The following is a 57,671-nucleotide window of genomic DNA, read 5'->3' as shown; positions in this document are numbered from 1 at the left end:
CTCCATCAACAGGTTGTCCAGATAAGACTGGAGCGCCAGTTGCGGACGCGAGGTGACCTTCACCGGGCGGCTCATGCGCGCCCCCGCGCAGGCTGCGATCTTTTGGCCATTTCAAGGACGCCACAAAGCAGGATCAAAAGATCGCAGCCTGCGGCAGCTCCTACGGGGATCGGGTTCATCAGGCCACCGCCGGGACAGTTTGTGCGGCCAGCAGGTGCTTGAGCAGCGCGCGGTAAGCCAGAACGCCACGGCTCTTGCCGTCGAATTGCGAAGGCGTCACACCGGCCCGGCTCGCGTCACGCAAACGGGTATCCACCGGGATATAGCCTTGCCAGATTTCTTCCGGGTACTTGTCACGCAACACCCGCAAGGTCCCGAGGGACGCCTGGGTGCGGCGGTCAAACAGGGTCGGCACAATGCTGAACGGCAACGCCTGTTTACGCGAACGGTTGATCATCGCCAGGGTGTTGACCATGCGTTCCAGGCCTTTGACGGCCAGGTGTTCGGTCTGCACCGGGATCACCAACTGCTGGCTGGCGGCCAGGGCGTTGACCATCAGCACGCCAAGCAACGGAGGGCTGTCGATCACTGCGTAATCGAAGTCTTGCCACAACTGCGCCAGACTCTTGGCGATCACCAGGCCCAGGCCACTCTGACCGGGCGACTGACGCTCAAGGGTCGCCAGTGCCGTGCTCGACGGCAACAGGGAAATATTTTCGTGACTGGTGGGCATCAACAGCTGACCGGGCAAGCCCTGGGGCACGGTGCCCTTGTGCAGGAACAGGTCGTAGCCGCTGTGTTCCAGACTGTCGGGGTCGTAGCCGAAATAACTGGTCATAGAGCCATGCGGGTCAAGGTCCACCATGACCACGCGCTTGCCCGCCTCGGCCAGCAACCCGGCTAAAGCGATAGAGGAAGTGGTTTTACCAACACCACCCTTTTGATTGGCAACTGCCCAGACTCTCATTCGGATTGTTCCTCCCGGTCGATCAACTCGACCGAGAAATAGCTCAATGTGTTAATGCGGGTGACGGAGAATTGACGGCGCTCTCTCGTCCCGGCGACTTGACCGGGGTCGGTGCAGTTTGTGTGCCAGCACGCTTCAACGCGGCATCCGGTTTCGCATTGGCGGTGCCGGTGCCGGTCAGGCTGCGGCGTACATCGAGATTTCGCGACACCACCAACACCACCCGACGGTTACGCGCTCGTCCTTCGGCGGTGGCGTTGTTGGCCACGGGCTGGAATTCACCGTAGCCCACCGATGCCAGGCGACCCGGGTTCACACCCTGCATCGCCAGCATGCGCACGATGCTCGCCGAACGGGCCGAGGACAGTTCCCAGTTGGTCGGGTACTGCGAGGTGCGGATCGGTTGATCGTCGGTAAAGCCTTCAACGTGGATCGGGTTGTCGAACGGCTTCAGGATCGCCGCGACCTTGTCGATGATGCTGAACGCCACGTCGCTGGGCATGGCATCGCCGCTGCCGAACAACAGGCTGGAGTTGAGTTCGATCTCGACCCACAACTCGTTGCCGCGCACGGTCATCTGGTTGGACTTGATCAAGTCGCCGAACGCGGCGCTGATGTCATCGGCGATGCTTTTCAAAGGATCGCTGGCGCCCGAAATACCGGCGTCGACCTGCTCGCTGTCCTTGACCAACGGCTTGGCCGGGGTCACGGTCAGCGGGCGTTCTTCACCGATAGGGATCGGCTTGAGGGCGCGATCCGAGTCGGTGAACACCCCGATCAATGCTTCCGAGATGACCTTGTACTTGCCTTCGTTGATCGAAGAGATCGAATACATGACCACGAAGAACGCAAACAACAGGGTAATGAAGTCGGCGTAGGAAACCAGCCACCGCTCATGGTTTACGTGTTCTTCAGGTTGGCGACGACGTGCCATAGTCCATTACTCCCATCAATCCATGAAGCCCTGAAGCTTCAACTCAATAGAGCGAGGGTTTTCACCTTCGGCGATCGACAGAATCCCTTCCAACAACATTTCGCGATAACGTGACTGGCGCAATGCAACGGACTTGAGCTTCGCCGCGATCGGCAGCAACACCAGGTTGGCACTGGCCACGCCGTAGATGGTGGCGACGAACGCCACGGCAATGCCGCTGCCCAGTTGCGTCGGATCGGCGAGGTTGCCCATGACGTGGATCAGGCCCATCACGGCGCCGATGATGCCGATGGTCGGCGCGTAGCCGCCCATGCTTTCAAAGACTTTGGCGGCTTCAATGTCGCGGCTTTCCTGGGTGTAGAAATCCACTTCCAGGATGCTGCGAATCGCTTCCGGCTCGGCACCGTCCACCAGCAATTGCAGGCCTTTGCGCGAGTAGCTGTCAGGTTCGGCATCGGCCACCCCTTCCAGACCGAGCAGACCTTCCTTGCGAGCGGTGAGGCTCCAGTTCACCACGCGATCAATGCCACCGGCCAGATCCACGCGAGGCGGGAACAGGATCCAGCCAATAATCTGCATCGCGCGCTTGAAAGCGCTCATCGGCGATTGCAACAGCGCCGCACCGATGGTCCCACCCAGCACGATCAACGCCGCCGGGCCGTTAGCCAATGCGCCGAGGTGACCACCTTCAAGGTAGTTGCCGCCAATGATGGCGACGAACGCCATGATGATCCCGATAAGGCTGAGTACATCCATCAGATACAAGCCTCGACCAAGTGCCTGCCAATATCATCCAAACTGTAAATTGCATCCGCGAGATCCGCTTTGACGATCGCCATCGGCATGCCATAGATCACGCAACTGGCCTCATCCTGGGCCCAGATTGCACTACCACCCTGCTTGAGCAGACGGGCGCCTTCACGACCGTCGGCGCCCATGCCGGTCAATACGACCGCCAGAACTTTGTCACCGTACGATTTGGCCGCCGAACCGAACGTGATGTCCACGCACGGCTTGTAGTTCAAACGCTCGTCGCCCGGCAGGATTTTCACCGCGCCACGGCCATCGATCATCATTTGCTTGCCACCCGGCGCCAGCAGCGCTAGGCCAGGACGCAGGATGTCGCCATCCTCGGCTTCCTTGACGCTGATGCGGCACAGCTTGTCCAGGCGTTCGGCGAAGGCCTTGGTGAAGGCCGCCGGCATGTGCTGGATCAACACGATCGGTGCCGGGAAGTTGGCCGGCAACTGGGTCAACACCCGTTGCAGGGCCACCGGGCCGCCGGTGGACGTGCCGATGGCCACGAGTTTGTAAGCTTTGCGTTTCGGCGCGGGCGACGACGGGCCAGTAGACGCTGGCGCACGGGTCGGCAATGGCGCCGGGGCCGGACGCGCAGGCGCGCTGCTGCCGTAGCTGCTGGCGCTCGAAGGCGTCGGTGCAGGCGCGGCCACCGGGGCCGGGGCGCTGTAGGTATTGGCGCGACGGTTACTGCGCGAAATGCTCAGGATCTTTTCGCACAGCAGTTGCTTGACCTTCTCCGGGTTGCGGGAGATGTCTTCGAAATTCTTCGGCAGGAAGTCCACCGCACCGGCGTCCAGCGCATCCAGGGTGACCCGGGCGCCTTCGTGCGTCAGCGAGGAGAACATCAAGACCGGGGTCGGGCAGCGCTGCATGATGTGCCGCACCGCCGTGATGCCATCCATCATCGGCATCTCGTAGTCCATGGTGATCACGTCTGGCTTGAGGGCCAGCGCCTGATCAATCGCCTCTTTTCCGTTGGTTGCCGTACCGACAACCTGGATATTCGGATCCGCTGAAAGAATTTCCGAGACGCGGCGGCGGAAAAACCCCGAATCGTCCACCACCAGGACTTTGACTACCATAAACACTCCGTTAGACGCAGCGGGGCGTTGTCGCCCCGCTGCGGCAGAATCAAATACGCCGTGCGGCGTAACGCTTGAGCATGCTCGGGACATCGAGAATCAAAGCGATGCGGCCGTCACCGGTGATGGTGGCGCCGGACATGCCCGGGGTTCCCTGGAGCATTTTGCCCAATGGCTTGATGACCACTTCTTCCTGGCCCACCAGTTGATCGACGACAAAGCCGATCCGCTGGGTGCCTACCGAAAGGATCACCACATGGCCCTCGCGCTGCTCTTCGTGAGCGGCGGAGCTGACCAGCCAGCGTTTGAGGTAGAACAAGGGCAGCGCCTTGTCCCGCACGATCACCACTTCCTGGCCGTCCACCACGTTGGTGCGCGACAGGTCGAGGTGGAAGATCTCGTTGACGTTCACCAGCGGGAACGCAAACGCCTGGTTGCCGAGCATGACCATCAGCGTCGGCATGATCGCCAGGGTCAACGGCACCTTGATGACGATCTTCGAACCCTGGCCCTTGGTCGAGTAGATGTTGATCGAACCGTTGAGCTGGGAAATCTTGGTTTTCACCACGTCCATGCCCACGCCACGCCCCGACACGTCGGAGATCTCGGTTTTGGTCGAGAAGCCCGGCGCGAAAATCAGGTTGTAGCACTCGGTGTCGCTCAAGCGATCGGCCGCGTCCTTGTCCATCACACCGCGTTTTACCGCGATGGAACGCAGGACGTTCGGGTCCATGCCTTTGCCGTCATCGGAAATCGACAGCAGGATGTGGTCGCCTTCCTGTTCAGCCGCAAGGATCACCTTGCCACCGCGGGACTTGCCCGACGCTTCGCGTTCTTCCGGCGACTCGATGCCGTGGTCGACCGCGTTGCGCACCAAGTGGACCAGCGGGTCGGCCAGGGCCTCGACGAGGTTCTTGTCGAGGTCGGTTTCTTCGCCGACCAGTTCCAGGTTGATCTCTTTCTTGAGCTGGCGAGCCAGGTCGCGAACCAGGCGCGGGAAGCGCCCGAAGACTTTCTTGATCGGTTGCATCCGGGTCTTCATGACCGCGGTTTGCAGGTCGGCCGTGACCACGTCGAGGTTCGACACAGCCTTGGACATGGCCTCATCGCCGCTGTTGAGGCCCAGACGGACCAAGCGGTTACGCACCAGTACCAGTTCGCCCACCATGTTCATGATTTCGTCGAGACGCGCGGTATCAACCCGCACGGTGGTCTCGGCTTCACTGGCCGGTTTTTCCGCTGGCGGCGCAGATGGCGCGGCGCGAGCCGGTGCCGGTGCAGCAGCGGCCGCCGGTTTCGGCGCTTGCGCTTTAGGCTCGGGCGCTTTGGCTGCCGGTTTCGGTGCAGCCGCCGGTGCCTTGGCGGCAGGCGCGGCGACCACGGTGCCGGTGCCGACTTCGGTGAACTGGCCTTTGCCGTGCAACTCGTCGAGCAGCGATTCGAACTCGTGATCGGAGATCAGATCGCCGCCGGCCGCTTTGGCGGTTGGCGCCGCCGGGACCGGTGCCGAAGCAATGGCCGTCTCCAGCGCATCCACGGCAAAGTTGCCTTTGCCGTGCAGTTGATCGAGCAGTGCTTCGAATTCGTCGTCGGTGATGTCCGAGCTGTCGCCGGCCGCTTTCGGGGCCGCCGGTGCCGCAGGCGCTGCCACCGCATCGACCGCGAACTGGCCTTTGCCGTGCAGCTGATCGAGCAACGACTCGAACTCGGCGTCGGTGATTTCGTCGCTGGCCGCGGCATTGCTGCTCGGCGCTGGCGCAGCCGCCGGGGCCTCTGCCTGAGCCTTGACGGCGTTCAGCGAGTCCAGCAGTTGTTCGAATTCGTTATCGGTAATGTCGCCCGACTCGCTTTCAGCGGCCGGTTCTTCCACCGCTTCAGCAACCGGGGTTGCTTCGTCGGCGGTTTGCGGCTCGGCCAGACGGGCCAGTGCCGCAAGCAATTCTGGAGTGGCAGCCGTGATCGGGCTGCGTTCGCGGACTTCGGTGAACATGCCGTTCACCGCATCCAGCGCTTCGAGAACCACGTCCATCAGTTCCGAGTCGACGCGTCGTTCACCCTTGCGCAGGATGTCGAACACGTTCTCGGCGATGTGACAGCACTCTACCAGTTCATTGAGCTGGAGGAAGCCGGCGCCCCCTTTTACAGTGTGAAAACCGCGAAAAATTGCATTGAGCAAGTCCGCATCATCTGGTCGGCTTTCCAGCTCGACCAGCTGTTCGGACAGTTGCTCTAGAATCTCGCCGGCCTCAACCAGGAAATCCTGAAGGATCTCTTCATCGGCGCCGAAGCTCATTAAGGGGGTGCTCCTGAGGTCTAAAAACCTAAAAAACCTAAAATGCTAAAAATCTAAAATCCTAGGCTGGATAACAAATCGTCCACATCGTCCTGACCGGACACAACGTCTTCTCTTTTATCGGCATGAATCTGCGGACCTTCACCCTGAGAGAGATGTTTTTGCGGATCTTTTTCAGCCAGCATCGCTTCACGGTCATGTTCGATACCCGCAAAGCGGTCTACCTGACTGGCCATGAGCACGAGCTTGAGCAGGTTGCTTTCAACTTCGGTGACCAACTGGGTCACGCGCTTGATCACTTGACCGGTGAGGTCCTGGTAATCCTGGGCCAGCAGAATGTCGTTGAGGTTGCTCGACACAATGCGATTGTCTTCGCTGCTGCGTGTCAGAAAACCGTCGACACGCCGGGCCAGCTCACGAAACTCCTCCGCCCCGACTTCGCGACGCATAAAGCGTCCCCAGTCGGTGCTCAACGCCTGGGCTTCCTGGCTCAGGCCATTGACCAGCGGCGTAGCGTTTTCCACCAAGTCCATGGTGCGGTTGGCAGCGGCCTCGGTCAGCTTGACCACATACCCCAGACGCTCGGTGGCGTCCGTGATCTGCGAAACTTCCTCGGCTTGCGGCATGTGCGGGTCAATCTGGAAATTGACGATCGCGCTATGCAGCTCGCGAGTAAGCTTGCCCACTTCCTGGTACAGGCCGCGGTCACGGGTCTGGTTGAGCTCATGGATCAGTTGCACAGCGTCGCCGAACCTGCCTTTTTCAAGGCTTTCGACCAGTTCGACCGCGTGTTTTTTCAGGGTCGATTCGAAATCGCCCTGTGAAGATTCTTTATGCTCCATAGCTCCCCCGTGGCGCAGTTGCTCAACCGATGCGTTCGAAAATCTTTTCGATTTTTTCTTTCAACGCCTGGGCCGTGAAGGGTTTGACCACATAGCCGTTAACACCGGCCTGGGCCGCTTCGATGATCTGTTCGCGCTTGGCTTCAGCGGTCACCATCAGCACTGGCAGGTGCTTGAGTTTTTCATCGGCGCGCACATGGCGCAGCAGGTCGATACCGGTCATGCCAGGCATGTTCCAGTCTGTTACCAGAAAGTCGATGCTGCCGCTGTTGAGGACCGGAATGGCAGTGGTGCCATCGTCAGCCTCGACCGTGTTGGTGAACCCAAGGTCACGCAACAGGTTTTTAATGATCCGCCGCATCGTTGAGAAGTCATCAACGATGAGGATTTTCATGTTCTTGTCCAATTCGACCTCCAAGCAGTCTTAAACGCGCCCAGCACCTGGACGCGCCATTTCAATCAATCCGGCAAAGCACTCAAATGACTGTCTGGAGCACAACAGATCGAGACCGCTGCAGTTCAACACCACACCAGCCTCGTTCGCAGTGTCCCCACACTGCCTTCAGCGCGCTCGCCACTCCCCCAAACGCCCCCGCAAGCGGGCCGCGCACTGGCTGTGTAACTGGCTGACACGGGATTCGCTGACCCCCAGGACCTCACCGATTTCCTTGAGGTTCAGCTCTTCGTCGTAGTACAGCGCCAACACCAGTCGCTCACGCTCCGGCAAATTGGCAATCGCGTCCGCCAATGCGCTCTGGAAACGTTCATCTTCCAGATCGCGTGACGGCTCCAGATGAGCACTGGCGCCATCCTCGTGCAGCCCTTCGTGTTCGCCGTCCTGCAACAGGTCGTCGAAACTGAACAGGCGGCTGCCCAAGGTATCGTTCAAAATCCCGTAATAATCGTCGAGACTCAATTGGAGTTCGGCCGCAATCTCGTGATCTTTAGCATCACGGCCGGTTTTAGCTTCAATCGAGCGAATTGCGTCGCTGACCATGCGGGTATTGCGGTGAACCGAGCGAGGTGCCCAGTCCCCCTTGCGTACTTCATCGAGCATCGCGCCACGGATTCGAATGCCCGCGTACGTTTCGAAACTCGCGCCTTTGCTGGCGTCATATTTGGTCGACACTTCAAGCAGGCCAATCATCCCGGCCTGGATCAGGTCTTCCACCTGGACACTGGCCGGCAAACGCGCCAGCAAGTGGTAAGCAATGCGTTTGACCAGTGGCGCGTAACGCTCGATCAGCTCGTATTGCGCATCACGTGCCGACTTCTTGTAGAGGTTGTAGCCACTGGCTGTCATAGGACGGGTCCTGCGGTCTGTTGCACGAGACGCTCAACGAAGAATTCCAGGTGCCCGCGCGGGTTGGCCGGCAGCGGCCAGGTGTCGACCTTCTGTGCAATCGCCTTGAACGCCAGGGCGCACTTGGAGCGCGGGAAGGCTTCGTAGACGGCGCGCTGCTTCTGCACGGCCTTGCGCACGCTTTCGTCGTAAGGCACCGCGCCGACGTATTGTAGGGCGACGTCGAGGAAGCGGTCCGTGACCTTGGTCAACTTGGCGAACAGGTTGCGACCTTCTTGCGGGCTCTGGGCCATGTTGGCCAGGACACGGAAGCGGTTCATGCCGTAATCGCGGTTTAGCAATTTGATCAGGGCGTAGGCGTCGGTAATCGACGTCGGTTCGTCGCAGACCACCAGCAACACTTCCTGGGCGGCGCGGACAAAACTGACTACCGAGTCACCAATACCGGCAGCGGTGTCGATCACCAAGACGTCGAGGTTGTCGCCGATATCGCTGAAGGCCTGGATCAAACCGGCATGCTGGGCCGGGCTCAGATGAACCATGCTCTGGGTGCCGGACGCGGCCGGCACGATGCGGATACCGCCCGGGCCCTGCAACAGAACGTCGCGCAGCTCGCAGCGGCCTTCGATCACGTCGGCCAGGGTACGTTTGGGAGTCAGTCCCAGCAGAACGTCGACGTTCGCCAGCCCCAGATCGGCGTCCAGCAGCATGACGCGCCGGCCAAGCTCTGCTAGAGCCAGGGACAAGTTCACTGACACGTTAGTCTTCCCGACGCCACCTTTGCCGCCGGTCACCGCGATCACCTGTACGGGATGCATGCTGCCCATGTTATTTCTTTACCTTGTCTTGCATAGACGGAGGCCACATTACTGGCTGCGCGTTCATTAACTGAACAATGCATGGCAGACCATCGATGTAGGTACAAAAACTGTTCATTAGTACCTCAGCCAACCTGCTTGGTCGGGCTGTGGTAAATATCAGCGAACATGTCAGCCATGGCTTCTTCGCTGGGTTCTTCCTGCATTTGCACGCTGACGGCGCGACTGACCAACTGGTGACGTCGCGGCAGATGCAAATCATCTGGAATCCGCGGGCCATCGGTGAGGTAAGCCACCGGCAATTCATGACTGATGGCCAGGCTCAACACCTCACCCAGACTCGCCGTTTCATCCAGTTTAGTCAGGATGCAGCCGGCCAGCCCACACCGCTTGTAGCTGTGATAAGCAGCGGTTAAAACCTGTTTCTGGCTGGTGGTTGCCAAGACCAGATAATTTTTCGATTTGATCCCGCGACCGGCCAGGCTTTCGAGCTGCATGCGCAGGGCCGGATCGCTGGCTTGCAGGCCGGCGGTATCAATCAGGATCACGCGTTTGCGCAGCAATGGATCCAGCGCTTGCACCAGGGATTGGCCCGGATCAACGTGGGTCACCGACACATTCAGAATGCGGCCCAACGTCTTCAATTGTTCCTGAGCGCCAATGCGGTAGCTGTCCATGCTCACCAGCGCGATGCTTTGCGCGCCGTACTTGAGCACGTAGCGGGCCGCGAGCTTGGCCAGGGTGGTGGTTTTGCCCATGCCGGCAGGGCCGACCATGGCAATCACGCCGCCCTCTTCCAGTGGCTCGACTTCCGGTGTGGCGATCATCCGCGCCAGGTGCGCCAGCAACATGCGCCAGGCCTGACGAGGTTCTTCAATATCGGTAATCAGCGCCAGCAGGTCGCGAGACAACGGGCCGGACAAGCCGATGCGTTGCAGACGACGCCACAGGTTGGCCTGGGCCGGACGGCTGCCTTGCAGCTGATTCCAGGCCAGGGAGCCGAGTTGCACTTCCATCAGTTCACGCAGGCTGTTCAGCTCGAAACGCATCGAGTCGAAGGCCCGTGGGTCGACACCGCCGGCGGCTGGCGCAGGGGCCGGCGCGGCACGACGAGGTTCGGCGTAAGTCGGTTCGATCAGCGGTTCGGCGGCGGTCAACGGCAGGCCGGCGAACAACTGGCGATTGGTGGTCTTGTCACCAGCGGTCTCGCCGTCGCCGCGCAGGCTCAGCTCGGCCTGGGCGGTGACGATGCGCGACTGAGTCTTGCGCAGCTCATCCTCGAGTTCCATGTTCGGAACGCGCGGGGCCAGCGCCGACAATTTGTAATCCAGGGCAGCCGTCAGCTCCACGCCACCGGCAATCCGGCGGTTGCCGATAATGGCCGCGTCGGCGCCCAGCTCATCACGAACCAGTTTCATGGCCTGACGCATATCGGCGGCGAAAAAACGCTTAACTTGCATAAACCACTACCTCAGCCGTTGGGCCCTACTGTCGCAACGATGGTCACTTGCTTGTTGTCAGGGATTTCCTGATACGCCAACACGTGCAAACCCGGGACTGCCAGCCTGCCGAAGCGCGAGAGCATCGCGCGAACCGGACCGGCTACCAGCAGAATCACCGGTTGACCTTGCATCTCTTGACGCTGCGCGGCTTCGATCAACGAGCGTTGCAGCTTCTCTGCCATGCTTGGCTCCAGCAGAACGCCCTCTTCCGAGCCTTGTCCTGCCTTCTGAAGACTATTGAGCAATATTTGTTCCAACCTTGGCTCCAAGGTGATAACTGGCAGCTCGGACTCAGTCCCTACAATGCTTTGGACGATTGCGCGGCTTACGCCGACGCGCACCGCAGCCACCAGCGCGGCAGTATCTTGACTCTTGGCGGCATTGTTGGCGATGGCCTCGGCGATGCTGCGAATGTCGCGCACGGGCACCTGCTCGGCGAGCAACGCCTGCAAGACCTTGAGCAGTTGCGACAGCGAAACCACGCCCGGCACCAGCTCTTCAGCCAGTTTCGGCGAGCTTTTGGCCAGCAATTGCATGAGTTGCTGCACTTCTTCGTGGCCAATCAGCTCACTGGAGTGCTTGTACAGAATCTGGTTCAAGTGGGTCGCCACCACCGTACTGGCATCGACCACTGTATACCCGAGGGACTGCGCCTGGGCACGCTGGCTGATTTCGATCCAGACCGCCTCCAGGCCAAAAGCCGGATCTTTGGCGGTAATGCCGTTGAGCGTGCCGTAGACCTGACCAGGGTTGATCGCCAGCTCGCGATCCGGGTAAATCTCGGCTTCAGCGAGGATCACGCCCATCAGGGTCAGGCGATAGGCGCTGGGCGCTAGGTCGAGGTTGTCACGAATGTGCACAGTCGGCATCAGGAAGCCCAGGTCCTGGGACAGCTTCTTGCGCACGCCCTTGATCCGCGCGAGCAACTGACCACCCTGGTTGCGATCCACCAGCGGAATCAGGCGATAGCCGACTTCCAGGCCGATCATGTCGATCGGGGTCACGTCATCCCAGCCCAATTCCTTGGTTTCCTGAGCGCGGGCCGGGGATGGCAGCAGCTCTTGTTGGCGTTTGACCTCTTGCAAGGCCTGGACCTTGACCACGTTCTGCTTCTTCCAGAACAGGTAGGCGCCGCCGCCCGCCAGAGCCGCCATGCTGAGAAAGGAGAAGTGCGGCATGCCGGGCACCAGGCCCATCACCGCCATCAAACCGGCCGCGACCGCCAACGCTTTCGGCGAGGCGAACATCTGGCGACCGATCTGCTTGCCCATGTCTTCCGAACCGGAAGCGCGGGTCACCATGATTGCTGCTGCTGTGGATAACAACAGTGATGGCAATTGCGCCACCAAACCGTCACCGATGGTCAACAGCGCGTAAACCTTGCCGGCATCGCCGAAAGTCATGCCGTGCTGGAAGATACCGACCGCCATGCCGCCGATCAGGTTGATGAACAGAATCAGCAGGCCGGCGATGGCGTCACCGCGCACGAACTTGCTGGCACCGTCCATGGAACCGTAGAACTCGGCTTCCTGGGCGACTTCCATCCGGCGCAACTTGGCCTGGTTCTGATCGATCAAACCGGCGTTGAGGTCGGCGTCGATGGCCATCTGTTTGCCGGGCATGGCGTCGAGGGTGAAACGCGCACTCACCTCGGAAATCCGCCCGGCACCCTTGGTCACCACAACGAAGTTGATGATCATCAAAATCGCGAAGACCACGATACCAACCACGTAGTTACCGCCGATCACCACTTCACCGAAGGCCTGGATCACCTTACCGGCGGCGGCATGCCCTTCCTGACCATGGAGCATCACGACGCGCGTGGAGGCCACGTTCAGCGCCAGACGCATCAGCGTCGCCACCAGCAGAATGGTCGGGAACACCGCGAAATCCAGCGGCCGCAAGGCGTACACGCAGACCAGCAGCACGACGATGGACAAGGCGATGTTGAACGTGAAAAACACGTCCAGCAGGAACGGCGGCACCGGCAACATCATCATGGCCAGCATGACCAGCAGCAACAGCGGCACACCCAGATTGCCCCGACTCAAGTCGGCGACGTTTGTGCGAGCACTGTTGATTAACTGAGAGCGATCCACCGGTTTTCCCCGTTCCTTTAAAGCAAACTTTTGACGCCTGAAGCAGGCGCAGAGCGGGTACTGCAAGAAGCCTTCCAACTTTTGCCGGGGTGGGAAATAGAGGTGTTTGCGGGTCTGGAAGATCAAAAGATCGCAGCCTTCGGCAGCTCCTACAGGGATTGCGCGCTGCCCACGATATTGCACTGTAAACCCGACCTGTAGGAGCTGCCGCAGGCTGCGATCTTTTGCTTTTAAACAGCGGTGTTTAAACGAAATCTCCAGACACTTACTCGCCCTACACATTCTTGCGCCACGGACTACGACTGCGCCAGAATCCGCCGGCTTGTGCGCTTGAGGGTCGGGTTTTATCGTTTCCGGGTCGCTGAAAACAGCGATCTGGGTTTGGTAGCCCGGCGTTTTGACTTGCGTGCATAGCGCACCCGATGCAGGGCTTTTCGGCCTGCGTTTATGGTGGCCATGCGCAGGGCGTCTTCGGGCGCGCCGGTTTCCAAGTCACCGGTCTACCAACCTTCGTATGGCCACCACCTCTTCGTTTGGTAGCGAGGGGTGATGGTTCCACTTTTCTGATTTGGAGTTTCCCCGTGTTCAAACCAACACCCAACCCACCCGAAACCAACGACACCCCAATCGACCCAAAAAAACTTCAGGAAGCCGCCGACCGCGCCCTCGACGAGTACATCACCCTCTCCGCCCGCATCAACGCCACCGAGCGAAAACCCAGCAACCTGTTCATGGTCGCCCCGGACAACAAAACCGAAAACCTGCTGGCCCACGCCAGTGAATCACTGGCCTCGGCCAGGGTCATCGCCAGCGATTTCGCCACAGGCCTGAATGGCTCGCAGCGCAGCACGATGCTCGGGATTGCACAGAACATCATGCTCGGAGAATTGGCGGTGAATCGAGCGTTGGACAACCTCGACCCGCAGGACTAGCACAGGGCTTGAACCCTGACACACCCCCACCTGTGGGAGCGGGCTTGCTCGCGAAAGCGGTGTGTCAGTCGAAATCTTCATTGACTGACACGGCCTCTTCGCGAGCAAGCCCACACACAGGGTTTGTGGCCTGACAGGCTATTGGGGGTTATCAGGAATCGCGGCGCAAATCCGGCGGGATCGGCAGGTCGTCCTTGAGCGGATCCGGGCGTTTGCCCTTGCCGGCGCGGTGCTGGCGGATCTGGTAGACGTAAGCCAACACCTGGGCCACCGCCAGGTACAGACCGCCAGGGATTTCCTGGTCGAGTTCAGTGGAGTAGTAGATCGAACGCGCCAGGGCTGGCGATTCGAGCAGCAGCACTTCGTTGGCCACGGCGATTTCGCGGATTTTCAAGGCCAGGAAGTCGCTGCCCTTGGCGATCAGCATCGGCGCCCCGCCCTTCTCCGGGTCGTACTTGAGGGCTACCGCGTAGTGGGTCGGGTTGGTGATGACCACATCGGCGTCGGGGATGGCCGCCATCATCCGGCGCTGGGACATCTCGCGCTGCAGTTGACGAATCCGTTGTTTAACCTCTGGCCGCCCTTCCTGATCCTTGTGTTCGTCGCGCACTTCCTGCTTGGTCATCAGCAGTTTCTTGTGGCTTTCCCACAGCTGCACCGGCACGTCGACCGCCGCGATGATGATCAACCCGCAGGCCATCCACAACGTGCTCCAGCCCACCACTTGCAGGCTGTGAATGATCGCCAGTTCCAGCGGTTCGTGGGCGATGCGCTGCAAGTCATCGATGTCCGAGGACAACACCGCCAGCGCCACGAACAGGACGATGATGAACTTGGCGAACGCCTTGATCAGCTCCACTAGGGCCTTGGTGGAAAACATCCGCTTGAGGCCGCTGAGCGGGTTCATCCGGCTGAACTTCGGCGCCAGGGAGCTAAATGCAAACAGCCAGCCACCCAAAGAAATCGGCCCGATGATCGCCGCCAGCACCAGCGAGATCATGATTGGCTGAATCGCCCACAGGCCGATTTGCCCCGAGTGCAGCAAGTAATTGGCCATGGACTTCTGGTCCATGATCACTTCCCGCGGTAGCGAGAAGTTGATGCGCATCAGTTCCATCATGTCCTGGGCGAGGGCACCGCCGAAAATCAGCAGCGCGGCAGAGCCGACCAGCATGATCGCCAGGGTGTTGAGTTCCTTGGAACGCGCCACCTCGCCTTTGTCGCGGGAGTCTTTCTTGCGCTTGTCCGTGGGGTCTTCTGTTTTGTCTTGACCGCTTTCGCTCTCAGCCATGACTCAGCGCGCCTGTGCCAGTTCGCGTAAAAACTGCAGGGCCTCGACGGCCATGGGTTGATACTGGTTAAGAATGTCCCCCAGGCTGACCCAGAGAATGAACATCCCGAGCACCAGGGTCAGCGGAAAACCGATGGAAAAGATGTTCAGTTGCGGCGCCGCCCGGGTCATCACGCCAAACGCGATGTTGACCACCAGCAACGCCGTGATCGCCGGCAACACCAACACCAGCGCCGCGCCGAGGACCCAGCCGAGTTTGCCGGCCAGTTCCCAGAAATGATTGACCATGAATCCGCTACCGACCGGCAGTGTGGTGAAGCTTTCGGTGAGCACTTCGAACACCACCAGGTGGCCGTTCATCCCGAGGAACATCAACGTCACGAGCATGGTGAAGAACTGCCCGATCACCGCCACCGACACGCCGTTGGTGGGGTCGACCATGGACGCGAAACCCATGCCCATCTGGATCGCGACAATCTGCCCGGCCACCACGAACGCCTGGAAGAACAACTGCAAGGAGAAGCCCAGCACCGCGCCGATGAGGATCTGCTCGCCGATGAGCAGCAGCCCGCTGAGGTCCAGCGGACTGACCGGCGGCATGGGTGGCAGCGCCGGTGCGATGACCACCGTGATCGCCAGGGCCAGATACGCCCGCACGCGCCGGGGCACCAGGGTCGTGCCGAAAATCGGCATGACCATCAGCAGTGTGCCGACGCGAAACAGCGGCAACATGAACGTCGCCACCCAGGTGCTGATCTGGGTATCGGTCAGTTGCAGCAGCGACATGGCTTAGCCGATGACCATGGGAATGCTGCCGTACAACCGCTGGATGTATTCCATAAAGGTCTGCACCAGCCACGGGCCGGCGACGATCAGCGTCACCAGCATCACCAACAGACGCGGCAAGAAGCTCAAGGTCTGTTCGTTGATCTGGGTCGCGGCCTGGAACATCGCCACCAACAGACCCACCAGCAGGCTCGGAATCACCAGCACCGCAACCATCATGGTGGTCAACCACAGCGCATCCCGGAAGATGTCTACGGCGACTTCTGGCGTCATGGCGAAACACCTCCGAAGCTGCTGGCCAACGTGCCGATAATCAACGCCCAGCCATCGACAAGCACAAACAGCATGATTTTGAACGGCAGGGAAATGATCAGCGGCGACAGCATCATCATCCCCATGGCCATCAGCACACTGGCCACGACCAGGTCGATGATCAGGAACGGAATGAAGATCATGAAGCCGATCTGGAACGCCGTCTTAAGCTCCGAGGTCACGAACGCTGGCACCAGAATGGTCAACGGCGCCTGATCCGGCGTAGCGATGTCCGTGCGTTTGGACAGACGCATGAACAACTCCAGATCGCTGGTGCGGGTCTGGGCGAGCATGAAGTCCTTGATCGGCACTTGCGCCTTAAGCACGGCGTCTTGGGCGGTCATTTTTTCCGCCAGGTACGGCTGCAAGGCATCGTTGTTCACCCGGTCGAACACCGGCGCCATGATGAACAGGGTCAGGAACAGCGCCATACCGGTAAGAATCTGGTTCGACGGCGTCTGCTGCAAGCCCAGGGCCTGACGCAGGATCGAAAACACAATGATGATCCGGGTGAAACTGGTCATCAGCATGACGAACGCTGGAATAAAGCTCAGCGCGGTCATGATCAGCAGGATTTGCAGGCTGACCGAGTATTCCTGCGCACCCTGCGCATTGGTGCCCAGGGTGATGGCCGGGATCGACAGCGGATCGGCGGCGAACGCCAACGGCGCCGCCAGCATCAGGGCCAGGGTCAAGACGATGCGGAGCGCACCCATTACTTCTTATCCTTCTGATCCTTGCCTAACAGTTCCATCAGGCGCTGGGCAAATTCCGGGGTCGATTTTTCCGTCGCGCTCGGCACGTGCACCGGCTCCTTGAGCACATGCAACGCGGTGATGGTGCCAGGGCTGAGGCCGAGCAGAATCTGTTCGTTGCCGACCTGCACCAGCATCAACCGGTCACGCGGGCCCAGGGCGCGGGACCCGATGATATCGATCACCTGACCTTTGCCGGCAGGTCCGGCCTGCTGCACCCGGCGCAACAGCCAGGCGAGGAAGAAGATCAACCCCAGCACCAACAGCAGGCCGAACACCAATTGCGTCAGTTGCCCGGCCACGCCGCTGCTGACCGCCGGCGCAGCAGCGGCCGTCGCCGTGGCCACCGGTTCGGCCGCCAGCGCGCTGAGCGGCAACGCCAGCACAAACCCCAGAACCTTGTTCACTTAGCGCAGCTTCTTAATACGTTCGCTTGGGCTGATCACGTCCGTCAGACGGATGCCGAACTTCTCGTTGACCACAACCACTTCGCCGTGGGCGATGAGGGTGCCGTTGACCAACACGTCCAGCGGCTCGCCGGCCAGGCGATCAAGCTCGATCACCGAACCCTGGTTGAGTTGCAGCAGGTTACGGATGTTGATGTCGGTGCTGCCCACTTCCATGGAAATCGACACCGGAATGTCGAGAATCACATCCAGGTTCGGGCCGTCCAGGGTCACCGGCTCGTGGTTCTTCGGCACGCTGCCGAACTCTTCCATCGGCAGACGGTTGGAAGCCGAGCCGCCAGTGTCGGCAGCCAGCAGGGCATCGATATCGTCCTGGCCGGCATCACCGGTTTCTTCCAGCGCGGCAGCCCATTCATCAGCCAGTGCCTGGTCGTCCTGGGCGTTCATATCGTCGTTCATCATGTGTCCTCGGCGGGCAACTCTTCAATCAGAAGCAGTCATTTAGCAAATAGGGGTTGGAGCGCCGCTCAGCGGCGCTCGATCGGCTCGATCACCTGCAACGCGAGGTTGCCTTTGTGCGAGCCCATCTTGACCTTGAACGCAGGCACGCCGTTGGCGCGCATGATCATTTCTTCCGGCATTTCGACCGGGATAATGTCCCCCGGCTGCATGTGCAGGATGTCCCGCAGGCGCAACTGACGACGGGCCACCGTGGCGCCGATCGGCACGTCCACGTCGAGCACGTCCTGGCGCAGGGCGTTGACCCAGCGCTCGTCCTGGTCGTCGAGGTCCGACTGGAAGCCGGCATCGAGCATTTCGCGCACCGGCTCGATCATCGAGTACGGCATGGTCACGTGCAGGTCGCCGCCACCGCCATCGAGTTCGATGTGGAACGTGGACACCACAATCGCTTCGCTCGGACCGACGATGTTGGCCATGGCCGGGTTCACTTCCGAGTTGATGTACTCGAAGTTCACTTCCATGATCGCCTGCCAGGCTTCTTTCAAATCGATGAAAGCCTGCTCCAGCACCATGCGCACCACACGCAGCTCGGTCGGGGTGAATTCACGCCCTTCGATCTTCGCGTGACGGCCATCGCCGCCGAAGAAGTTGTCCACCAGTTTGAACACCAGTTTGGCGTCGAGGATGAACAGCGCGGTGCCGCGCAACGGTTTGATCTTGACCAGGTTCAGGCTCGTCGGCACGTACAGCGAATGCACGTATTCGCCGAACTTCATCACCTGCACACCACCGACGGCAACGTCCGCCGAGCGGCGCAGCATGTTGAACATGCTGATGCGGGTGTAGCGGGCGAAACGCTCGTTGATCATTTCCAGGGTCGGCATGCGTCCGCGGACGATCCGATCCTGGCTGGTCAGGTCGTAACTTTTGACGCTGCCGGGTTCGGCGGCGGTATCGGTCTGTACCAGACCATCGTCGACGCCATGCAACAGCGCATCGATCTCATCCTGGGACAGCAGGTCCTGCACGGCCATGTCGTGTTCCTACTGCAGTACGAAATTAGTGAAAAGCAACTGTTCGATCACCACTTTGCCGAGCTCTTTCTGCGCCACTTCCTGGACACTGGCGGTGGCCTTCTGGCGCAGCATTTCCTGGCCGACCGGCGTCGCGAGGGTGGCGAAGTCCTGGCCCGAAAACAGCATGACAAGGTTATTGCGAATGACCGGCATGTGCACTTTCAGCGCTTCCAGATCAGCCTGGTTGCGGCCCTGCATGGTGATACTCACCTGCATGTAGCGCTGGCGGCCGTTCTGGTTGTAGTTGGCGACGAAGGCCGGCGCCATCGGTTCGAAAACGGCCGGTTGCTTGCCGGTCGGGGCGGCTTCAGCCGCGACGGCAGGTTTGCTCTGAGAGCTGTGCATAAAGTACCAGGTGGCCCCCACGGACAAGCCGATCGCCAGCAGCACCGCCACCACGATCGCAATGATCAGCTTGAGTTTGCCTTTGGTTGCAGGGTCTTTAACCACTGCTGCTGCTTCGCTCTTCGCCATGCCAATAATCCGTCACTATTCAGGTTTTCACAGTCGCACGGCAAGGCAAGAGCAAGTGTTATGCCAGAAGTGGCGCAGGGGAAAAGTGAGGCACACTTAAAAAGCAAAAGATCGCAGCCTTCGGCAGCTCCTACATTGGCAAGGTGTACACCCTGTAGGAGCTGCCGAAGGCTGCGATCTTTTTGGGGTCGCCGAATTTATCAGGCGTAGTAGTCGACAGCGCTGGAGCCGATGACGCTGGTAGCCGTTGCAGCCACTTCAGCCACCGTCGGCACGATTTCATCGTCCATGGCATCCACCCGGCCACCACCGGCGCTGGTGCGTCCGCTCTGCCCTTGCTGTGCCTGTTGATCCTGACCCTGACCTTGCCAGCCGCGGGACTGGTCGGACACGTTGACATCGACCTGACCCATGCCCTGTTGCGCGAACATGTCACGCAAGCGATGCATTTGCCCGTCCAGCGCTTCGCGAACGCTTGGGTGAGCGCTCATAAAGGTCACTTGGGTCTGCTGGTCCGGAATCATGTTCACCCGAATATCCAGGCGCCCCAGTTCGGCCGGTTGCAACTGAATGTCGGCGGCCTTGAGGTTGGCGCTGGACAGGTACATGACCCGGTTCACCACTTCTTCGGTCCAGCCACTTTGATGCATGGCAATCGGCTGATTGACCGGTGGCAGCGCATTGGCGGTTTTTGGCGTGGCGGCCTGGGTCAATGCCGCCAGACGGCTGGCGAAATCATCGACACGGGTATCGCTGCTGGCGGACTTCAGATCCTTGAGCCCCTCGCTGATCAAACCACTGAAGGCCTTTTCACCGCCCTGGCTGGTGCTGTCCTTGTCGGCTTGCACGTCGAGCATGGTCGCCATGCCAGCGGCAAAGTTCTGCGCCGAGGTCAGATCGCCGTCGGCGGACGCCTGGGCCGGTGTTGCCTTGGTCTGAGCCTGGCTGCTGGCAGAGACGTGGCCGCTCTGCTCCATGGCCATGCGCAGCGCTGGCAGTGCATCGAGAGGATCAGCCTCTGGATCGAAATCAGTGTCGGTGGTCGTGGCGGCTTGCACCGGCGCCGTGGTCACGGTGACCGCGACCGGCGTCTCGACCTGGGGTTGCGCGGTGACCACCACCGGCGGCGTCTGCGGCGCTGGCGCGGGCGCCACCGACTGAACGGCTTGCTGCATCAAGGCAGGGTCCAGCGTCGGATCTACCGGCGGGGCATCGACGGCGACCGGTGTATCGGCATTATCTGCGGCATTATCTGCGGTAGCATCTGCCGCGCTATCGGCCGCACTATCACTGGCGCTCTTGTCGTCCGTCGATGACGACGCCGGATTATCGGCGGGCAAGGAATTGCCGCTATCGGCAACATCCGGCTTCGGGGCGGCAGACTTATCGTTGCTGACGTCCTTTTTAGCGGGGCTGTCCGGGGTTTTATCCCGGGCAGGTTTGACTGACGCGTCAGCCAGCATGGCCGGTTTTTTCTGGGCCTGATTGGCGAAGACATTGGCGAAGCTGGACGCCTTATCCCCGGGGTCAGCCGTCACCGCCGGGGGATTGGCGGGGGCGGCTTGAGGCTTGGCCTTTGCGGTGGCCTGAAGAAGCGAATTGGGGGTAACGGGCATGACGCAGTCTCCGCTGCACTGGGATCGTAGGTACAGTTGATCGAGATGACTGCAAGGGTCGAGCCATGTTTGCTCGAAAGGCGCCCAAAGCGCCGGACGGTTGCGCTACTCCGCCAAGGATCGTTGACGCTCAGCTTCGTAGAGTGGGCGGACGATGGCGAATTCACCGTCAATCTCCCCCACCAGTTTTTCGATGCCCGCCAGGCTCCGATGCTTGGCGCGTTGCTCCAGCTCATCGCATAGCTCAGCCAGGCGAATGGCGCCCATGTTGCTGCTGCTGCCTTTGAAACTATGGGCGGCATTCATGAGTTGAGCGGCGTCGTCCGCTTTTCGCAGGACGCGCAACCGCTCCTCGGAGTCGGCAATAAAGGTATCCAGTAACGTCGGATACTCGTCTTCCATGACCTCCTGCAACGCGCTCAGCACGTCGCGATCCAGATGTGTGTCAGTCACTTGTTCACTCCTTGATCAAGAATTCGCGGGATTATGCCAGAGCCCCCCAATAAAACTCCACGTGTGCACTACGACCATCATCGGACCAACTCGCCTTGCGACTCAACTGGCGAATCAGACTGACACCGCGCCCCGACAGACGGACACCCTCCAAGGGGCGCTCCATCACCCGAGCCACATCAAAACCCTTGCCACTGTCGTCGACCCGGATCGTCAGGAAACCGCCCTCGCCCGCTGGCGTCACCTGCAAATGAACCCTCACATAGCCGTCCTGCAATTGATCCAGCCGTGCATTGCGTTCCTGATAATAGCGCGCAAATCCCGAGGCATCGCGCTTCAGGCTGGAGTCCAGCCCCAGCACGCCGTGCTCCAGTGCGTTGGAGTACAACTCGGCCAACACACTGTAGAGCGCTCCGCTTTGCGCCCGCAGACCATGAACCTCGAGCAGCAATTGCAGCAGATAGGGCAGCGGATTGAAGCGCTTGAGGGTGGCGGCGCGAAACTCGAAACTCACCGACCAGTCCAGCGGACAGGACTGGCCGCTGTCGGAATACACCAGTGCCGGGGGGCTCAACTGCGCCGCCTCCACCAGACTGACCTCAACCATGCTCACATCGTCCCGGGCCTCGCCACGGAAGTCGCGCAGAGCCTGTTCGATCTCCTCGAACAGCGCATCGGGCTGACGATTGGCCGCAAACACTCGCTCAAGTCGCTCGATGCCAAACAACTGGTCGTTGGCATCGCAGGTATCGATGACCCCGTCGGACAACAGGAACACCCGGTCGCCGACCGCCATCGGAAACACTTCCGTGCGATCGTCGAAGGTGGGCGGGCTCAACACTCCCAGTGGCAAGTGCCGCGCCGTCAGCGGTGTCCGCACGCCGCTGGCGATGCTGTGCAGGTAACCGTCCGGCATTCCGCCATTCCAGACTTCCACTGAACGGCGCTGGAAGCTCAGGCACAGCAGGGTTGCGCAACAGAACATGTCCACCGGCAGGATGCGCTTGAGCTTGGCATTCATCTCCCGCAGGGTTTCGGACAAGCCGTAACCCTTGGCGGTCATGCCATAAAACACTTCCGCCAGCGGCATGGCGCCGACAGCGGCCGGCAAACCATGGCCGGTGAAATCGCCGAGCAGCACATGCATGTCGCCGGCCGGGGTGAACGCCGCCAGCAGCAGATCACCGTTGAACAGCGCATAGGGCGATTGCAGGTAGCGAATATTGGGCGCGTTCAGGCAGCCGGAATGGGCAACCTTGTCGAACACAGCCTTGGCCACCCGCTGCTCGTTGAGCAGGTAGTCGTGGTGCCTGGCAATCTGATCACGCTGTTCAAGCACGGTGGCCTGCAAGCGTCGCAAGCGGTCCATCGCCTTGATCTTGGCGGCGAGGATCACCTGGTTGTAGGGCTTCGCCAGAAAGTCGTCGCCGCCAGCCTCCAGACAACGGGCCAGGGCTTCGCTTTCGGTCAGCGACGTCAGGAAGATGATCGGCACCAGGGTTTCCCCGGCCAGCGCCTTGATCTGCTGCGCAGCTTCGAAACCGTCCATCACCGGCATCATGGCGTCCATCAACACCAGTTGCGGGCGTTGTTCATGGAACGCTGCAACCGCTTCGGCACCGTTGGCCGCCGTCAGCACGTTATGGCCCTGGCGCCGGACGATGCTCGACAGCAGCATGCGATCGGCCGCGCTGTCTTCAGCGATCAGGATCGTCAACGGTTCGAACAAGGACTGCATGGCGGTCACGCCACGTCGAAGATTTGTTCAAAATTGGAGATAGCCAGGATCTTGCGCACATCCGCGTTGGCGTTGCTCAACGTGATCTCGGCGTTCTCGCCGCCGGCGTGATCACGCAACAGCAACAACATGCCGAGCGCTGAACTGTCGAGATAGGTAGCGTCCTTCAGATCGACTTCAAAGGACTCGGGTTTGGGCTGAAGATTTTCGTAGGACTCGCGAAATTCCTGATGCTTGGCAAAATCGAATCGTCCCTTGATCGAAATCGTCAGCTTTTGCCCATCTTGGGAGACTTCTGTAACGACTGACATTTAACGGCTTCCTTGTCATTGAACAACGTGTGTACAAGGTTTAGCACCTGCCGGGGGCGGGGGCAAGGCGGGAAGTGTCAGTGATTGGCTACATTTTCGGTGAATGTGCGGGCCTCTTCGCGAGCAAGCCCGCTCCCACATAGGATCTTCAGCGTGACAGAGATCAAATGTGGGAGCGGGCTTGCTCGCGAAGAACGATAACGCGGTCGAACTGACCTAATACGGATCCTGGCGCGGCAACCGCTGGGACAATTCATCCAGCAGCTTCTGCTCGCGCCGGTCTTCAAGCTTGCGCGCTTCGTCCATGTAGCGCTGGACCAGTTTGCGCAAGCCTTCGACCCGGGCAAACGCCTGCTGCCAGGCGTCCCGCGCTTTGTTCAGATTGTTTTGATGCCACACCAGGCTCTGGCGCTGCTGATCGATGGCTGTGCCCAGTTGCGCCAAAAAGCCCTGATAGCCCAGCAGCCATTGGCCGGAAACGCCACTGCTGCCGCGCACGATCCATTGTTCCTGGTAATCCAGACGAAAGGCTTCGAGGTCATCGAGCTTGCTTTGGGCCAGACGCACCTGGCCCTGGAAGTGCCCCAGACGCTGGACCGCGGCTTTCTCGGCCTTTTCGGCCATTTCGACCACCGGCGCCAGGCGCCCTGCGCGACTCTGGGCCATGGCCGGTTAACCGCCGGCCGCAGGAGCGAAGATCGTGCCGAGGTAGGCTTCGCTTTCGCCCAGGCTGATGCTGTCGTTCAAGCCCTGGCGCAGGTAGCGGACCAATTGTGGTTGCAACGAAATCGCCAGGTCGGTTTCGCGATCGCCGCCGGCCACGTAGGCGCCGACGCTGATCAAGTCCCGACTCTGCTGATAACGCGACCACAACTGCTTGAAATACTGGGCGCGCATCATGTGTTCCGGCGTGACCACCGACGGCATGACCCGACTGATGGACGCTTCGATGTCGATGGCCGGGTAATGCCCTTCCTCGGCCAGGCGCCGGGACAGCACGATGTGCCCGTCAAGTACGCCTCGCGCGGCGTCGGCGATCGGGTCCTGCTGGTCATCGCCTTCGGACAACACCGTATAGAACGCGGTGATCGAACCGCCGCCCTTTTCGGCGTTACCGGCGCGTTCCACCAGTTTCGGCAACTTGGCGAACACCGACGGCGGATAACCCTTGGTCGCCGGCGGTTCGCCGATGGCCAGGGCGATTTCCCGCTGGGCTTGGGCGAAACGAGTCAGGGAATCCATGAGCAACAGGACGTTCTTGCCCTTGTCGCGGAAATATTCGGCGATGCGCGTGCAATACATCGCGGCACGCAGGCGCATCAGCGGCGCATCGTCCGCCGGCGAGGCGACGACGACTGAACGCTTGAGCCCTTCTTCACCGAGGATGTGCTCGATGAATTCTTTAACTTCGCGGCCCCGCTCGCCGATCAGTCCGACCACGATAATGTCGGCCTCGGTGAAGCGGGTCATCATGCCCAGCAGCACCGACTTACCGACACCGGTACCGGCGAACAGGCCCAGACGCTGACCGCGACCGACCGTCAACAAGCCATTGATGCAGCGAATGCCCACGTCCAGCGGTTCGCTGATCGGGTGACGCTTGAGTGGGTTGATCGTCGGGCCGTCCATCGGCACCCAGTCTTCGGCTTTCATGCCGCCCTTGCCGTCGAGCGCGCGACCGGCGCCATCGAGCACCCGGCCGAGCATGCTCATGCCCATCGGCAAACGCCCGGTATCGGCCAGCGGCACCACGCGTGCGCCGGGCGCAATGCCCGCGACGCTGCCGACCGGCATCAGAAAGACTTTGCTGCCGGAGAAGCCCATGACTTCGGCTTCGACCTGCACCGGGTGATAACTGTTGTCGTTGATGACCATGCAGCGGCTGCCCATGGCGGCGCGCAAACCTTCGGCTTCGAGGGTCAGGCCGACCATGCGCAGCAGGCGACCTTCAAGGATCGGCGCGCCTTCCAGTTCCGTGGCCTCGGCATAACCGCTCAGGCGCTTGGCGAAACTGGTGCGGTCAAGGCGCATCGGGGGTGTCCAGTTCTGGCGGCAGTTCGGCTTCTGGCTCAGCCGCAGGCTTGGCCTCGATCGGCAGTTCCAGGCTCAAGTCCGGCGCTGCCGGGTGCAGGGCTTGTTCATGCAATTGATCGAACAGCTTGTCCATGATCCGCGCGACGCGGGTTTCGACAGTGGCATCGATCCGGCTGTGCTCGGTTTCAACCCGGCAACCACCGGGCAACAGGGCCTCGTCCTCGACGATGCGCCAGGTTTCTTCATGGCGCTCGCGCAGGGCTTTGACCTGTTCGAAATCCTGGGGATTGATGTACAGCCGCACATTGCCCACGCCCAGCGGTAACAGCTTGAGGGCTTCGCGCATGACGCTTTCGATTTGCGTGGAGTCGATGGCCAGTTCGCGCTGGATCACCTGTTTGGTGATGTGCTGCACGAGATCAACCAGGGACTTTTCGATCTGCGAATCTTGCTCGGCGATGGGCTCGAACAGATGACCCATCAGCTGTTCCAGGCTCGCGATCTTGGCAGTCAGGGCCACTTCGGCTTCCTGACGGACCTTGAGCGTGGTGCTGTGGAAACCTTCTTTCTCGCCCGTGGCGAAGCCTTCGTTGTAAGCCTCCTGACGGATGCTTTCGAGTTCTTCGAGGGTCAGTGGCTGGACTTCTTCCAGCGGCACTTCTTCCATTTCCGGCGGTTCGGGCTCGGGTTCCGGCTCGGGCTCCGGCACATGCGGGTCGAAGCTGGGCAACGACCACACGTCGAAACCACTGACCCCGGTGCCACGGATCAGGTCGGTGTTGGACTCATCATGTTTGGACGACATAGTGACCTTAGATCATCTCTTCGCCGCCCTTCCCGCCGAGAACGATTTCTCCGGCTTCGGCCATACGGCGGGCAATGGTGAGGATTTCTTTCTGCGCGGTTTCCACGTCGCTGACACGCACCGGGCCTTTGGCCTCGAGGTCGTCGCGCAACAGTTCGGCCGCTCGTTTGGACATGTTCTTGAAGATCTTCTCTTTGACGCCTTCGTCCGAGCCTTTGAGGGCCAGCACCAGCACATCGGAGGACACTTCACGCAGCAACGCCTGGATCCCGCGGTCGTCGACATCGGACAGGTTGTTGAACACGAACATGAGGTCTTCGATCTGACCGGACAGGTCTTCGTCGACTTCGCGGATCGAGTCCATGAGCTGGCCTTCGATCGAGCTGTCGAGGAAGTTCATGATGTCGGCCGCACGCTTGATGCCACCCAGGGTGGTGCGCGAGGCATTCGAGTTGCCGGAGAACTGCTTCTCGAGAATCTGGTTGAGCTCTTTCAGGGCCGCGGGTTGCACGGTGTTCAACGACGAGACGCGCAGGATGATGTCCAGGCGCACCTTGTGGTCGAAGTTGCCCAGCACTTCACCGGCCTGGTCCGGGTCGAGGTACGCCACGACGATCGCCTGGATCTGTGGGTGCTCGTAACGAATCACGTCAGCAACGGCGCGCGGTTCCATCCACTTCAGGCTGTCGAGGCCACTGGTGTTGCCACCCAGCAGGATGCGGTCGATCAGGCCATTGGCCTTGTCTTCGCCCAGGGCCTGGGTGAGCATTTTGCGCACGTAGTCGTCGGAGCCGACGCCCAGGCTGGTCTGGTCGCCGACGATGTCGACGAACTCGCTCATCACCTGCTCGACCTGCTCGCGGTGCACATTACCCATTTGCGCCATGGCCACACCCACACGCTGGACCTCTTTGGGCCCCATGTGGCGCAGCACTTGGGCGGCGTCGGTCGAACCCAGGGACAGCAGCAGAATCGCGGCTTTATCGACCCGGGACAGTTTGGCGACAGCGGCTCGGTTATCACTCATCTGCGTTAATCCACTCTTTCACGACCTGGGCCACACGACCCGGGTCTTCTGCCACCAGACTCTTGATTGCATTCAACTGTGCGTCATAGCCTTCGCTCGGGCTCGGCAGCAGGATGCTTTGCGGACCGCCGAGGCTGACGCGGTCGTTGGCCAGTTCGCCATCCAGGCCGCCCATGCCACCCAACTCGACGTCGCTGCCCAGACCGGCCAGTTGCTTGCCCTTGCCGCCACCGGTGATGTTGTTGAGCACCGGACGCAGCACACCGAACACCAGCACCAGGATGAACAACACACCCAGCACTTGCTTGACGATGTCCCAGAACCACGGCTGGGAGTAGAACGGAATATCGGCAATCACTTCGCCGCGTTCAGCAGAGAACGGCATGTTGATCACGCTGACGCTGTCGCCACGGCTGGCGTCGAAACCGACGGCGTCCTGTACCAGGCGAGTGAAGCGCGCCAATTCGTCGGCGCTCCACGGCGCGCGGGTGGTTTCACCGTTGGCCGCGTTGACTTTGACCTGGTCATCCACCACTACCGACACCGACAGGCGACTCAAACGGCCCTGTTGTTGTTTGGTGTGGCTGATGGAACGGTCAAGTTCGAAGTTCTTGGTGGATTGTTGACGCTTGTCCGCCGGGTACGGTGCAAGCATAGGCTGACCGGTGGCCGGGTCCATGACTTGCTGACCATTGGCATCGAGCAATGGCTGACCTGGCTGCACCATGCCGGCCGACGCGGTAGCGCCACCGGTGGTTTGCGGCGCGGAGGCTGGCGACGGTGGCTGGTTGCTCAGGGCACCCGGCACACCTTGCGGGCCATTGCTGGCGGTGCGTTGCTCGTTGACCGACTGCTCGCTGCGCAACGCCGGTTGATCCGGGTTGAACTGCTCGGAGGTCGATTCGACGGCGCTGAAATCCACGTCCGCCGAGACTTCGGCTTTATAACGATCGTTGCCCAGCACCGGTTGCAGGATGTTATGCACGCGCTGGGTCAGCATGCTTTCCATACGACGGCTGTAATCGAACTGCTTGCCGGCCATGGTCAGCTCGGAGTTCTCCGCCTGATCGGACAGCAGGTTGCCCTTCTGGTCGACGACGGTGATCTGCGATTTGCTCAGTTCAGGAACGCTGGTGGCCACCAGGTTGATGATCGCCAGTACCTGGCCGGGCTCCAGGGAGCGGCCGGAATACAGTTCAACCAGAATCGAAGCGCTTGGCTTGCGCTCATCACGCACGAACACCGAGCTTTTCGGAATCGCCAGGTGCACGCGAGCACCCTTGACGTTGTTCAGGCTGGAGATGGTCCGCGCCAGTTCACCTTCGAGGCCGCGACGATAACGGGTCGCTTCCATGAACTGACTGGTACCCAGGCCCTGGTCCTTGTCGAGGATTTCAAAACCGATGTTGCCGTCGCTGGGAGTGACACCAGCCGCTGCGAGCTTGAGCCGCGCACGGGACACATCATCGGCCTTGACCAGCAAGGCACCGGAGTTGGGTTCGACGGTGTAAGGGATGTCAGCGGCGGCCAGGGTTTCCATGACCTGCTTGGCGTCCATACCGGCAAGGCTGCCGTACAGAGGCCGATAGTCCGGCTGCTGCGACCACAACACCACGGCAAAGCCAATCGCCACGCTCGCAGCCAGGCCGACCAACAGGCCCACCTGACGCAACATGGTCATCTCGGAGAGGTTTTCCAGGAAGGACAACCCGAACAGCGGCGGTTTGCCGTCTACTGGGGTGGCCTTGGCCGGAACATTATCGGCGACTGCTTCTGCCATGACTCAATCTCGTCCTTAAACCGGCATCTGCATGATGTCTTGGTAAGCCTGAACCAGCTTGTTACGCACCTGGGTCAACGCCTGGAAAGACACGCTGGCCTTCTGCGAGGAAATCATCACGTCCGTCAGGTCGACGCCGCTTTTGCCGATCTCGAAGGCACTGGCCAACTGACTGGACGCCTGCTGGGTGTCGTTCACTTTATTGACGGCTTGACCGAGCATGTCGGAAAAGCTGCTGCCTCCCAATTCGGGAACTGCGGCAGTCGATTTTGGCGCAGACATGGCATCCATTTGCATGGAGCGCATGTCCAACATCAATCGATTAAATTCAATACCTTGGCTCATGGTCTATTCTCTCTGGCGACCCGCAATTTTTTGACACTCACTCGGCGGGTACTGAGGTGTTAGCAACAAGGGTGCCAGCTCCGTGGCCTCAGTCCACAAAAGGCATTCCGGGCTATAACTCAACCGCGAATCACCACAAAACCAATGTGGGAGAGGGCTTGCTCGCGAAGAGGGCGTGTCCGTCACCCTTCATGTACCTGTCACGCCGCCTTCGCGAGCAAGCCCGCTCCCACAGTTGGATCGGTGTTGCGTCAACTATCAGGTGGCAAACAAATAGGCTTCCACATCCATCCCGGCATCCCGCATTTGCGCCAACTTGTAGCGCAAGGTGCGCGGGCTGATCCCCAGGCGTTCGGCCGCTTCTTTGCGACGGCCGCGCTCGGCACGCAGGGTGTCGATGATCATCTGGAACTCATGACGGCGCAGGTCATCACCCAGGGCGCTGGCCGATTCAGCCTCGACCTCCACCGCTCGCACCGGTGCCAACGCGGGTAACGGCGCACAAGCGACCGGCCCCGACAGACAGAAATCCTGCGGCTGAATCAATCCGCCCTGCTGCAGAATCAATGCGCGCTGGATGGCGTTATCCAGTTCGCGAACATTGCCCGGCCACGGATAACCGATCAGGCAGGCCTGCGCCTCGGTGGACAGTCTCGCCGCCGCATGCTTCATTTTATTGACGTGTTTGGCCAACAGGCGCTCGGCCAGCGGCAGGATGTCGGCGGTGCGCTCGCGCAACGGACGCCAGGCCAGCGGAAAAACCGATAGCCGATAGTAAAGGTCTTCACGAAAACGCCCCGCCGCCACTTCACCGGCCAGGTCACGGTTGGTGGTCGCGACAACGCGAATGTCCAGACTGATCGGCTTGCGGGCGCCGACCCGTTCGACTTCCCGCTCCTGCAACACGCGCAGCAACTTGGCCTGCAAGCCCATGGGCATTTCGGAGATTTCGTCGAGCAGAATCGTCCCGCCGTCCGCCTGTTCAAACTTGCCGGCCTGGGCGGCGATGGCGCCGGTGAACGAGCCCTTCTCGTGACCGAACAACGTGGCTTCGAGCATGTTGTCGGGAATCGCCGCGCAGTTGATGGCAATGAACGGCTGGCTGGCGCGATGAGAATGTTGGTGAATGTAGCGCGCCAACACCTCCTTGCCGGTGCCGGACTCGCCGGAGATCAACACGGTGGAATCGCTGCGCGCCACGCGAGCTGCCAGTTCCAGCAATTGCGCACTGGCCGGCTCGAAAGCAATCGGCCCTTCGCCGTCGGCGGCACCAAAACTGCCCAGGGCGTGACGCGCCACCAGATCGAGCAAGGCCTTGGGTTCGAACGGCTTGACCAGATAATCCGCCGCGCCCTGGCGCATGGCGTCGACCGCCCGCTCCACGGCACCGTGCGCCGTCATCAGCAGCACCGGCAATTGCGGCTGACGCGCCCGCAGCAATCCGAGCAACTGGTGACCGTCCATGCCCGGCATGTTGACGTCACTCACGACCAGATTGAACGCCTCGACGCCGACCGCCTCCAGCGCTTCTTCCGCCGAACCGACAGCCTTGTAATCGTGCCCGGCGAGCAGCAGCGTATCCGCCAGTGCTTCCCGTAGCGCGCGGTCATCCTCGACCAGCAGAACCTTGATTGCCATGCCCTTCACTCCGCATCCGATGCGCTGGAAAACAACGGCAGGGACACCAGCGCACAGGTGCCGCGACCGAGCCGCGAGCGCAACTGCAATTCTCCCTGATGAGCACGAGCCACTGCCTTGACCACGGTCAGGCCCAAGCCGGTTCCGGTAGTCTTGGTGGTGAAAAACGGCTCGCCCAGGCGCGTCAGCACCGTGTCATCGATCCCGCTGCCGCTGTCGCTGACGCACAGGCGCAGGTTGTTGCCACGGATATAGAGGTGAACTTTCAGGCGCACGGCACCGCCGCTGGCCTGGATCGCATTCTCGATCAGATTCAGAATCGCCCCGACCAGAGTGTCGCGATTGCACAGCAACTCTCCGGCATGCGCGTCGCACTGCCAACGCACCGGCAGTTCCTGCACATGGGTCAGCGCCGCCGCTTGCAGCGACTGCATCAATTCTTTGGGCGTCACGCGATTGGTCAGCGGCAGTTCGCCGCGTGCGAAGACCAGCATATCGCGCACCTGATGCTCCAATTCGTGCAGGCGCTCTTTCAAACGGCCGGCGAATCGTTGCTGGGTGGCGACCGGCAGCTCCTGCTCAGTCAAATGACTGGCGTATAGCAGCGCGGCGGAAAGCGGTGTGCGGATCTGATGGGCCAGCGAAGCCACCATGCGCCCCAGGGACGACAGGCGCTCATGCCGCGCCAGTTGACCTTGCAGTTGACGGGTTTCGGTCAGGTCGTTGAGCAACACCAACTGACCAGGCTCGGCATCCAGCGAGCGGGTGGCGATCGACAAGCGCCGACCGTCCTTGAGGGAGATTTCATGACCGTCGTCTTCACGGGGCGCAAAGCAGCGGGCAATCACTTGGCGCCACAACTCGCCTTCCAGAGGCAAACCAAGCAACTCGCACGCCGCCGGATTGGCTTCGCGCACCATGCCCTGGGCATCAATGACGATGACGCCGCCAGGTAACAAATCGAGGAGGTTTTGCAGACGGTTGGCCAGGCGTTCTTTTTCCGCCAGTTCCTGCATGCGCTGGGCGCTGACCACCGCCAGTTCGCCCTTGAGCTCGGTGACCCGGGCTTCGAGCATGCTGTAGGAGTCAGTCAATTGGCTCGACATCTGGTTGAACAGGGCAAACGCCTGCTCAAGGCCAAGCCGGCTTGCCTGCTCTACGGACGACGGTTGCCCCGAAGCGTCAGGGACAGGAGACATCTGGGCGGCTTGGGGCATCGTGCTCTCTCGCTTGGCTGACCGTCAGTGAAACGGAACGTTGCGAGAGCTGTAGCAATACCCGTGCCTAAAAAAAACCGCCTACAAATGAGGCACTTGAAAAACAGGCGTCAATCATCCGCCTGTTCATCACCATCACGACGACTCATACCGTACTTGCGCATCTTCTCCACCAGAGTGGTACGACGAATACGCAGGCGTTCAGCGGCGCGTGCCACGATGCCATTGGCATCATCCAGCGCCTGCTGAATCAGGCCTTGTTCCAGACCACCGAGGTAGTCCTTCAGATCCAGGCCTTCCGGCGGCAGCATGGCGTTGGCCGTGAAGTCCGGAGTGTGGCCGTTGATGGCCACGCGCTCTTCAAGATCGCTGCGCAGGCTGTCGACCAGTTGCTCGTCTTCGTCATCGACGTAACGGAATTTCTTCGGCAGCTCGACCACACCGATCACCCCGTACGGATGCATGATCGCCATGCGTTCCACCAGGTTGGCCAGCTCGCGGACGTTGCCCGGCCAGCCGTGACGGCACAGCGACATGATCGCCGCCGAGTTGAAGCGGATCGAGCCACGCTTTTCGTGCTCCATGCGCGAAATCAATTCGTTCATCAGCAGCGGGATGTCTTCGACGCGCTCGCGCAGTGGCGCCATCTCGATCGGGAACACGTTCAGGCGGTAGTACAAGTCTTCGCGGAAGGCGCCGATCTCGATCATGCTTTCGAGATTCTTGTGGGTCGCCGCAATGATGCGTACGTCAGCGCTCTGGGTCTTGTTGCTGCCCACACGTTCGAAGGTGCGCTCTTGCAACACGCGCAGCAGCTTGACCTGCATCGGCAACGGCATGTCGCCGATTTCGTCGAGGAACAGCGTGCCGCCGTTGGCCAGTTCGAAACGCCCGGCGCGACTGGTGATCGCCCCGGTGAAGGCGCCCTTTTCGTGGCCGAACAGTTCGCTTTCCAGCAACTCGGCCGGGATCGCCCCACAGTTGACCGGAACAAACGGTGCATCACGACGCTTGGAGTGATAGTGCAGATTGCGCGCGACCACTTCCTTGCCGGTGCCGGACTCGCCGAGGATCAGCACGCTGGCATCGGTGTCGGCCACTTGTTGCATCATCTGGCGCACGTGCTGGATCGCCCGGCTGGTGCCGACGAGGCTGCGGAACAGATTGGGTTCACGGTGACGACCGCGCTCGCGGGCCTGGTCGTACATCTCGCGATAGACCTGAGCACGGTGCAGGGAGTCGAGCAATTTGCTGTAGCTGGGCGGCATCTCGAGGGTCGAAAGCACTCGGCGACGCTGGTCTTCAGGCAGGTCAACGGAAGAATTATCGCCCATTAACAAAACCGGAAGGAACTCATCCCAGGTTGAGAGTGTCTTTAACAAGCCCAAAAGCGCACCAGGAGCACTGACCGTCCCGATAAGTACGCAAATGACTTCACGACTTGATGACAATGAGCCGACCGCCTGCTGCCAGTCATGGCTGCCGCAGGGTAAATTTTCTTCACCGAGAAAATTTAAAATCACCGCTAAATCGCGGCGACGGACGCTATCGTCATCAATCAGCAGAATTTTGGTTTCACGCCACATGCAATAGCAACTTCCCTAGTCAACTCAATGCCCGAAATGAGGGGGCAAGCTAGACGCTTGCAGACACAGTGTGCCTGTAGACGCCTGAAATCTGGAACCAGCCACTAGTTAAGTCAAAAAACCGCGCACAGTCAAATTTATGGCGCACTGTTTGGATTAACCGGGGATTAATTAACCAAACAGATGGTAAACCTTTGCGGCATTCTGTGCTTGATGGATCTGAGACATCTCGTCGACTATCGCTTGTCTCTCCCCCATCGCCACCTCAAGAAGCTCCTTGTAGACCCCCAGCAACTCCTCAAGATTGGCGCGCAACGCGACCTCGTCCAGCGAAGCTTCACTCAAGACATCTTCCATGCAGGAACGGCAATCCAGGTCCAATTGACCGATCGCCTCCCAGTTGCGCTCGGCCAGTGCACCGACCAGCGCTTCACGGGTTTGTTCGATTCGCTGCAAGACAAGACTCATGATGATCTCCTTAAAACTGCGGACCAGGCGCGGCGATGGCGTCCCAGCCTTCTTTGACCGTGCGCAGCAGACCAGCGACTTCATCGAGAATCCGCGGGTCGCTCTTGATGTTCGCCTCGGCGAGGCGCTTCATCATGTAAGCGTAGAGACGGTCGAGCTCACCGACGGTGTCGGCTGCCTTTTCCAGGTCCAGGCCTTCGCGCAAACCACCGATGATGCCAATGGCTTTGCTGATCGACGAACCCTTGCTGGGAATGTCCTTGCGCTCCATTGCACCTTTGGCCTGGGCGATGCGATCCAGGCCGCCTTCCATCAGCATTTGCACCAGACGGTGCGGACTTGCTTCGGACGTCTGGGCCTGCGCCCCAACCTTCTGATATTGCCGAAGGGCTAACATCGGATTCATGTTCTACCTCATGCCACTCAATGACTCGTATGACCAGTGTATCGCCTGCGAGTCTGAAAACTTTAGATCAGAAGACAAAAACCCGGCGCACGCCGAAAAGCGTAGCCGGGTTTTTGTCGTCAGCCCATGACTACTTGGCGGACTGCTGCGCGTTCAGCGACGCGAAGAAGCCGGTGATGTTGCTGGCGGTGGCCTTCATTTGGCCGACCAACAGGTCCATCGCGTTGTACTTCGCCGTCAGGGACGCGGTCAGGTTGGTCACTCGCAGGTCCAGCGCCGTCTGCTGCGTGCTCAGGTCCTTCTGGACCTTGCTCAGACTGGTGTTGCGCTGATCGAGGATACCGCCGGTTTGGGAGTAAGGCGTGATCGCCGCCGACATGCGTGCCAGCAGGCCGTTTTTAGTGTCAGTACCGGTGAACAGGTTCTGTACCGAACTGCTCATCCCCGGAGTGGCCATGGCCTTGGCATATTTGGTTGCGTCGATAGTCAACGTACCGGTCTTCTGATCGGTCTGAATGCCCAACTGCGAGAGTACCGACAATTGACCGCCCGCACCCGGCGCCACCAGCTCATTGCGCACGGCGGTGATCAGGTTGCGTGGCAGAGAGTCACCGGTCAAAGCCGCACCGATGGTCGGGTTACCTTCATCATCCAGGCTTGGCTTGGTCAGGGTGGTGAGGGTGTTGATCACGGTGTTGTAGGCATCGACGAATGACTGCAACGAGGTTTTCAGGCCGTCGGTGTTGGTGCCGACGGTGACCGTAACCGGGGTTGCATTGGCCGCGACCAGGGTCATGTTAAGACCGCCGACCGCCTGGCTGATCGTGTTGCTTTTGCTGGTGACGGTCAAACCATCGATCGTGACCTTGGCATCCGTGGCCAAACCACCGATGTTGCCGGAGGCACCGGCCGCCGGAGTGGTCCCCAGGCTGTTGGTGCCATCGATTTCCAGGCCGGCAATACCGCTGACGCTAAGATCCGAACCTGCGCCCGTCACGGTCGAACCAATCACCAAGCGCGAACCATTGGCATCGGTCACGATGTTGGCGCTGATGCCCTTGCTTTGCAGCGTGGTGTTGATCGCATCACGGGTTGTCTGCAGGGTGGCGCCCGCAGCAATGGTCACCGGGTAATCAATACCATTTTGACTGATTTTCAGCGTACCAGTCGGAATGGCACTGGTGGCTCCGCCGGCAAACGCCGCACTGGCCACTTTCGAACCGGTTGCCAGGTTGTTGACGACAACGCTATAGCTGCCGTTTACCGCGGTGTTATCCGAGGTGACGGTCAATGTCGTTGGCGTGCTCGACGTGGCGGTAAAACCGGAAAACGCCGGCGCATCTTTTTTGCCCAGGTTGGTCATCGCGGTCTGGAATGCTGCCAGAGCCGACTTCAACGAACCGGTAGCGGAAATCTTGGCCGTGTTGATGGACGTCTGATTGGTGATCAGCGTCTGCTTGGCCGATTTGTCGGAGTTGACCAGCGCGGTCACGATCGCACCGATGTCGAGACCGGACCCTAGACCCGAACCCGGTAGAATTGGACTTGCCATGTGCATCTCCCTCTCTGTGTGTCGCCGGTCTTTTGACCACTATGCGCGGACAATGATCGTACAAACACGTTTCATGCCAGTGTCAGGCCTTGGCGTCGAACAAAACGTTACTGGCGTTGTGCAGGCTTTCAGCCAGTTTCATGGCTTCAGCTGACGGAATCTGTCGAATGACTTCACCGGATTCGCTGGCAATCACCTTGACGATGACCTTGCCGGACGTTTCATCGATGGAAAATTCGAGGTTACGCTTGACCGACTGAACGAACTTTTCGATCTCCTGAACGGCCATTTTCAACTTATCCGAATTGTCTGAGTTATCCGAATCCGAGCTATTGCTGACAGCGACAGCCTGGGTACTCTCGGCGCGAGGCTTGTCGGCCGGCTTTTCGGTAGTACTGACCGCCGGTTTTACAGCCGGGTAAGACAAGTTCAGCTTCACGCTCATGTCCATGACCATCACCTCTTAAACGGAAAAAGCGAGAGAGCACGCAAGCGCACCCCCCCGCCAAAACTCAATCCGATATTACTGAAGCAGTTTCAGTACAGCGGATGGCAGCTGGTTAGCCTGGGCCAGAACAGCGGTGGAAGCTTGTTGCAGAGTTTGCTGTTTGGTCAGGTTAGCGGTTTCTGCGGCGAAGTCGGTATCTTGTACGCGACCTTGTGCAGCAGTAACGTTTTCAGTGATGTTTTGCAGGTTGGAGATGGTGCTGGTCAGACGGTTTTGCGAAGCACCCAGGTTTGCACGGGTTGCACCGATGGCAGCGATTGCAGCGTCGATCGCGGTGATCGCGTTGTCGATGTTGGCAGCAGCCGAGCTTACGCCAGTACCGGTAGTACCGGTCAGAACAACAGTACCGCTACCTACCGACAGGCTGACGGCGTCGAACTTGGAGCTCAGAACCAGATCGATGTGGTTGGCAGTACCAGTGTTGGAACCAACCTGCAGGGTCATGGTGCCAGCCGAACCGTCCAGCAGTTGCTTGCCGTTCAGGTTGGTCGAAGCCGCGATACGAGTCAGTTCGTCAGACATCTGAGCGAATTCGGCGTTGGTTGCGGTTTGGTCAGCAGTGCCGTTGGTGCCGTTACGTGCTTGTACAGCCAGTTCACGCATACGTTGCAGAATGTTGGTCGATTCTTGCAGAGCGCCTTCAGCGGTCTGAGCCATCGAGATACCGTCGTTGGCGTTTTTAACCGCAACGTTCTGGCCACGAATCTGGCTGGACATACGGTTGGAGATCTGCAGGCCGGCAGCGTCGTCTTTAGCGCTGTTGATTTTCAGGCCGGAAGACAGACGAGACATCGAAGTCGACAGAGCGTCGGAAGCCCGGTTCAGGTTTTTCTGAACGTTCAACGACGTGGTGTTGGTGTTTACTGTTAAAGCCATGACGAATTCCTCGTTGGTTGGGTACTGCGGCTTCCGGCCCTGGCAACCGCCGGGTATGGCCTAGAGAACCTTCGTAATAGTTATCGTCGGGAATGCAGGTTGCTTGAGGGCTTTTTTGAAAAAATTTGCCATCACACTGCCACCCCCTACAAAACAAAGGCTTAGCGCCCTCTGACCACCCGAAAAATGACGCCATAAAACCGTCCGATACCCAAACATCCCAACCAGAGCCGTCCCCCAGCGTTCAAACCTGATCGCCTTCCAGCAAATCCACCAATTCGTATTCCATGAAGTCGGCGAGGCCCAACCAATCCTGGCGCTCCTGACACGCCAGCATTTGGATAAGCACCTGCGTCCATTTCAATTGCACGTCTTGCGGCGCCGTCAATAAAAGCCGCTGAGCCTCATCGAACACATCAACCATGTTCAACGCGGCCTCGACATCCCGGCCCAGACGAAACAAACCTGCGCACTGCCGACATTCGTTGACGCATTGCGAAAGCGCATTCACTGCACGAACTCCTGATTGAACTGTGTACCGGCGATCATGGCGCCCGCCCGACTGCTGTTGAAGAAGCGCACCTCGGGGTGCCCGGCGATGTAGCGCTCCAGCTCACACAGATAGCTGCGGAAATTCAGCTGCGTCCTGACCCGCTCGCCATGCCCGTCACGCACCCAGTGCCGGGCCAGGTTCACCCCTGGCCCCAGATCACCGTCGTTCCAGCCGGCATGGGTCTTGTTCATCGGGAAGGCAAAGTCGGCGCCGAACAGCGTGACCCGATCAGCGCCCATCTTCACCGCCAGGTCTACGGCCGGATGAATCACACTGCCGCCCACGTAGAGCTGCGCCCTGGCGTGTTGTTGACGCAGCGTGGCGTAGATCGGGCTGGCCGAGTAGCCGCCATAACGCTTGCCCTTCCAGGCCTTCAACACCTGAGGATCGCTCATGGGCAGATACACCAGCGGGATGCCATCGGACTCCTCGAAAGGCAAATGCCGAAAACTGATGCGCTGATCGATGCTCACCACCAGGTCAGGCTTGATCCCGTGTTCACGCAAGGGTCGATAGGCGGTGTCGACACAAATGAACAGCGGCCGTTGCGCCTGTTCACGCACCGACGCCAAGCGTTCGAAATGACTTTCAAGGCTGGGACCGGTGCCGATCACATAGATTTCCCGGCCCGCACACGTACCGAAAAGCTGCGCGACGTCATCATCGGCGAGCAGCAGCTCAAGGCTGTCCTGCAATCGCTGCACAATCGCCGGGGACTGCGGATCGAAATCACGGTTGTTGAAACTGAGGTGCACTTCGCTGACCAGTCGATCGCGAATCTTCGCGTTGAAGTCATCCGCCAGCACCATTTCGGAGGGCAACGCAAAAAACGGCGTGTAGATATCCGCCTGATCGCCGGCGTACAGCAACTCCACGCGCGGGTCGTCGAGCCAATGTCGCTGGTCGAGCAGTTGCAGTACCAAGGCAAACAGGGCGCCGTTGAGGATATGCACGTACAGCCGCTCGAGCTCGTTGCGCTCCAGCAGGATCGCCGGCAAATCCCCAAGGCCCGTGCCATAGACATGCAATTGCGCCTTGCCCGTCGGCAGGCTGGCCGCCTGCACACGGGCTTCATGCACACGGTCATGCCGACTGGTGAGCTGGATGCCACCAATACTCAGCGTCGAACCCAGCCCTTCGGACAATTCGGCCTGGATCGCCGTGCTGTCTTCCAGCATCAATCTCGCAAACAGCGTCGGCCAGCGACGCTCGATCACACGGGCATTATCGTCAAAGCTGTCGCTCATGCGGCCTCGCTCTTCCTACAGGCAAAAAATAGCGCTCAAGGTTAACCCTTGAACGCTATTTTTTGTATCGTGCTAATGACCGCAGATACCCCTGTAGGAGCTGCCGAAGGCTGCGATCTTTTGATCCTGTTTTTCGGCGGCCTTGAACAAACGGATCAAGATCAAAAGATCGCAGCCTTCGGCAGCTCCTACGGGAATGGGGTTCAAGGGCGATAGATGATCGCCGAACCCCACGACAGCCCTACCCCGAAACCGCTCAGCGCAACGCGCTTCCAGTCCGAGTCCAGGACGTGTTTTTCCAGCAACAACGGAATACTCGACGACACGGTGTTACCGGTCTCGACCATGTCCTTGATGAACTTCTCCGGCTCGCCTTCGAAGCGCCGGGCCACCGCATCGACAATCGCCGCACTGCCCTGGTGGATGCAGAACGCGTCGATATCGTCAGCTTTCAGGCCGGACTCATCGAGCAATTCATGCAAGTGCGCCGGGACTTTGAGCAACGCGAAGTTGAAGACCTGACGACCGTTCATATAGAACACGCCATCAGTGACCTTCAAATGCGGCGCGCCCGAACCGTCGGTGCCGAACTTGGCCTTGCCCAGTTGCCACGGCGCGTCTTCGCCCATCCAGGTCGCGGTGGCGGCATCGCCAAACAGCATGGTGGTGTTGCGGTCTTCCGGGTCGACGATCTTGGAATACGGATCGGCGGTGATCAGCAGACCGGTTTTCAGGCCGGCGGCTTCCATGAAGCCCTTGATCGCGTAGATGCCGTAGACGTAGCCCGAGCAGCCCAGGGAAATATCAAACGCCGCCACGTTGGTCGACAGGCCCAGCTTGTCCTGCACGATCGCGGCGGTGTGTGGCAGGCCTTCTTCGTCACCGTTCTGGGTGACGACGATCAGCACGTCAACGGCTTCACGTTTCAAATCGGGGTTGTTGGCGAACAGCGCATTGGCTGCTTCGACACACAGGTCCGAGGTTTCTTGCTCAGCGTCTTTGCGCGGCAGGAAGACCGAACCGATCTTGCCCAGGATGAACTCTTCATCCTTCTCGAATTTTGCACCTTGTGCGTAATTGTCCACGCCGGCTACAGGAACGTAGCTCGCAATGCTTTTTATGCCAATCATTACGGCTTCCCAATAATAAACAGCCCAATACCACCGCTCGCAAGGATTCGAGGGGCGCCGACATACAAAGATTTTCAGCCGCCCGACGGGCGACAGCGGGAAGCGTCAAGGGCTATCACTGGACCCGATAAAGGGCCAGGCGCCATCTCCCCGGTCAATACAATACAGTGAAGATGCGCGTTATGACTCACAGGTCACGCTATTTTGCCGAATCAGCCCGACAAGGGTTATTCGACCAATGACCAGTCCAGCGCTGTTCCGCGCTTGATGGCTTGGCGGGCGCGGCGGCCCAGCAGGGTTTCAGCGTGCTTGGGGGCCAACCCCAGGCCTGGGCGGATGGCCCGCAGATTAGAGGTGGTGAAGGGCTCTCCGGCGGCCATGTCCTGGGTGACGTACAGCGAGCGCCGGTACACCAGCGACTTGCGCTCGGCGTCAGTGACGCCGTAATGCACCTGCCCCATGGCCTGCCAGGCGCGCTCGGTTTCAAGCACCAGGCTGGCCAGTTCCGCCGGCTCAAGTGAGAAACTGGCGTCCACACCGCCGGCGGCACGGTCGAGGGTGAAGTGTTTTTCCACCACCGTGGCCCCGAGCGCCACGGCGGCAACGGAAACCCCGACACCCATGGAGTGATCGGACAACCCGACCTCGCAACCAAACAATTCCCGCAGATGCGGGATGGTCCGCACATTGCTGTTGGCCGGCGTCGCCGGATAAGTGCTGGTGCACTTGAGCAGCACCAAATCCTTGCACCCCGCTTCACGGGCGGCGCGCACGGTTTCGTCGAGTTCGGCGATGCTCGCCATGCCGGTGGAGATGATCAGCGGTTTGCCGGTCGCGGCGACCCGCCGGATCAGCGGCAGGTCAGTGTTTTCGAAACTGGCAATCTTGTACGCCGGCACGTCGAGGCTTTCGAGGAAATCCACGGCGGTGTCGTCGAACGGCGTCGAGAAGGCAAGCATGCCCAACTCTTGGGCCCGGGCGAAAATCGGCGCGTGCCATTCCCACGGCGTATGGGCCTTCTCGTACAACGCGTACAACGACGTGCCGGCCCACAGGCTGTTGGGGTCCTTGATGAAGAACTCGCCTTCATCGAGGTCCAGGGTCATGGTCTCGGCGGTATAGGTTTGCAACTTCAAGGCGTGGGCACCGGCCTTGGCCGCGGCTTCGACGATTTGCAGCGCCACCTCCAGCGACTGGTTATGGTTGCCACTCATTTCGGCAATGATGAACGGCGGCGCCTCGGCACCGATCAAGCGCTCGCCAATCTTGAAGCTAGTCATTGCAGTGATCCTTTAAAACCCGGGTGAACGCGCAGGCATGCTGGGTGAAACCGGCTTCGCGAAACAGACTCAGCGACGGCTGGTTGGCAGGCAAGACCTGGGCAGTGATGGTTTGCAGTTGCGGCCAATGGGCCTTCACGAACGCTTCGCCGCGAGCCAGCAGCGCCCTGCCCCAGCCCAGACCGAAGCGGCCGTCGAACAGATAAATCGAGACTTCTGCGCTGACGCCGTGAAGATCGTAACGCAGCGCACCGACCGGGCCATCACCGGCCTCGGCGATCAGCAGCAAGCGCTGCTCGTTGCTCAAACTCGCGGCCAGCCAGGCCTGATGCGACGGCCAATCGATGACGCGGCTGTCCAGCGACCAGCGCCGCACGGCTTCAGCATTACGCCCCTCGAACAACAATCGCGCATCGTCCAGCGTTGCCGCACGCACCGGCAACACCGCACCGATCAACGCAGCCGCCACCCGTTGCGCCCCCCGGCCATCGACCAATTGCCGGGAACGCTCAGCCAGGCTCAGGCGCAAGCCTTGGTTGTCCGCGACAAAACCGATGGCCTGACGCAACTGCTCGACGCTGACCTGCTCGCGTCTCCCGAGGAATACATGAGCGCCCGAGGTGGCCATGACCTCACCGTTGGCTTGCTGGTTATTCGACACGGCAATGCAAATTGTCGGCAGCCCCAGGGCCGCCCGCTCCCAACTGGTGCCGCCACCCGCGCCCACAAACAGGTCGGCCTCGGTCATCAATCGGTGAAAGTCGCTGACAAAACTGTGCAGGCGCCAATTCGGACGAGCGCTCGCCAAGGTTTGCATCGCGTCCCAGGCCGGGTTGTCGGCCCCGGCGACGAAGTCGACGTCTAGCGCATGAAAATCCGCCAGCGCCAGCATGGCGTGATGGGTTTGTCGTGCCGCATCGAAGCCGCCGAAATTCACCAGTACGCGTTTGGCTCGGGGTTTGATTGCAATCGCCGGGCCGCAGAACTCGTCCCGCAGCATCGCAAAACGGGGGCCCAGCAAGGTCCGGCAATCGACGGGAATCCGTCCGGCATAAGCCTCGGGCGTACCCGAGAGATTCTGGTTGAGCAGCAGATCGACGTCGTAGGTGCGCGTCGCCAGATCATCCACCGCCGCGATCCGTGGCGCCCAGCGGCGCGCCGCGGTCTGCCAGTGATGGTCGAGGCCGTAGTGATCGACGATGATCCAGTCGAAAGACGGCTGGTTGTCCAGCGCCAGGCCTAGCGCGGTAATGTCCGCCTGCCACGGCAACATGGCTTCGATGGCTTGTTGCGGGTCTTCATCGGGATAGCAATCGGGCAAGCGGAACGTTTCAAAGCCTTCGGCCGCCAGACTGTCCAGCCGATGGCCCGGCAACGCACGACATGCAAACGCGACGTGTACGCCTTGCTTGCGCAAGGTCCTGGCCAAGGGCAGCAAACGGGCGATATGACCGCTGCCGATGGTCGGCGACGCGTCGGCGCGAATCAGCACCCTCATTGCAATTCACCGCCGGCCTTTAAGGCGGCGTAGAGGTACTCGGCGCGTTTCCAGTCCTCGAAGGTGTCGATGTCTTGCACCAGATATCGGGGCAGGATCACCGGCAGGCTTTGCGGTGAATACAGCACATCGCCGCGCATCCAGGCGCTGCGGCGCCCCCAATAGAACTGCCCGGCGTCCTGATAGGCCGGCGGCAGATCCTGGGAACGCGTCTCACGAAACTGCGGGTACAACGCGGTCAATGCGCCCGCTTCATCAAGGGTCAGGGCCCGTTGCACCGGAAAACCGAAGTCGCACACCGAGAACGCGAAGGATTTGTCCGGGTGCTGCTCCAGCAAGGCCATGCCCTGTTGCAGAAATCGCGTTTGCAGCAGCGGCGCCGTGGCGTAGAGACAACAGGCAAAATCAAAATCCTGGTCCTGCAACGATTGCAGCGCATGGACCATCACCGCCGCCGTGCCGGTGAAATCGTCCGCCAGCGCCGCCGGGCGCATGAACGGCACCTGCGCACCACAGGCCCGGGCCAATTCGGCAATTTCGTCATCGTCGGTACTGACCACCACGTGGGCGAACAGCCCCGAATCGAGGGCGGTTTTAATCGAACGGGCAATCATCGGCACGCCGTCGAACGGCTTGAGGTTCTTGCGCGGTATGCGTTTGCTGCCACCGCGGGCCGGGATGATTGCGACGTTGTTCAAGGGCGTTTTTCCAGCAGGAACCAAGTAATGTCGTCTACCGGAAATTGCGGGTCGCGATGATAGCCAAACCCGTAATCCAGCAGTTGCAGGTCATCATAACGATCGAGCATTTCACCGGCAAAATCACGTTTGAACAACTTGCCGCTGTTGCCGCGATACGAGACTTCCACCGGTGCCGGGTTGTAGTACTCGGCGATCAGGATGTAACGCTGGCTCAATTCATACAACTGCGCGTACACCGCCGGCAACAACTCCGGCGCCAGATGGATCAGCACGCCTTTGCTCAAGGTCAGGTCAAAGGTCCGCTCGCGGGGGAAATCGAACAGCGAACCGTGCCAGATCTGCGCAATCCCCAGCGCCTGGGCCTGGGCATACGCGCTTTCATTGATCTCCACCCCGAACAATTCACATTGAGGCAACAGCTGACGCAGCGCCTGCAAATTGTTGCCGGCATTGGTGCCCAGTTCCACCAGGCTTTCGATTCGCCCGGCGCGGGTCAATGCCTTGGCGAACAAGGCGAGATTGGCGGCTACCAGCGGTTGGCCGACGTTGCGGTCGACGTATTGGTTACCGAAATCGCCCTGCCAGAATTTTTCCTGCTCACTCAGTTCGCGCATTGCACAATTCCCATCCGCTTATCTCTCAGGCCAGATGCAATCCCTGTAGGAGCTGCCGAAGGCTGCGATCTTTTGATCTTGTTTTTCAGCGAGATTGAAAAGATCAAAAGATCGCAGCCTCCGGCAGCTCCTACAAGGCTATCCAACAGCCTTGTGTTTATTCGGTCAGCCGTCGCAGTTGTTCGACTACGTAATCCTGTTGTTCATCGCTGAGCAACGGGAACAGCGGCAGGCTGATGGCCTCGGCGTAGTAACGCTCGGCCTCCGGGAAGTCCCCTTCGGCAAAGCCCAGGTCACGATAGTACGGCTGTAAATGAACCGGAATGTAATGCAGGTTCACACCGACCCCGGCCGCGCGCAGACCTTCGAACACCTGCCGATGGCTGAGGTTGATGCGATCCAGCTGCAAGCGCACCACATACAGATGCCACGCCGACTCGGCCTCGGGCTGAGGGCTGGGCAAGGTCAGCGGCAAGTACGCGAGCAAGCGGTCATAACGCGCCGCCAGTTCACGTCGGCGCGCGATGAAGTCATCCAGTTTGTTCAGCTGCGACAGCCCGAGCGCGGCTTGCAGGTCGGTGATGCGGTAGTTGAAGCCCAGTTCGACTTGCTGGTAATACCAGGGGCCGTGGCTGGGTTCGGTCATGTGTGCGGGGTCGCGGGTCATGCCGTGGCTGCGCAGGCGTTGCAGGCGCTCGGCCAGGTCACGGCGATTGGTCAGCACCATGCCACCCTCGGCGCTGGTGATGATTTTCACCGGATGAAAACTGAACACGGTCATCGCCGCGAATTCACCGCAACCCACCGGCCGGCCGGCATAGGACGCGCCGACCGCGTGGGAAGCATCCTCGATGATCGTGAAACCATAACGCTCAGCCAGTTCGGCCATCATGCGCAGGTCGCAGCTCTGCCCGGAGAACGCCACCGCCACCAGCACTTTGGGCAGCGTGCCGCTGTCCTCCGCCGCTTCCAGTTTGGCTTTCAGGGCGTAGGCATCGAGGTTCCAGGTCAGCGGATCGATGTCAACGAAGTCCACCTCGGCGCCACAGTAGCGAGCGCAATTGGCCGAGGCCAAAAAGGTATTGGGCGTGGTCCACAACCGATCACCCGGCCCGAGGCCAGCCGCCAGGCAAGCAATGTGCAGCGCCGCCGTGGCGTTACACACCGCCACCGCGAAATCGGCCTGGCAACGTTCGGCTATGGCCTGTTCGAAACGCTCGATGGTCGGCCCTTGGGTCAGCCAGTCGGACTGCAACACGGCGACCACCGCATCGATGTCGGCCTGGTCGAGACTTTGCCGACCGTAGGGAATCATGCCGACAGGTCCGCGTGCAGGTCGGCAATCTGGCCGACCGACAGGTAATGCGGATTGGTGTCGGAGCGGTATTCGAAGTCTTCGCTCACCGGTTTGCCCTGCTCGCCCAACCGGTCCACGGCAAAGTCCACGTCGACGCTGGTGAAGCGGATCGACGGCTGGATCGTGTAGTGATCGGCGAATTCCAGGGTCATGCGCGCGTCGTCCAGCGGCACCATCAACTCATGGAGTTTTTCCCCCGGACGAATTCCCACGTGCTTGTGCGGCAAGTGCCCGGCCATGCCCCGCGCCAGATCGACGATGCGAATCGACGGGATCTTCGGCACGAACACTTCACCGCCGTGCATCCGGGCAAAGCTGTCGAGCACGAACTGCACACCGTGATCGAGGGTGATCCAGAAGCGCGTCATGCGTTCGTCGGTGATCGGCAGTTCGGTGGCGCCTTCGTTGATCAGCTTGCTGAAGAACGGCACCACCGAGCCGCGCGAACCGGCCACGTTGCCGTAGCGCACCACGGAAAACCGGGTCTGCTGTTCGCCGGCAATGTTATTGGCGGCCACGAACAACTTGTCCGACAGCAACTTGGTCGCGCCGTACAGGTTGATCGGGCTGGCCGCCTTGTCGGTGGACAGCGCGACCACTTGCTTCACGCCGTTATCGATCGCCGCAGCGATGATGTTTTCCGCGCCGTTGACGTTGGTGCGAATGCATTCGGTCGGGTTGTATTCGGCCGCCGGCACTTGCTTCAGGGCCGCGGCATGCACCACGTAATCAATGCCGCGCATGGCCTGACGCAGACGCTCGGCGTCGCGCACATCCCCAAGGAAATAGCGCATGCACGGCGCGTTGAACGTCTGCTGCATCTCGTACTGCTTGAGCTCGTCCCGGGAGAACACCACCACGCGTTTGGGCTGATATTGCTCCAGCAAGCGGCGGATGAAGTTGCGCCCGAACGACCCTGTGCCGCCGGAGATGAAAATCGATTTGCCGTTGAACATGCCGTGAGTCCTTGTGCCTGTCAGCCAGGTTTATGCGAGCAACTGCGCCCAGTTCACCGGGGCGCTTTCACCCAGGGCAAACCCCTTGCCGGTCAACGCCAGGTTGGCGTTGTAGGCCTGATCCTGAGCGAAGGCTGCGGCCCATTTTTCACGCAAGGCATCGAGCAACTCCGGCGCCTGCGACACCACGCCCGGATGAATCACCTGAACCAACGGCGTCCACACCGTGAGGTAACCGGCCTGGCCGGCCTTGAGGCACAGATCGACGTCGCTCAAGCCTTCGGCAAACGTCACGTCATCCAGGCCACCCAAGGCGTTGAACAGTTCTTTGCGCACCATCAGGCACGCCTTCGACACCGCCGAATAGTTCTGCTCCAGCACCAGACGCTGCAGGTAGCTGTTGCTGGCTTCATAGCGTTCGCCGATAAAGGCTGAACCGACGCCGCCATTCAAGCCCAGAATCAAACCGGCTTGCGTGACCCGGCCTTCGCGATTGACCAGTTTGGCCCCCACGATGCCCACTTCGGGACGCTGGCCATGGTTGAGCAGCGATTCGATCCAGTTCGGATTGACCACTTCACCGTCCACCGCCAGCAGCACAAGGTATTCGCCTTGCGCCTCCTGGCTCGCGGCGTTGTACAGCGCCACGTCGCTCAGTGGTCGATCAGCGCACAGGACGCGCAGTTTAGGATGCTGATGAGCGCCCAACCAATCGTTGACTTCGGCCGACTGATTCGGGTTGACCGCGACCAGGACTTCATATCGGGTGTAACGGGTACGCAGCAGCACGCCTTGCAGGCATTGTTGCAACAGCGCCAGATCGTCCCCGGCCGGGAGGATGATCGACACCAGCGGACGCTCGGTATGGCGGTAGTCGATCTGATAGGTGCCAGGGTTTGCCGAGGTGATTTTGGCCTTGTAGCCACGGTTGCCCAAGTGACGCAACAACGCCAGGCGTTCATGGGCGTTTTCTTCCAGCACCGGCGCCTGGGCGATCAGCAGCGGCTCGTCCAGATGGGCCAGACCGCTCAGGCCACCCTCCTCGATGATGCGCAGCAGCAAGTCGAATTCCAGGGCCTTGCTGAAGTCAGGCTGGTACCCACCGGCATCAATCAACACATCACGACGGATCAGCCAGTGCCGCGCCATCAGGGCCGGCAGGCTTTGCAGCAGGTCCAGATTGAAGCCCGGTCGGAACACATCCACCAGAGAACCGGTGTCGGTACGCTGGATCTCATCGATGGCCACGGCGCGCACATCGGTGGCGGATAACAGTTCCAGACTGGCACGCAACAGGCCGCCGGCGGTGAACTCATCGCCAGCCTCGGCCAGCAGCAGCCAGTCGCAAGACGACTGGTTGGCGCTCAGATTCAGCTTATCGACAAAATTGCTTTGCGTGACCCGGACAAAGTGCAGGGTATTTTGCGCCGATGTTGCCGCCGGTGCTTCGCCGGTGGTGAAGACCACAACCTTGAACGCCTTGCTGTGGCCTTCGAGCAAGCTGTCGAGGGTGACCTGCAATTTGTCGACGTCATTATCCAGGTCGAGCAAGAGGATACCGAACTGCGGGCCACCGTCATTGGCAGCCAGATGCCGGGCAATCGATTCGGCCTGTGCGACGTCGGGCGCTCTTGATTCCAGCCACTTGAGCAAGCGACCGGAGAGCATTTTTTCGAACGTCGGGTAATGGTCCTCGGCCGAAACCGCATCCAAGCGTTCGCTCCAGTCGCGCATCGACTGTGCGTCTTCGTCTTCGCCCAGCAACTCCAGTTGCGCGGTCAGGCGCTTGACCACCGTGCGGTTGAACGCGTTGCAGTCGTAGGCTTGCCACAAACGATCGACCACGCTTTCCGGCGTGTCGTTGTTGCGCGGGCTCAGCAAGTGTTCCTGGCGAGTCCACACGCCTTCGAGCGCTTCAAGCTGAACGCGACCGGCCGGCAGGGTGTGCAGCATGAATTCGAACTGAGTCAACTTGTCGAAAAATACCTGATTGTAGAAAGGCATTTCCATGTATTGCAGGGGACCGAAACGACGCTGGGGCTCCTTGAGGACATTGTTCCAAGTGGACTGGAAAATCAACTCTGCCGTCAGGGCTCTTCCGCTTTCCAGGCTGTCGATCATGGCCTGGAAACTTTCCATGACGAACGCTTTGCCCTGTGCCGGATCGAGCCCCTCAATACCGGTTGGCAATGTTACGAGGAACTCGGCGAAATCGTTTCGCTCGGAAACCGATTTGGCGTCGGTGTAAGTCAGCGAGTGATACACCTCGGTGTTGTGCTCGGAGTTGCCGTAGTTGATCTCACGCACCACGTAAGCGGTCGGCAGGATCCGCGCCTTGGCGCACGCCAGCATGTAATACACGTGGCCGATTTCCTGCCACTGGAAACTGGTGCCCGGTGGCAACAGCGCATACCAGGATTTCATCAGGCTGGTGCGGGTCACCGCATAGAACGGCGGCAGGTACTGACGCATGTAGTCCACGATGCGATCCTGAGGCCGCTCGGACGAATAGTCCTCGCACACCTTCTTGTCGCGGCGGTAGTAACTCACGCTGCCAGAGAGTGTCAGGTACATCAGGCAATAGCCGTGGCACATCCCGTAGTCGCCGTTGGCTTCCAGGAAGTCCACCGACTCGGCCAGCGCCTCATGCACGATGAAGTCATCGTCGGCGGCCAGCACCATGTACGGAGTGGTCACTTGCTCCACGCCATAGGCAATTTTTGCCTGGAAGCCACTGTAGGCAAACTGCGGCACGTGCCGGTATTCGACGTCGGGGATCTCGCCCTTGAAATGCTCGGTGGCGGAATCGAGCACCAGCACTTTGCAAGGCAAGTCGCCGTAATACTTCATCGCCCTGCGCAAAAAAGCCGGACGGTTGTGGGAAATCAACACCACCGTCAGTAGCTCATTCAACGGCAACATGTGCTCAGAAACGGACTTGCCTTGCATAACCTCTCCCACAACCGGCGAAACGCCTGGTTAACGCTTTAATGATGTGCCGAAATTAACGAACGCGACGCAGGTAGCCGTCCGGTGCAACGGTGAGCAGCAGCTTGTTTTGCATCTGCTGGTCGATCTCGAAGTCCTGGTTTTCTTCCAGGTACTTCCACACGGCGGTTTTCGGGTTGTCGCCCGGGCCCCATGGACGGTTCGGGAAGAAGTCGGCCGGCATGTCTTCCACCACGGTGTCCATCACCACGCAGTAGCTGTCGACGGAAACCAGTGGCGCGTAGAGGCGCAGCTCTTCCAGCACGTGATCGTGGGTGTGGTTGGAATCGAGCACCAGGATGACTTTCTTGCCTTCGGCCGCCGCGCGGACCTGGGCAGCGATCGCCGGGTCGATGCTCGAACCTTCGATCATCTTGATGCGCTTGCTCATCGGGTGGCTTTCGATGGCGTCGCGGTTGTGCGGGCGGATGTCCAGATCGATGCCCAGGACTTCGCCGTGGCCTTGCAGCTCCAGCAGGGAGGCGTAGTAGATGATCGAACCGCCGTGGGCGATACCGCACTCGATCACCAGGTCCGGTTTGACGTTCCAGATGATCTCTTGCATCGCCATCATGTCTTGCGGCAACTGGATGATCGGACGGCCCATCCACGAGAAGTGGTAGCTGTACTTGTGCTTGGCCGATTCGTTGAAGAAATCCCGGGCCAGGCCGGTGAGTTTCTGGTCATCGCCCTGACGCGCGATTTCTGCCTGGCACTCGGCTTCGAAGGCTTTATTGATGGTGTTGTCGGTCATTTTAAAAGTCTCAATAGTCACTGGAACGAAGCGCTGTCTACGGCGTGATAGACATAGCGTCCACCGGTCATCCGCTTGATTTCTTCGAGGTAGTTAGAGTTCATCACAAACAGGTTGGCGCCTTCGGGGAGCGCGTCCATCGCCTCTTGGGGCGACGACACCCGCACGCCACTCAGGGGCAGATAACGCCCCTGTTTGGCCGGGTTGATATCCACCACGCGATCCACCGCTATCCCGGCCCGTTGCAGGAACAGCGAATAGATCACGCCTTTGGACGACGCACCCCAGATCGCCGAGCCTTGCTGCGGGTTGGCCTGGATGATCTGCACCGCGCGCTCTAGGCTGCTGGTGAAGTTAGCTGGCAGGTCCAGGCGTGGAACCGGTTGTTCCGGGGTCAGACGCAAGGTCGCAAGGTCGGCGACGATGTACAGGTATTGGCCACCGAACAGGTGACCGGCCTCGTGCACGGTGCCGAACATCCGGCGCAGGTCATCGAGGCGGAAATAATTGACGTGCTCGTAGAACAGGTCGAACCAGGCGCGGTGCTCCAGAATCCAGTCGAAGCACGGCACTTCGATGTAGATCTGCCCGCCCTGATTGGCCTCGGCCATTTCGGCGAGAAAACTCACCGGGTCCTGAATGTGTTCCAGTACATGGCGTAGCACGATGGCGTCCGCCGCCAGGCCCAGGCCACGAGTGAACGGGGCCTTGATCACGTCGGCATTCGTGCCTTCGTAGGCCGGGTCGATGCCGGTGATGGCGTAGCCCAGGCCTTTGAGCAGTTCGAGGAAATAGCCTTTGCCGCAGCCGACTTCGATCAGTTCCTGGCCCTTGAAGTGGCGGGCAATGATCCCTTCCACATCGCTCAAGTGCTGCTGGAACTGGCCGGAATGCGCCTGCTCGTTCTGGTAGTCGGCGTCGTAGCTGAGCTTGTCGGCATCGAAGGCGTCGTTGAAGATCAACCCGCTCTGTTCATCCTGCACCAGGACCATGTCGGCGCGAGCAGAGGCCCGGGCCGATTCCGGGTCGGCGAAGGTGCGGTTCTGCAACACCGGCAGGTCAGCGACCCGATACAACTCATGCTTCATGATTGCCTCCCAGCAGTTGTTGCAAACGGTCCGCCACGCCCCAGAACGCCATCGGTTCATGGGTCGGGTATGGGTAGTGGCCCAGATTCAGGTTGATCGAGGCGCCGCGTGCTTGCAGCTCCACCAGTGCCCTGACCGATATCGGCTGGCCGCTGGAACAATTGACCACCCCGTTGAAATCCCGCCGATGCAGGATTGCCGCCAGGTAACCGGCGGCGGTGTCGATGGCCAGGTAATCGCGCAGCTGTTCACCGGCCGACATGTTGAAGGTGTCGTCGCCGGCATCGATCGCCCGGTCCAGCGCCGCCAGCAAACTGTTGGGGTTCTGGCCTTCGCCGTGCAGGTAAAACAACCGCGCCCATTGCAGAGTGAACGGCTGGACCTTCTGTAGATTTTCCAGAAACAGCCGCAGCGTGTTTTTTGCCAAGCCGTAAGGATTACTCGGCTGCGGCGCGGCGTGCTCGGTGAGCGGCCCGCTCTGCATCCCGTATTCGAAACAGGTGCCGGTGACCAACACCTGCGACACGCCCGCCTCGACCGCCCCCTTGATGAATCGGTAATCGGCCATCAGGTTGTGCTCGAAATGGAACAGCGCCTGATAGTTCGGCAAACCGGGCCAGGCCAGATGCGCCAAGGCATCGACGCCTGCGGTCAGCGCGGCGATATCGAGGCCTTCGGCGTGAATATCCGCCGCGATGAATTCCACGTCATTGATCCACGGCAAACCCGCTGCGGTTTCGGCATTGCGCGCCACGGCGCGGACGTCGCAACCACGGGCGAGCAACGCCGTGACCAAATGTCGGCCGACGAACCCGGTAGCGCCGGTGACCAACACCTTCACAGGACGGTCAACTCGGGCACGGCGATCACGAAGCGGCCGCCCCATTCACGGACCTGGGCCAGTTGCTGGCTGACTTCGTGCAGCAGGTTCCACGGCAGCACCAGCACGTAATCCGGTTTTTCGAGGTCGATCTGCGCGGGCGAGACAATCGGGATGCGGCTGCCCGGCAGGTACTTGCCCTGCTTGTGCGGGTTGGCATCGGCGACCCAGGCCAGCAGGTCAGGCTTGACCCCGGCGTAGTTGAGCAAGGTGTTGCCCTTGGCCGCCGCGCCGTACCCGACCACGCGCTTGCCGTCAGCCTTGGCCTGCAACAGGAAGCGCAGCAGTTCGTGCTTGATGCGCTCGGCCGCTGGCGCCAGGGTCGCGTAGTACTCGGGGGTTTTCACGCCCGCCGCGAGTTCGGCTTGCAACTGTTGCTGCACTGCCGGTTGCACGTCACGACGTTCGCCATCGAGGCGCTGCACAAATACCCGCAGCGAACCGCCATGGGTCGACAACTGGCTGACGTCGAACACTTCCAGGCCATTGCGCGCGCACAGGGTTTGCACGGCGGTCAGGGACAGGTAGGAATAGTGTTCGTGGTACAGCGTGTCGAACTGCTGGCCGGCCATCAGCGTCAGCAGTTGCGGAAACTCGAAAGTCGCCACGCCGGCGGGTTTGAGCAGCGTCGCAAAACCGCCGAGGAAATCATTGATGTCCGGGACGTGGGCCAGCACGTTGTTGGCGGCCATCAGGTCGGCGGACCAACCGTCAGCGACCAATTGCGCGGCGGTGTCGCGACCGAAAAACAGCTCGCGAATCTCCAGGCCTTTGTCCCGGGCCGCTTGTGCGGTGCTGCGGGTCGGCTCGACGCCCAGGCACGGAATGCCGCGCCCGGCGACGTACTGCAACAGGTAACCGTCGTTGGCGGCGATTTCCACCACACGGCTGTCAGGCGTCAGGCCGAAACGCTCGACCATCTCGATCACGTAGCGTTCGGCATGGGCCAGCCAGGTGCTGGAGAACGAACTGAAATACGCATACTCGGCGTCGAACAGGCTGTCGGCGCTGGTGTAATCCTCGGTCTGCACCAGCCAGCAGTGCTGGCACACCGCGACTTTCAACGGCACCCACTGCTCGGCCTGCTCAAGTTGATCGGCACGCACATAGGCGTTGGACGGCGGCGAAGTGCCGAGGTCGATCAGCGGCAAGGCCAGCGGCGTAGCGCAACCACGGCAGTTCATAGACGCACTCCGGCGAAGTGTTCATCGAGCACGGGATGGCTGGCGTCCCGGGCTGACAGATTATTGACAGGCAACGGCCAGGCGATCGCCAGCCGTGGATCGTTCACCGACAAACCACCCTCGTGGGCCGGCGCGTAATCGGCGCTGTGCAGGTACAGCAACTCGGCGTCATCGGTGAGGGTCTGGAACCCGTGGGCGAACCCGGCCGGGATTAACAGGCTGCGACCGTCGCCGGCCCGCAGGTGCTCGGCGTGCCAGTGCAGGAAGGTCTCGGAATCGGGGCGCAAATCCACCGCCACGTCCCAGACTTCACCGCGCAGGCAGGTGATCAATTTAGCTTCCGGCGCATCGGCGTTTTGATAATGCAAACCGCGCACACTGCCGCGCGCGCGGGTGCAGGAATGATTGATCTGGCGGATATGAAATGCCTGACCGAAAGCACTCAGGCTGCCTTCGCAGAACAGCCGGGCAAAATGCCCGCGATCGTCTTCGAAGCGCTTGTGCTGCACGCTGAACAAGCCGTTCAGCGGCAACGCGTTCAACAGAAATTCGCTCACAACGCGCCTCGGTACAGGTTCAACTGGCCCAGGGTGACGCCACGCATGTCGTCGCCGTTTTGCCACGCCAGGTGCCAGTCGAGGGTCTGGGTCAGGCAATCTTGCAGCGACCAGCGCGGTTGCCAGCCGAGCAATTGACGGGCGCGGCTGCTGTCCAGACGCAACAGGCCGGCCTCATGCAAATCACTCGGTTCGATGCGCAGGCCACGGGCTTGCGGCCAGCGACTGGCGAGCAGTTCGACCACTTCACCGACGCTGCACATGTCCGCTTCGCTCGGGCCGAAGTTCCACGCACCGCCGTATTCCGGGCCTTGCTCGTAGAGGCCGGCCGCCAATTGCAGATAACCGGCCAATGGCTCCAGCGCGTGCTGCCAGGGGCGCACGGCTTGCGGATAGCGCAGGGTCACGGGTTCGTCGGCGGACCAGGCCTTCAATACGTCAGGAATCAAACGCTCCGGCGCAAAATCACCACCGCCCAACACATTGCCGGCGCGGGCCGTGGCCAGGGCCAGACCGTGCTCGTCATGTTTGTCGGCCGGGAAGAACGACGCGGCATAGGACTGCGCCAGCAATTCGCAACAGGCCTTGCTGCTGCTGTAAGGATCGTGACCACCGAGGGCTTCGTCCTCACGGTACGGCCACAGCCATTCCTGGTTGGCGTAGACCTTGTCGGTGGTCACCAACACGCAGGCACGCACGCAACCGACCTGGCGGATCGCTTCCAGCAAGTTAAGAGTGCCCATGACGTTGCTGGAATAGGTGCCCAACGGATCGCGATAACCTTCGCGCACCAGCGGTTGCGCCGCCAGGTGCAGGACAATCTCCGGCTCGGTGTCGGCGATGATCTCAAGCAACGCGCCGAGGTCACGCAAGTCACCGCGCTGATCGTTAATGCCTTCGTGCACCCGCGCCAGTTCAAACAGGCTTGGCTCGGTGGACGGATCCAGGGCAAACCCGCTGACTTCGGCCCCGAGGCTTTGCAGCCACAACGTCAGCCAACTGCCCTTGAAACCGGTGTGTCCGGTGACCAGAACCCGCTTGCCGCGCCAGAATTCCGGGCTCAGTCCCATTGTTTCCATGGGGCCTCCCCACTCAACCACAATGCTTCGAGATGATTCTTGTCGCGCAGGGTGTCCATCGGATGCCAGAAGCCGTCGTGCTGGAAGGCCTGCAATTGTTCTTCGCCGGCCAATGCCGCAAGCGGTTCGGCTTCCCAGGACGTTTGATCGTCGGCGATGTAAGGCAAGACTTTCGGCGACAGGACAAAGAAGCCGCCATTGATCCAGCCGCCGTCACCGCGCGGCTTCTCGATGAAGCCTTTGACGCTGTCACCGTCGCGCTCCAGGGCGCCGTAACGGCCCGGCGGTTGCACGGCGGTCACCGTAGCAAGCTTGCCGTGGGCCAGGTGGAAATCCACCAGGGCGCCGATATTCAGGTCGGAAACACCATCGCCGTAGGTAAAGCAGAAGGCCTGTTCGCCTTCCAGATAACGCGCGGCGCGGCGCAGACGGCCACCGGTCATGGTGTCTTCGCCGGTGTCGATCAACGTGACGCGCCACGGCTCGCTGTAGTTCTGGTGAACGTCCATGCGGTTGTTGCACATGTCGAACGTGACGTCAGAGGTGTGCAGGAAGTAGTTGGCGAAGAAGTCCTTGATCGCGTAGCCCTTGTAGCCAAGGCAAATCACGAAATCGTGGATTCCGTGCGCGGAGTACTGCTTCATGATGTGCCAGAGAATTGGCTTGCCGCCGATCTCGATCATCGGCTTGGGCTTGAGGTGCGACTCTTCGCTGATTCGCGTGCCCAGGCCACCCGCCAAAATAACTGCCTTCATCCTCTTCCCCTCTTGTTCGTCACAGGGCCCGACCAAGCTGTATCAAGCTTTTGCAGGCCTTCTGGATAAAACGCTCAACGCCGCTGTGTGCACTGCCCGCCGAGGCGCGAGTGCTCGTTTTATGGCGATATGAAGGGGGACTTGCAGGAAACGCGCCAGCTCTGAAAGTCCGGTGGAGGGCCGCCTTGCAGGGAAAAATAGACAGACACGCAGACGGAAATGAAAAAGGGGAACCCGATCAGTCACGACCGGATCCCCCTGCATGTATCGGCTCAACGACCTTCAGATGCTCCAGGCATCCAAGGCGAATGGCCGAGGACGTCAGCCAAACATGCTGAAAGCATCAGGGTTGATCGGCAGTTCCTGCCCATTGAGCGCCACGAACTTCTCAATGGTGTTGTAGCCTGCGAACCAGTCTTGAAGCTTCACGCCGTGGTCGGGCACGTCTGCCTGGTTATCGAAGCGATCGTAGAGGTACAGATCATTACCGACCCGCGCGAGCATTAAATTGTCCGCGGACTGGACATTGTTCAGTACCAGCGTGTCGCCCTTGCTGACGCCGTCATCGCGGATCGTCACCAGGTTGCTGGTGTTGACGGTATAGACGTCATTGCCCTCTCCACCATTGGCGAAACCACCGGACTTCATGTTCCAGGCAAACTCACCCTTCACATTCAGAGTCAACTGGTCGCTGCCCGCACCGCCAAGCAAGACAAAGTCATTACCTTTGCCCAGCAATACATCGTTGCCATCACCGCCATCGGCGGTGCCGCTGACCACAGTAATGTTGTCGTCGCCGGCCTCGCCAAAAGCGAAGGTGCCACGATCATCGGCAGCGCTGATGATGTAATCGTTGCCGTTACCGCCATACAGCATGTCGGCCTGGGGTCCGCTGGCAACACCGTCAAGGGTGAACGGCCCGATCTGGGAATACAGGCCGCCATACAGGGTATCGCCACCGTCGCCACCATAGATCAGGTCATTGCCGAAACCACCCTCAAAGATATTCCCGTTTGCATCACCGGTGAGGGTGTCATTGAAGTGACTCCCCACCACGCGCTCGATATTGAGCAACACATCACCTTGGGCATCGCCGCCCTGGTTGACGCCGGTTTGCAGATTGATATTCACGGCCGAGGCGCTGGTGATGTACCAGGCATTGTCCACCCCTTCACGCCCGTCGATCAGGTCGGCACCTGCACCACCGATGAACGTGTCGGTGCTGACCGATCCCGACAACGTGTCGGCAAAGTCGCTGCCCTGGAAGATCTCGACCCCGGTGAAGGTATCACCAGCGGCATCGCCCGCGTTGACGTTGGTTTTCAGATCGATGGTCACGGCGCCGGACGACTGTGCGTAGCTGACCAGGTCCTGGCCCAGTGCGCCATTAATCGCCATGGCAGTGGAGCCACCGACAAAGATGTCGTTGAACGTGGTGCCGCGAAGGGCTTCGATGCCGACATAGGTATCCCCGGCCGCAATCCCTGAATTGACGCCAGTTGTCAGGTTGATGCTGACCGCCACCGTGCTGTCGTCATAAGCCACGGTATCCAT

57 protein-coding genes (1 of these 57 running past the window's edge) are annotated in these 57,671 nt (G+C 60.4%); 1 reads left to right on the top strand and 56 read right to left on the bottom strand.

The window, feature by feature from the left end; translation table 11 throughout:
- From HB680_RS27080 to flhA, 12 genes are all read right to left on the bottom strand, one after another.
- Window positions 1–75, bottom strand: the start of a protein-coding gene (locus HB680_RS27080) for a CheW domain-containing protein (RefSeq protein ID WP_213941462.1). Its footprint begins 813 nt before the window's first position; 75 of the gene's 888 nt are visible here — the first part of the coding sequence; its start codon is at window positions 73–75; its stop codon lies off the left edge, out of view.
- Between the two features lie 103 nt (window positions 76–178).
- On the bottom strand, window positions 179–967 hold the full coding sequence (locus tag HB680_RS27075) for a ParA family protein (RefSeq protein ID WP_213941461.1): 789 nt from the start codon (window positions 965–967) through the stop codon (window positions 179–181).
- A 43-nt stretch (window positions 968–1,010) separates the two neighbouring features.
- Complete coding sequence (gene motD / locus HB680_RS27070; protein ID WP_213941460.1) at window positions 1,011–1,901, bottom strand: flagellar motor protein MotD; 891 nt, start codon at window positions 1,899–1,901, stop codon at window positions 1,011–1,013.
- A 15-nt stretch (window positions 1,902–1,916) separates the two neighbouring features.
- The gene (locus tag HB680_RS27065) at window positions 1,917–2,657 is read right to left on the bottom strand and encodes a flagellar motor protein (protein WP_131061601.1); all 741 of its coding nucleotides are present in this window, start codon (window positions 2,655–2,657) and stop codon (window positions 1,917–1,919) included.
- Window positions 2,657–3,784 (bottom strand): chemotaxis response regulator protein-glutamate methylesterase, encoded by a 1,128-nt coding sequence (locus HB680_RS27060; RefSeq protein ID WP_213941459.1) that lies wholly within the window; start codon window positions 3,782–3,784, stop codon window positions 2,657–2,659. The genes HB680_RS27065 and HB680_RS27060 overlap by 1 nt, the downstream gene beginning before the upstream one ends.
- Before the next feature lie 49 nt (window positions 3,785–3,833).
- Window positions 3,834–6,077 carry a chemotaxis protein CheA gene (locus tag HB680_RS27055; RefSeq protein WP_213941458.1) on the bottom strand — a complete coding sequence of 748 codons (2,244 nt, stop codon included), beginning with the start codon at window positions 6,075–6,077 and terminating at the stop codon, window positions 3,834–3,836.
- A 53-nt stretch (window positions 6,078–6,130) separates the two neighbouring features.
- Window positions 6,131–6,919, bottom strand: coding sequence for a protein phosphatase CheZ (locus tag HB680_RS27050; RefSeq protein ID WP_213941457.1), 789 nt, complete (start codon window positions 6,917–6,919; stop codon window positions 6,131–6,133).
- A 22-nt stretch (window positions 6,920–6,941) separates the two neighbouring features.
- On the bottom strand, window positions 6,942–7,313 hold the full coding sequence (locus HB680_RS27045) for a chemotaxis response regulator CheY (protein WP_003183998.1): 372 nt from the start codon (window positions 7,311–7,313) through the stop codon (window positions 6,942–6,944).
- A gap of 168 nt (window positions 7,314–7,481) precedes the next feature.
- Window positions 7,482–8,222 (bottom strand): RNA polymerase sigma factor FliA, encoded by a 741-nt coding sequence (fliA, locus tag HB680_RS27040; protein ID WP_213941456.1) that lies wholly within the window; start codon window positions 8,220–8,222, stop codon window positions 7,482–7,484.
- A complete protein-coding gene (fleN, locus tag HB680_RS27035; RefSeq protein ID WP_003222917.1) occupies window positions 8,219–9,049 on the bottom strand; it encodes a flagellar synthesis regulator FleN in 831 nt (276 codons plus the stop codon). Before fleN ends, fliA begins: the two co-directional genes overlap by 4 nt.
- 116 nt (window positions 9,050–9,165) lie before the next feature.
- A complete protein-coding gene (gene flhF, locus HB680_RS27030; RefSeq protein ID WP_213941455.1) occupies window positions 9,166–10,500 on the bottom strand; it encodes a flagellar biosynthesis protein FlhF in 1,335 nt (444 codons plus the stop codon).
- An 11-nt stretch (window positions 10,501–10,511) separates the two neighbouring features.
- On the bottom strand, window positions 10,512–12,641 hold the full coding sequence (gene flhA, locus HB680_RS27025) for a flagellar biosynthesis protein FlhA (protein WP_213941454.1): 2,130 nt from the start codon (window positions 12,639–12,641) through the stop codon (window positions 10,512–10,514).
- A gap of 581 nt (window positions 12,642–13,222) precedes the next feature.
- On the opposite strand from flhA, the gene HB680_RS27020 reads away from it, so the two are divergent.
- Entirely contained in the window at window positions 13,223–13,573 is a 351-nt protein-coding gene (locus tag HB680_RS27020; protein ID WP_213941453.1) for a DUF6124 family protein, read from the top strand.
- A 151-nt stretch (window positions 13,574–13,724) separates the two neighbouring features.
- Here the strand turns inward: HB680_RS27020 and flhB are convergent, their stop codons facing one another.
- From flhB to HB680_RS26800, 44 genes are all read right to left on the bottom strand, one after another.
- A complete protein-coding gene (gene flhB, locus HB680_RS27015; protein WP_213941452.1) occupies window positions 13,725–14,864 on the bottom strand; it encodes a flagellar biosynthesis protein FlhB in 1,140 nt (379 codons plus the stop codon).
- 3 nt (window positions 14,865–14,867) lie between these two features.
- Window positions 14,868–15,650 (bottom strand): flagellar biosynthetic protein FliR, encoded by a 783-nt coding sequence (fliR, locus tag HB680_RS27010; protein WP_213941451.1) that lies wholly within the window; start codon window positions 15,648–15,650, stop codon window positions 14,868–14,870.
- A gap of 3 nt (window positions 15,651–15,653) precedes the next feature.
- Window positions 15,654–15,923, bottom strand: a complete 270-nt coding sequence (fliQ, locus tag HB680_RS27005; protein ID WP_054049350.1) for a flagellar biosynthesis protein FliQ — start codon at window positions 15,921–15,923, stop codon at window positions 15,654–15,656.
- On the bottom strand, window positions 15,920–16,678 hold the full coding sequence (fliP, locus tag HB680_RS27000) for a flagellar type III secretion system pore protein FliP (protein ID WP_213941450.1): 759 nt from the start codon (window positions 16,676–16,678) through the stop codon (window positions 15,920–15,922). The genes fliQ and fliP overlap by 4 nt, the downstream gene beginning before the upstream one ends.
- Window positions 16,678–17,124, bottom strand: coding sequence for a flagellar biosynthetic protein FliO (fliO, locus tag HB680_RS26995; protein WP_213941449.1), 447 nt, complete (start codon window positions 17,122–17,124; stop codon window positions 16,678–16,680). Before fliO ends, fliP begins: the two co-directional genes overlap by 1 nt.
- Window positions 17,125–17,586, bottom strand: a complete 462-nt coding sequence (fliN, locus tag HB680_RS26990) for a flagellar motor switch protein FliN (RefSeq protein WP_213941448.1) — start codon at window positions 17,584–17,586, stop codon at window positions 17,125–17,127.
- A gap of 65 nt (window positions 17,587–17,651) precedes the next feature.
- Window positions 17,652–18,620 (bottom strand): flagellar motor switch protein FliM, encoded by a 969-nt coding sequence (fliM, locus tag HB680_RS26985; RefSeq protein WP_123409179.1) that lies wholly within the window; start codon window positions 18,618–18,620, stop codon window positions 17,652–17,654.
- A gap of 9 nt (window positions 18,621–18,629) precedes the next feature.
- On the bottom strand, window positions 18,630–19,136 hold the full coding sequence (fliL, locus tag HB680_RS26980; RefSeq protein ID WP_213941447.1) for a flagellar basal body-associated protein FliL: 507 nt from the start codon (window positions 19,134–19,136) through the stop codon (window positions 18,630–18,632).
- A 200-nt stretch (window positions 19,137–19,336) separates the two neighbouring features.
- Window positions 19,337–20,752 carry a flagellar hook-length control protein FliK gene (locus HB680_RS26975; RefSeq protein ID WP_213941446.1) on the bottom strand — a complete coding sequence of 472 codons (1,416 nt, stop codon included), beginning with the start codon at window positions 20,750–20,752 and terminating at the stop codon, window positions 19,337–19,339.
- 105 nt (window positions 20,753–20,857) lie between these two features.
- On the bottom strand, window positions 20,858–21,205 hold the full coding sequence (locus tag HB680_RS26970; RefSeq protein WP_213941445.1) for an Hpt domain-containing protein: 348 nt from the start codon (window positions 21,203–21,205) through the stop codon (window positions 20,858–20,860).
- A gap of 31 nt (window positions 21,206–21,236) precedes the next feature.
- Window positions 21,237–22,943 carry a fused response regulator/phosphatase gene (locus HB680_RS26965; protein WP_213941444.1) on the bottom strand — a complete coding sequence of 569 codons (1,707 nt, stop codon included), beginning with the start codon at window positions 22,941–22,943 and terminating at the stop codon, window positions 21,237–21,239.
- 5 nt (window positions 22,944–22,948) lie between these two features.
- The gene (locus HB680_RS26960; RefSeq protein ID WP_213941443.1) at window positions 22,949–23,254 is read right to left on the bottom strand and encodes an STAS domain-containing protein; all 306 of its coding nucleotides are present in this window, start codon (window positions 23,252–23,254) and stop codon (window positions 22,949–22,951) included.
- A gap of 216 nt (window positions 23,255–23,470) precedes the next feature.
- Window positions 23,471–23,920, bottom strand: a complete 450-nt coding sequence (fliJ, locus tag HB680_RS26955; RefSeq protein WP_213941442.1) for a flagellar export protein FliJ — start codon at window positions 23,918–23,920, stop codon at window positions 23,471–23,473.
- 6 nt (window positions 23,921–23,926) lie between these two features.
- The gene (gene fliI, locus HB680_RS26950) at window positions 23,927–25,285 is read right to left on the bottom strand and encodes a flagellar protein export ATPase FliI (protein WP_213941441.1); all 1,359 of its coding nucleotides are present in this window, start codon (window positions 25,283–25,285) and stop codon (window positions 23,927–23,929) included.
- On the bottom strand, window positions 25,275–26,093 hold the full coding sequence (gene fliH, locus HB680_RS26945) for a flagellar assembly protein FliH (RefSeq protein WP_213941440.1): 819 nt from the start codon (window positions 26,091–26,093) through the stop codon (window positions 25,275–25,277). Before fliH ends, fliI begins: the two co-directional genes overlap by 11 nt.
- A 7-nt stretch (window positions 26,094–26,100) precedes the next feature.
- The gene (gene fliG, locus HB680_RS26940; protein WP_003184041.1) at window positions 26,101–27,120 is read right to left on the bottom strand and encodes a flagellar motor switch protein FliG; all 1,020 of its coding nucleotides are present in this window, start codon (window positions 27,118–27,120) and stop codon (window positions 26,101–26,103) included.
- A complete protein-coding gene (gene fliF, locus HB680_RS26935; protein ID WP_213941439.1) occupies window positions 27,113–28,900 on the bottom strand; it encodes a flagellar basal-body MS-ring/collar protein FliF in 1,788 nt (595 codons plus the stop codon). The genes fliG and fliF overlap by 8 nt, the downstream gene beginning before the upstream one ends.
- Before the next feature lie 15 nt (window positions 28,901–28,915).
- Window positions 28,916–29,245 (bottom strand): flagellar hook-basal body complex protein FliE, encoded by a 330-nt coding sequence (fliE, locus tag HB680_RS26930; protein ID WP_010456962.1) that lies wholly within the window; start codon window positions 29,243–29,245, stop codon window positions 28,916–28,918.
- A gap of 258 nt (window positions 29,246–29,503) precedes the next feature.
- Window positions 29,504–30,883, bottom strand: a complete 1,380-nt coding sequence (locus HB680_RS26925; RefSeq protein WP_213941438.1) for a sigma-54 dependent transcriptional regulator — start codon at window positions 30,881–30,883, stop codon at window positions 29,504–29,506.
- 5 nt (window positions 30,884–30,888) lie between these two features.
- Entirely contained in the window at window positions 30,889–32,082 is a 1,194-nt protein-coding gene (locus HB680_RS26920; protein WP_213941437.1) for an ATP-binding protein, read from the bottom strand.
- 128 nt (window positions 32,083–32,210) lie between these two features.
- A complete protein-coding gene (locus tag HB680_RS26915; RefSeq protein ID WP_213941436.1) occupies window positions 32,211–33,686 on the bottom strand; it encodes a sigma-54 dependent transcriptional regulator in 1,476 nt (491 codons plus the stop codon).
- 171 nt (window positions 33,687–33,857) lie between these two features.
- Window positions 33,858–34,154: a hypothetical protein gene (locus tag HB680_RS26910; RefSeq protein ID WP_054049314.1), complete on the bottom strand. Its 297-nt coding sequence runs from the start codon at window positions 34,152–34,154 to the stop codon at window positions 33,858–33,860.
- Window positions 34,155–34,164: 10 nt separating this feature from the next.
- On the bottom strand, window positions 34,165–34,560 hold the full coding sequence (gene fliS, locus HB680_RS26905) for a flagellar export chaperone FliS (RefSeq protein ID WP_213941435.1): 396 nt from the start codon (window positions 34,558–34,560) through the stop codon (window positions 34,165–34,167).
- 130 nt (window positions 34,561–34,690) lie between these two features.
- Complete coding sequence (gene fliD, locus HB680_RS26900) at window positions 34,691–36,112, bottom strand: flagellar filament capping protein FliD (RefSeq protein WP_213941434.1); 1,422 nt, start codon at window positions 36,110–36,112, stop codon at window positions 34,691–34,693.
- Between the two features lie 82 nt (window positions 36,113–36,194).
- Window positions 36,195–36,563 carry a flagellar protein FlaG gene (locus HB680_RS26895; RefSeq protein WP_213941433.1) on the bottom strand — a complete coding sequence of 123 codons (369 nt, stop codon included), beginning with the start codon at window positions 36,561–36,563 and terminating at the stop codon, window positions 36,195–36,197.
- A 72-nt stretch (window positions 36,564–36,635) separates the two neighbouring features.
- Window positions 36,636–37,496 (bottom strand): flagellin domain-containing protein, encoded by an 861-nt coding sequence (locus tag HB680_RS26890; RefSeq protein ID WP_054049306.1) that lies wholly within the window; start codon window positions 37,494–37,496, stop codon window positions 36,636–36,638.
- A 244-nt stretch (window positions 37,497–37,740) separates the two neighbouring features.
- A complete protein-coding gene (locus tag HB680_RS26885; protein WP_213941432.1) occupies window positions 37,741–38,007 on the bottom strand; it encodes a hypothetical protein in 267 nt (88 codons plus the stop codon).
- Entirely contained in the window at window positions 38,004–39,296 is a 1,293-nt protein-coding gene (locus HB680_RS26880; protein WP_213941431.1) for a 6-hydroxymethylpterin diphosphokinase MptE-like protein, read from the bottom strand. Before HB680_RS26880 ends, HB680_RS26885 begins: the two co-directional genes overlap by 4 nt.
- A 203-nt stretch (window positions 39,297–39,499) precedes the next feature.
- Window positions 39,500–40,426, bottom strand: coding sequence for a ketoacyl-ACP synthase III (locus HB680_RS26875; RefSeq protein WP_213941430.1), 927 nt, complete (start codon window positions 40,424–40,426; stop codon window positions 39,500–39,502).
- A gap of 227 nt (window positions 40,427–40,653) precedes the next feature.
- The gene (gene pseI / locus HB680_RS26870; RefSeq protein ID WP_213941429.1) at window positions 40,654–41,706 is read right to left on the bottom strand and encodes a pseudaminic acid synthase; all 1,053 of its coding nucleotides are present in this window, start codon (window positions 41,704–41,706) and stop codon (window positions 40,654–40,656) included.
- On the bottom strand, window positions 41,699–43,204 hold the full coding sequence (pseG, locus tag HB680_RS26865; protein WP_213941428.1) for a UDP-2,4-diacetamido-2,4,6-trideoxy-beta-L-altropyranose hydrolase: 1,506 nt from the start codon (window positions 43,202–43,204) through the stop codon (window positions 41,699–41,701). The genes pseI and pseG overlap by 8 nt, the downstream gene beginning before the upstream one ends.
- On the bottom strand, window positions 43,201–43,902 hold the full coding sequence (gene pseF / locus HB680_RS26860; RefSeq protein ID WP_213941427.1) for a pseudaminic acid cytidylyltransferase: 702 nt from the start codon (window positions 43,900–43,902) through the stop codon (window positions 43,201–43,203). Before pseF ends, pseG begins: the two co-directional genes overlap by 4 nt.
- Window positions 43,899–44,519 carry a pseudaminic acid biosynthesis-associated methylase gene (locus HB680_RS26855; protein WP_213941426.1) on the bottom strand — a complete coding sequence of 207 codons (621 nt, stop codon included), beginning with the start codon at window positions 44,517–44,519 and terminating at the stop codon, window positions 43,899–43,901. Before HB680_RS26855 ends, pseF begins: the two co-directional genes overlap by 4 nt.
- 157 nt (window positions 44,520–44,676) lie before the next feature.
- Window positions 44,677–45,834, bottom strand: a complete 1,158-nt coding sequence (pseC, locus tag HB680_RS26850; RefSeq protein WP_213941425.1) for a UDP-4-amino-4,6-dideoxy-N-acetyl-beta-L-altrosamine transaminase — start codon at window positions 45,832–45,834, stop codon at window positions 44,677–44,679.
- The gene (gene pseB, locus HB680_RS26845) at window positions 45,831–46,832 is read right to left on the bottom strand and encodes a UDP-N-acetylglucosamine 4,6-dehydratase (inverting) (protein ID WP_213941424.1); all 1,002 of its coding nucleotides are present in this window, start codon (window positions 46,830–46,832) and stop codon (window positions 45,831–45,833) included. The genes pseC and pseB overlap by 4 nt, the downstream gene beginning before the upstream one ends.
- Before the next feature lie 30 nt (window positions 46,833–46,862).
- Window positions 46,863–49,781, bottom strand: coding sequence for a TIGR00180 family glycosyltransferase (locus tag HB680_RS26840; protein WP_213941423.1), 2,919 nt, complete (start codon window positions 49,779–49,781; stop codon window positions 46,863–46,865).
- A 55-nt stretch (window positions 49,782–49,836) separates the two neighbouring features.
- A complete protein-coding gene (locus HB680_RS26835) occupies window positions 49,837–50,574 on the bottom strand; it encodes a cephalosporin hydroxylase family protein (protein WP_213941422.1) in 738 nt (245 codons plus the stop codon).
- 17 nt (window positions 50,575–50,591) lie between these two features.
- Window positions 50,592–51,662 (bottom strand): class I SAM-dependent methyltransferase, encoded by a 1,071-nt coding sequence (locus HB680_RS26830; protein WP_213941421.1) that lies wholly within the window; start codon window positions 51,660–51,662, stop codon window positions 50,592–50,594.
- Window positions 51,652–52,503 carry an NAD-dependent epimerase/dehydratase family protein gene (locus HB680_RS26825; protein ID WP_213941420.1) on the bottom strand — a complete coding sequence of 284 codons (852 nt, stop codon included), beginning with the start codon at window positions 52,501–52,503 and terminating at the stop codon, window positions 51,652–51,654. Before HB680_RS26825 ends, HB680_RS26830 begins: the two co-directional genes overlap by 11 nt.
- A complete protein-coding gene (locus tag HB680_RS26820; RefSeq protein WP_213941419.1) occupies window positions 52,500–53,726 on the bottom strand; it encodes a class I SAM-dependent methyltransferase in 1,227 nt (408 codons plus the stop codon). Before HB680_RS26820 ends, HB680_RS26825 begins: the two co-directional genes overlap by 4 nt.
- Complete coding sequence (gene rfbC, locus HB680_RS26815; RefSeq protein WP_213941418.1) at window positions 53,723–54,283, bottom strand: dTDP-4-dehydrorhamnose 3,5-epimerase family protein; 561 nt, start codon at window positions 54,281–54,283, stop codon at window positions 53,723–53,725. Before rfbC ends, HB680_RS26820 begins: the two co-directional genes overlap by 4 nt.
- The gene (gene rfbG / locus HB680_RS26810) at window positions 54,280–55,362 is read right to left on the bottom strand and encodes a CDP-glucose 4,6-dehydratase (RefSeq protein WP_213941417.1); all 1,083 of its coding nucleotides are present in this window, start codon (window positions 55,360–55,362) and stop codon (window positions 54,280–54,282) included. The genes rfbC and rfbG overlap by 4 nt, the downstream gene beginning before the upstream one ends.
- Window positions 55,344–56,117, bottom strand: coding sequence for a glucose-1-phosphate cytidylyltransferase (rfbF, locus tag HB680_RS26805; protein ID WP_213941416.1), 774 nt, complete (start codon window positions 56,115–56,117; stop codon window positions 55,344–55,346). The genes rfbG and rfbF overlap by 19 nt, the downstream gene beginning before the upstream one ends.
- A gap of 321 nt (window positions 56,118–56,438) precedes the next feature.
- On the bottom strand, window positions 56,439–57,671 hold a 1,233-nt coding region (locus tag HB680_RS26800; protein ID WP_276572273.1), incomplete at its 5' end, for a calcium-binding protein.

Origin of the sequence: Pseudomonas sp. dw_612 (assembly GCF_018449725.1) — a bacterium.
GTDB lineage: Bacteria > Pseudomonadota > Gammaproteobacteria > Pseudomonadales > Pseudomonadaceae > Aquipseudomonas.
Note: the sequence above shows the minus strand (reverse complement) of the source record. Positions and strands in the feature narration are given on the sequence as shown.

Coding starts and splice junctions, on each gene's coding strand:
- HB680_RS27075 (WP_213941461.1), bottom strand. CDS start 967: ATGAGAGTCTGGGCAGTTGCCAATCAAAAGGGTGGTGTTGGTAAAACC.
- motD (WP_213941460.1), bottom strand. CDS start 1,901: ATGGCACGTCGTCGCCAACCTGAAGAACACGTAAACCATGAGCGGTGG.
- HB680_RS27065 (WP_131061601.1), bottom strand. CDS start 2,657: ATGGATGTACTCAGCCTTATCGGGATCATCATGGCGTTCGTCGCCATC.
- HB680_RS27060 (WP_213941459.1), bottom strand. CDS start 3,784: ATGGTAGTCAAAGTCCTGGTGGTGGACGATTCGGGGTTTTTCCGCCGC.
- HB680_RS27055 (WP_213941458.1), bottom strand. CDS start 6,077: ATGAGCTTCGGCGCCGATGAAGAGATCCTTCAGGATTTCCTGGTTGAG.
- HB680_RS27050 (WP_213941457.1), bottom strand. CDS start 6,919: ATGGAGCATAAAGAATCTTCACAGGGCGATTTCGAATCGACCCTGAAA.
- HB680_RS27045 (WP_003183998.1), bottom strand. CDS start 7,313: ATGAAAATCCTCATCGTTGATGACTTCTCAACGATGCGGCGGATCATT.
- fliA (WP_213941456.1), bottom strand. CDS start 8,222: ATGACAGCCAGTGGCTACAACCTCTACAAGAAGTCGGCACGTGATGCG.
- fleN (WP_003222917.1), bottom strand. CDS start 9,049: ATGGGCAGCATGCATCCCGTACAGGTGATCGCGGTGACCGGCGGCAAA.
- flhF (WP_213941455.1), bottom strand. CDS start 10,500: ATGCAAGTTAAGCGTTTTTTCGCCGCCGATATGCGTCAGGCCATGAAA.
- flhB (WP_213941452.1), bottom strand. CDS start 14,864: ATGGCTGAGAGCGAAAGCGGTCAAGACAAAACAGAAGACCCCACGGAC.
- fliR (WP_213941451.1), bottom strand. CDS start 15,650: ATGTCGCTGCTGCAACTGACCGATACCCAGATCAGCACCTGGGTGGCG.
- fliQ (WP_054049350.1), bottom strand. CDS start 15,923: ATGACGCCAGAAGTCGCCGTAGACATCTTCCGGGATGCGCTGTGGTTG.
- fliP (WP_213941450.1), bottom strand. CDS start 16,678: ATGGGTGCGCTCCGCATCGTCTTGACCCTGGCCCTGATGCTGGCGGCG.
- fliN (WP_213941448.1), bottom strand. CDS start 17,586: ATGATGAACGACGATATGAACGCCCAGGACGACCAGGCACTGGCTGAT.
- fliM (WP_123409179.1), bottom strand. CDS start 18,620: ATGGCCGTGCAGGACCTGCTGTCCCAGGATGAGATCGATGCGCTGTTG.
- fliL (WP_213941447.1), bottom strand. CDS start 19,136: ATGGCGAAGAGCGAAGCAGCAGCAGTGGTTAAAGACCCTGCAACCAAA.
- HB680_RS26975 (WP_213941446.1), bottom strand. CDS start 20,752: ATGCCCGTTACCCCCAATTCGCTTCTTCAGGCCACCGCAAAGGCCAAG.
- HB680_RS26965 (WP_213941444.1), bottom strand. CDS start 22,943: ATGCAGTCCTTGTTCGAACCGTTGACGATCCTGATCGCTGAAGACAGC.
- HB680_RS26960 (WP_213941443.1), bottom strand. CDS start 23,254: ATGTCAGTCGTTACAGAAGTCTCCCAAGATGGGCAAAAGCTGACGATT.
- fliJ (WP_213941442.1), bottom strand. CDS start 23,920: ATGGCCCAGAGTCGCGCAGGGCGCCTGGCGCCGGTGGTCGAAATGGCC.
- fliI (WP_213941441.1), bottom strand. CDS start 25,285: ATGCGCCTTGACCGCACCAGTTTCGCCAAGCGCCTGAGCGGTTATGCC.
- fliH (WP_213941440.1), bottom strand. CDS start 26,093: ATGTCGTCCAAACATGATGAGTCCAACACCGACCTGATCCGTGGCACC.
- fliG (WP_003184041.1), bottom strand. CDS start 27,120: ATGAGTGATAACCGAGCCGCTGTCGCCAAACTGTCCCGGGTCGATAAA.
- fliF (WP_213941439.1), bottom strand. CDS start 28,900: ATGGCAGAAGCAGTCGCCGATAATGTTCCGGCCAAGGCCACCCCAGTA.
- fliE (WP_010456962.1), bottom strand. CDS start 29,245: ATGAGCCAAGGTATTGAATTTAATCGATTGATGTTGGACATGCGCTCC.
- HB680_RS26925 (WP_213941438.1), bottom strand. CDS start 30,883: ATGGCAATCAAGGTTCTGCTGGTCGAGGATGACCGCGCGCTACGGGAA.
- HB680_RS26920 (WP_213941437.1), bottom strand. CDS start 32,082: ATGTCTCCTGTCCCTGACGCTTCGGGGCAACCGTCGTCCGTAGAGCAG.
- HB680_RS26915 (WP_213941436.1), bottom strand. CDS start 33,686: ATGTGGCGTGAAACCAAAATTCTGCTGATTGATGACGATAGCGTCCGT.
- HB680_RS26910 (WP_054049314.1), bottom strand. CDS start 34,154: ATGAGTCTTGTCTTGCAGCGAATCGAACAAACCCGTGAAGCGCTGGTC.
- fliS (WP_213941435.1), bottom strand. CDS start 34,560: ATGAATCCGATGTTAGCCCTTCGGCAATATCAGAAGGTTGGGGCGCAG.
- fliD (WP_213941434.1), bottom strand. CDS start 36,112: ATGGCAAGTCCAATTCTACCGGGTTCGGGTCTAGGGTCCGGTCTCGAC.
- HB680_RS26895 (WP_213941433.1), bottom strand. CDS start 36,563: ATGGACATGAGCGTGAAGCTGAACTTGTCTTACCCGGCTGTAAAACCG.
- HB680_RS26890 (WP_054049306.1), bottom strand. CDS start 37,496: ATGGCTTTAACAGTAAACACCAACACCACGTCGTTGAACGTTCAGAAA.
- HB680_RS26880 (WP_213941431.1), bottom strand. CDS start 39,296: ATGAGCGACAGCTTTGACGATAATGCCCGTGTGATCGAGCGTCGCTGG.
- HB680_RS26875 (WP_213941430.1), bottom strand. CDS start 40,426: ATGATTGGCATAAAAAGCATTGCGAGCTACGTTCCTGTAGCCGGCGTG.
- pseI (WP_213941429.1), bottom strand. CDS start 41,706: ATGACTAGCTTCAAGATTGGCGAGCGCTTGATCGGTGCCGAGGCGCCG.
- pseG (WP_213941428.1), bottom strand. CDS start 43,204: ATGAGGGTGCTGATTCGCGCCGACGCGTCGCCGACCATCGGCAGCGGT.
- HB680_RS26855 (WP_213941426.1), bottom strand. CDS start 44,519: ATGCGCGAACTGAGTGAGCAGGAAAAATTCTGGCAGGGCGATTTCGGT.
- pseC (WP_213941425.1), bottom strand. CDS start 45,834: ATGATTCCCTACGGTCGGCAAAGTCTCGACCAGGCCGACATCGATGCG.
- pseB (WP_213941424.1), bottom strand. CDS start 46,832: ATGTTCAACGGCAAATCGATTTTCATCTCCGGCGGCACAGGGTCGTTC.
- HB680_RS26840 (WP_213941423.1), bottom strand. CDS start 49,781: ATGCAAGGCAAGTCCGTTTCTGAGCACATGTTGCCGTTGAATGAGCTA.
- HB680_RS26835 (WP_213941422.1), bottom strand. CDS start 50,574: ATGACCGACAACACCATCAATAAAGCCTTCGAAGCCGAGTGCCAGGCA.
- HB680_RS26830 (WP_213941421.1), bottom strand. CDS start 51,662: ATGAAGCATGAGTTGTATCGGGTCGCTGACCTGCCGGTGTTGCAGAAC.
- HB680_RS26820 (WP_213941419.1), bottom strand. CDS start 53,726: ATGAACTGCCGTGGTTGCGCTACGCCGCTGGCCTTGCCGCTGATCGAC.
- rfbG (WP_213941417.1), bottom strand. CDS start 55,362: ATGGAAACAATGGGACTGAGCCCGGAATTCTGGCGCGGCAAGCGGGTT.
- rfbF (WP_213941416.1), bottom strand. CDS start 56,117: ATGAAGGCAGTTATTTTGGCGGGTGGCCTGGGCACGCGAATCAGCGAA.